General features: G+C 45.7%; 57 protein-coding genes, 2 tRNA genes and 2 rRNA genes. 4 read left to right on the top strand and 57 right to left on the bottom strand.

Annotation, left to right across the window (positions count from 1 at the left end):
- The 20 genes from ACNAZ4_RS22765 to spoIIE all read right to left on the bottom strand — a co-directional run.
- Nucleotides 1-69: ribosomal RNA gene (locus tag ACNAZ4_RS22765) — 16S ribosomal RNA — on the bottom strand; the annotation flags it as partial.
- Between the two features lie 432 nt (nucleotides 70-501).
- Nucleotides 502-1,989, bottom strand: a complete 1,488-nt coding sequence (gene lysS / locus ACNAZ4_RS22760; protein ID WP_415818390.1) for a lysine--tRNA ligase — start codon at nucleotides 1,987-1,989, stop codon at nucleotides 502-504.
- A 211-nt stretch (nucleotides 1,990-2,200) separates the two neighbouring features.
- Nucleotides 2,201-3,202 (bottom strand): tRNA dihydrouridine synthase DusB, encoded by a 1,002-nt coding sequence (gene dusB, locus ACNAZ4_RS22755; protein WP_415818388.1) that lies wholly within the window; start codon nucleotides 3,200-3,202, stop codon nucleotides 2,201-2,203.
- Nucleotides 3,203-3,288: 86 nt separating this feature from the next.
- Nucleotides 3,289-3,492 carry a helix-turn-helix domain-containing protein gene (locus ACNAZ4_RS22750; RefSeq protein WP_415818386.1) on the bottom strand — a complete coding sequence of 68 codons (204 nt, stop codon included), beginning with the start codon at nucleotides 3,490-3,492 and terminating at the stop codon, nucleotides 3,289-3,291.
- Nucleotides 3,444-3,971 carry a 2-amino-4-hydroxy-6-hydroxymethyldihydropteridine diphosphokinase gene (gene folK / locus ACNAZ4_RS22745; protein WP_415818384.1) on the bottom strand — a complete coding sequence of 176 codons (528 nt, stop codon included), beginning with the start codon at nucleotides 3,969-3,971 and terminating at the stop codon, nucleotides 3,444-3,446. Before folK ends, ACNAZ4_RS22750 begins: the two co-directional genes overlap by 49 nt.
- A 2-nt stretch (nucleotides 3,972-3,973) precedes the next feature.
- On the bottom strand, nucleotides 3,974-4,333 hold the full coding sequence (gene folB / locus ACNAZ4_RS22740) for a dihydroneopterin aldolase (RefSeq protein ID WP_415818382.1): 360 nt from the start codon (nucleotides 4,331-4,333) through the stop codon (nucleotides 3,974-3,976).
- Complete coding sequence (folP, locus tag ACNAZ4_RS22735) at nucleotides 4,326-5,159, bottom strand: dihydropteroate synthase (protein WP_415818380.1); 834 nt, start codon at nucleotides 5,157-5,159, stop codon at nucleotides 4,326-4,328. The genes folB and folP overlap by 8 nt, the downstream gene beginning before the upstream one ends.
- Nucleotides 5,156-6,031, bottom strand: coding sequence for an aminodeoxychorismate lyase (gene pabC, locus ACNAZ4_RS22730; RefSeq protein WP_415818378.1), 876 nt, complete (start codon nucleotides 6,029-6,031; stop codon nucleotides 5,156-5,158). Before pabC ends, folP begins: the two co-directional genes overlap by 4 nt.
- Nucleotides 6,031-6,621, bottom strand: a complete 591-nt coding sequence (gene pabA / locus ACNAZ4_RS22725; RefSeq protein ID WP_415818376.1) for an aminodeoxychorismate/anthranilate synthase component II — start codon at nucleotides 6,619-6,621, stop codon at nucleotides 6,031-6,033. The genes pabC and pabA overlap by 1 nt, the downstream gene beginning before the upstream one ends.
- Nucleotides 6,618-8,054 carry an anthranilate synthase component I family protein gene (locus ACNAZ4_RS22720; RefSeq protein WP_415818400.1) on the bottom strand — a complete coding sequence of 479 codons (1,437 nt, stop codon included), beginning with the start codon at nucleotides 8,052-8,054 and terminating at the stop codon, nucleotides 6,618-6,620. Before ACNAZ4_RS22720 ends, pabA begins: the two co-directional genes overlap by 4 nt.
- 129 nt (nucleotides 8,055-8,183) lie before the next feature.
- Complete coding sequence (gene cysK, locus ACNAZ4_RS22715; protein ID WP_415818374.1) at nucleotides 8,184-9,110, bottom strand: cysteine synthase A; 927 nt, start codon at nucleotides 9,108-9,110, stop codon at nucleotides 8,184-8,186.
- Between the two features lie 221 nt (nucleotides 9,111-9,331).
- On the bottom strand, nucleotides 9,332-10,216 hold the full coding sequence (locus ACNAZ4_RS22710) for a peptidyl-prolyl cis-trans isomerase (protein WP_415818372.1): 885 nt from the start codon (nucleotides 10,214-10,216) through the stop codon (nucleotides 9,332-9,334).
- A 21-nt stretch (nucleotides 10,217-10,237) separates the two neighbouring features.
- On the bottom strand, nucleotides 10,238-11,116 hold the full coding sequence (gene hslO, locus ACNAZ4_RS22705) for an Hsp33 family molecular chaperone HslO (protein ID WP_415818370.1): 879 nt from the start codon (nucleotides 11,114-11,116) through the stop codon (nucleotides 10,238-10,240).
- Between the two features lie 54 nt (nucleotides 11,117-11,170).
- Entirely contained in the window at nucleotides 11,171-11,947 is a 777-nt protein-coding gene (locus ACNAZ4_RS22700; protein ID WP_415818368.1) for a type III pantothenate kinase, read from the bottom strand.
- A 171-nt stretch (nucleotides 11,948-12,118) separates the two neighbouring features.
- A complete protein-coding gene (gene ftsH, locus ACNAZ4_RS22695) occupies nucleotides 12,119-14,089 on the bottom strand; it encodes an ATP-dependent zinc metalloprotease FtsH (RefSeq protein WP_415818366.1) in 1,971 nt (656 codons plus the stop codon).
- Between the two features lie 137 nt (nucleotides 14,090-14,226).
- Entirely contained in the window at nucleotides 14,227-14,766 is a 540-nt protein-coding gene (gene hpt, locus ACNAZ4_RS22690; protein WP_415818398.1) for a hypoxanthine phosphoribosyltransferase, read from the bottom strand.
- A 27-nt stretch (nucleotides 14,767-14,793) separates the two neighbouring features.
- Nucleotides 14,794-16,179, bottom strand: coding sequence for a tRNA lysidine(34) synthetase TilS (gene tilS, locus ACNAZ4_RS22685; protein ID WP_415818364.1), 1,386 nt, complete (start codon nucleotides 16,177-16,179; stop codon nucleotides 14,794-14,796).
- A gap of 175 nt (nucleotides 16,180-16,354) precedes the next feature.
- On the bottom strand, nucleotides 16,355-17,380 hold the full coding sequence (locus ACNAZ4_RS22680) for a protein kinase domain-containing protein (protein ID WP_415818396.1): 1,026 nt from the start codon (nucleotides 17,378-17,380) through the stop codon (nucleotides 16,355-16,357).
- Nucleotides 17,349-18,086, bottom strand: coding sequence for a vWA domain-containing protein (locus tag ACNAZ4_RS22675; RefSeq protein WP_415818362.1), 738 nt, complete (start codon nucleotides 18,084-18,086; stop codon nucleotides 17,349-17,351). The genes ACNAZ4_RS22680 and ACNAZ4_RS22675 overlap by 32 nt, the downstream gene beginning before the upstream one ends.
- A gap of 270 nt (nucleotides 18,087-18,356) precedes the next feature.
- On the bottom strand, nucleotides 18,357-20,831 hold the full coding sequence (gene spoIIE / locus ACNAZ4_RS22670) for a stage II sporulation protein E (protein ID WP_415818360.1): 2,475 nt from the start codon (nucleotides 20,829-20,831) through the stop codon (nucleotides 18,357-18,359).
- Nucleotides 20,832-21,290: 459 nt separating this feature from the next.
- Here spoIIE and ACNAZ4_RS22665 point away from each other — a divergent pair.
- A tRNA-Met gene (locus tag ACNAZ4_RS22665) sits at nucleotides 21,291-21,364 on the top strand.
- A 53-nt stretch (nucleotides 21,365-21,417) separates the two neighbouring features.
- Nucleotides 21,418-21,489, top strand: a tRNA-Glu gene (locus ACNAZ4_RS22660).
- A 349-nt stretch (nucleotides 21,490-21,838) separates the two neighbouring features.
- Here the strand turns inward: ACNAZ4_RS22660 and ACNAZ4_RS22655 are convergent.
- The 12 genes from ACNAZ4_RS22655 to ACNAZ4_RS22600 form a co-directional block, all read right to left on the bottom strand.
- Nucleotides 21,839-22,300: a S1 domain-containing RNA-binding protein gene (locus ACNAZ4_RS22655; protein WP_415818358.1), complete on the bottom strand. Its 462-nt coding sequence runs from the start codon at nucleotides 22,298-22,300 to the stop codon at nucleotides 21,839-21,841.
- Between the two features lie 75 nt (nucleotides 22,301-22,375).
- Nucleotides 22,376-22,774 carry an FtsB family cell division protein gene (locus ACNAZ4_RS22650; RefSeq protein WP_415818356.1) on the bottom strand — a complete coding sequence of 133 codons (399 nt, stop codon included), beginning with the start codon at nucleotides 22,772-22,774 and terminating at the stop codon, nucleotides 22,376-22,378.
- 45 nt (nucleotides 22,775-22,819) lie between these two features.
- Complete coding sequence (gene yabQ, locus ACNAZ4_RS22645; protein ID WP_415818354.1) at nucleotides 22,820-23,455, bottom strand: spore cortex biosynthesis protein YabQ; 636 nt, start codon at nucleotides 23,453-23,455, stop codon at nucleotides 22,820-22,822.
- Nucleotides 23,452-23,754 carry a sporulation protein YabP gene (gene yabP / locus ACNAZ4_RS22640; RefSeq protein ID WP_214710346.1) on the bottom strand — a complete coding sequence of 101 codons (303 nt, stop codon included), beginning with the start codon at nucleotides 23,752-23,754 and terminating at the stop codon, nucleotides 23,452-23,454. The genes yabQ and yabP overlap by 4 nt, the downstream gene beginning before the upstream one ends.
- Before the next feature lie 87 nt (nucleotides 23,755-23,841).
- A complete protein-coding gene (locus ACNAZ4_RS22635; RefSeq protein ID WP_214710345.1) occupies nucleotides 23,842-24,114 on the bottom strand; it encodes an RNA-binding S4 domain-containing protein in 273 nt (90 codons plus the stop codon).
- A gap of 39 nt (nucleotides 24,115-24,153) precedes the next feature.
- Nucleotides 24,154-25,617 (bottom strand): bifunctional methyltransferase/pyrophosphohydrolase YabN, encoded by a 1,464-nt coding sequence (yabN, locus tag ACNAZ4_RS22630; protein WP_415818351.1) that lies wholly within the window; start codon nucleotides 25,615-25,617, stop codon nucleotides 24,154-24,156.
- Between the two features lie 32 nt (nucleotides 25,618-25,649).
- Nucleotides 25,650-27,257, bottom strand: coding sequence for a putative polysaccharide biosynthesis protein (locus tag ACNAZ4_RS22625; RefSeq protein ID WP_415818349.1), 1,608 nt, complete (start codon nucleotides 27,255-27,257; stop codon nucleotides 25,650-25,652).
- 283 nt (nucleotides 27,258-27,540) lie between these two features.
- Nucleotides 27,541-28,077, bottom strand: coding sequence for a stage V sporulation protein T (gene spoVT, locus ACNAZ4_RS22620; RefSeq protein WP_415818347.1), 537 nt, complete (start codon nucleotides 28,075-28,077; stop codon nucleotides 27,541-27,543).
- Between the two features lie 265 nt (nucleotides 28,078-28,342).
- Entirely contained in the window at nucleotides 28,343-31,879 is a 3,537-nt protein-coding gene (gene mfd, locus ACNAZ4_RS22615) for a transcription-repair coupling factor (RefSeq protein WP_415818345.1), read from the bottom strand.
- Between the two features lie 166 nt (nucleotides 31,880-32,045).
- Nucleotides 32,046-32,276, bottom strand: a complete 231-nt coding sequence (locus ACNAZ4_RS22610; protein ID WP_415818343.1) for an anti-sigma-F factor Fin family protein — start codon at nucleotides 32,274-32,276, stop codon at nucleotides 32,046-32,048.
- A gap of 152 nt (nucleotides 32,277-32,428) precedes the next feature.
- The gene (gene pth / locus ACNAZ4_RS22605; protein WP_415818341.1) at nucleotides 32,429-32,989 is read right to left on the bottom strand and encodes an aminoacyl-tRNA hydrolase; all 561 of its coding nucleotides are present in this window, start codon (nucleotides 32,987-32,989) and stop codon (nucleotides 32,429-32,431) included.
- A gap of 135 nt (nucleotides 32,990-33,124) precedes the next feature.
- Nucleotides 33,125-33,757 (bottom strand): 50S ribosomal protein L25/general stress protein Ctc, encoded by a 633-nt coding sequence (locus tag ACNAZ4_RS22600; protein WP_415818339.1) that lies wholly within the window; start codon nucleotides 33,755-33,757, stop codon nucleotides 33,125-33,127.
- 131 nt (nucleotides 33,758-33,888) lie between these two features.
- Between ACNAZ4_RS22600 and ACNAZ4_RS22595 the strand changes: the two genes are divergently transcribed.
- Complete coding sequence (locus tag ACNAZ4_RS22595; protein ID WP_415818337.1) at nucleotides 33,889-34,098, top strand: hypothetical protein; 210 nt, start codon at nucleotides 33,889-33,891, stop codon at nucleotides 34,096-34,098.
- Between the two features lie 47 nt (nucleotides 34,099-34,145).
- Here ACNAZ4_RS22595 and ACNAZ4_RS22590 read toward each other — a convergent pair whose 3' ends face one another.
- The 14 genes from ACNAZ4_RS22590 to metG all read right to left on the bottom strand — a co-directional run bounded on the left by ACNAZ4_RS22590 (nucleotide 34,146) and on the right by metG (nucleotide 48,001).
- Nucleotides 34,146-35,102, bottom strand: coding sequence for a ribose-phosphate diphosphokinase (locus ACNAZ4_RS22590; protein WP_415818335.1), 957 nt, complete (start codon nucleotides 35,100-35,102; stop codon nucleotides 34,146-34,148).
- A gap of 18 nt (nucleotides 35,103-35,120) precedes the next feature.
- Nucleotides 35,121-36,494, bottom strand: coding sequence for a bifunctional UDP-N-acetylglucosamine diphosphorylase/glucosamine-1-phosphate N-acetyltransferase GlmU (glmU, locus tag ACNAZ4_RS22585; protein WP_415818333.1), 1,374 nt, complete (start codon nucleotides 36,492-36,494; stop codon nucleotides 35,121-35,123).
- Between the two features lie 228 nt (nucleotides 36,495-36,722).
- Complete coding sequence (spoVG, locus tag ACNAZ4_RS22580) at nucleotides 36,723-37,013, bottom strand: septation regulator SpoVG (RefSeq protein WP_023613316.1); 291 nt, start codon at nucleotides 37,011-37,013, stop codon at nucleotides 36,723-36,725.
- 423 nt (nucleotides 37,014-37,436) lie between these two features.
- Entirely contained in the window at nucleotides 37,437-37,811 is a 375-nt protein-coding gene (locus tag ACNAZ4_RS22575) for a RidA family protein (protein ID WP_079504186.1), read from the bottom strand.
- Between the two features lie 33 nt (nucleotides 37,812-37,844).
- On the bottom strand, nucleotides 37,845-38,669 hold the full coding sequence (gene purR / locus ACNAZ4_RS22570; protein WP_415818331.1) for a pur operon repressor: 825 nt from the start codon (nucleotides 38,667-38,669) through the stop codon (nucleotides 37,845-37,847).
- 56 nt (nucleotides 38,670-38,725) lie between these two features.
- Nucleotides 38,726-39,595 (bottom strand): 4-(cytidine 5'-diphospho)-2-C-methyl-D-erythritol kinase, encoded by an 870-nt coding sequence (gene ispE / locus ACNAZ4_RS22565; RefSeq protein ID WP_415818329.1) that lies wholly within the window; start codon nucleotides 39,593-39,595, stop codon nucleotides 38,726-38,728.
- A 357-nt stretch (nucleotides 39,596-39,952) separates the two neighbouring features.
- Complete coding sequence (locus ACNAZ4_RS22560; RefSeq protein ID WP_415818327.1) at nucleotides 39,953-40,132, bottom strand: small, acid-soluble spore protein, alpha/beta type; 180 nt, start codon at nucleotides 40,130-40,132, stop codon at nucleotides 39,953-39,955.
- A 156-nt stretch (nucleotides 40,133-40,288) separates the two neighbouring features.
- Nucleotides 40,289-40,552, bottom strand: coding sequence for a biofilm formation stimulator Veg (gene veg / locus ACNAZ4_RS22555; protein ID WP_023613322.1), 264 nt, complete (start codon nucleotides 40,550-40,552; stop codon nucleotides 40,289-40,291).
- Nucleotides 40,553-40,748: 196 nt separating this feature from the next.
- On the bottom strand, nucleotides 40,749-41,627 hold the full coding sequence (gene yabG / locus ACNAZ4_RS22550; RefSeq protein ID WP_415818394.1) for a sporulation peptidase YabG: 879 nt from the start codon (nucleotides 41,625-41,627) through the stop codon (nucleotides 40,749-40,751).
- Between the two features lie 269 nt (nucleotides 41,628-41,896).
- Nucleotides 41,897-42,775: a 16S rRNA (adenine(1518)-N(6)/adenine(1519)-N(6))-dimethyltransferase RsmA gene (rsmA, locus tag ACNAZ4_RS22545; protein WP_415818325.1), complete on the bottom strand. Its 879-nt coding sequence runs from the start codon at nucleotides 42,773-42,775 to the stop codon at nucleotides 41,897-41,899.
- Nucleotides 42,768-43,331: a ribonuclease M5 gene (gene rnmV / locus ACNAZ4_RS22540; RefSeq protein ID WP_415818323.1), complete on the bottom strand. Its 564-nt coding sequence runs from the start codon at nucleotides 43,329-43,331 to the stop codon at nucleotides 42,768-42,770. Before rnmV ends, rsmA begins: the two co-directional genes overlap by 8 nt.
- 226 nt (nucleotides 43,332-43,557) lie before the next feature.
- Complete coding sequence (locus tag ACNAZ4_RS22535) at nucleotides 43,558-44,742, bottom strand: ubiquitin-like domain-containing protein (protein ID WP_415818392.1); 1,185 nt, start codon at nucleotides 44,740-44,742, stop codon at nucleotides 43,558-43,560.
- A gap of 238 nt (nucleotides 44,743-44,980) precedes the next feature.
- Nucleotides 44,981-45,748, bottom strand: a complete 768-nt coding sequence (locus ACNAZ4_RS22530; protein WP_415818321.1) for a TatD family hydrolase — start codon at nucleotides 45,746-45,748, stop codon at nucleotides 44,981-44,983.
- Nucleotides 45,749-46,045: 297 nt separating this feature from the next.
- The gene (metG, locus tag ACNAZ4_RS22525; RefSeq protein ID WP_415818319.1) at nucleotides 46,046-48,001 is read right to left on the bottom strand and encodes a methionine--tRNA ligase; all 1,956 of its coding nucleotides are present in this window, start codon (nucleotides 47,999-48,001) and stop codon (nucleotides 46,046-46,048) included.
- Nucleotides 48,002-48,726: 725 nt separating this feature from the next.
- Here metG and ACNAZ4_RS22520 point away from each other — a divergent pair.
- Nucleotides 48,727-49,014, top strand: coding sequence for an AbrB/MazE/SpoVT family DNA-binding domain-containing protein (locus tag ACNAZ4_RS22520; RefSeq protein ID WP_415818317.1), 288 nt, complete (start codon nucleotides 48,727-48,729; stop codon nucleotides 49,012-49,014).
- A gap of 43 nt (nucleotides 49,015-49,057) precedes the next feature.
- Here ACNAZ4_RS22520 and rsmI read toward each other — a convergent pair whose 3' ends face one another.
- From rsmI to rrf, 11 genes are all read right to left on the bottom strand, one after another.
- Nucleotides 49,058-49,939, bottom strand: a complete 882-nt coding sequence (gene rsmI, locus ACNAZ4_RS22515; RefSeq protein ID WP_415818315.1) for a 16S rRNA (cytidine(1402)-2'-O)-methyltransferase — start codon at nucleotides 49,937-49,939, stop codon at nucleotides 49,058-49,060.
- A gap of 215 nt (nucleotides 49,940-50,154) precedes the next feature.
- Complete coding sequence (locus ACNAZ4_RS22510) at nucleotides 50,155-50,898, bottom strand: tRNA1(Val) (adenine(37)-N6)-methyltransferase (protein WP_415818313.1); 744 nt, start codon at nucleotides 50,896-50,898, stop codon at nucleotides 50,155-50,157.
- A 148-nt stretch (nucleotides 50,899-51,046) separates the two neighbouring features.
- Nucleotides 51,047-51,418 (bottom strand): DNA replication initiation control protein YabA, encoded by a 372-nt coding sequence (yabA, locus tag ACNAZ4_RS22505; protein WP_415818311.1) that lies wholly within the window; start codon nucleotides 51,416-51,418, stop codon nucleotides 51,047-51,049.
- 13 nt (nucleotides 51,419-51,431) lie between these two features.
- The gene (locus tag ACNAZ4_RS22500; protein ID WP_415818309.1) at nucleotides 51,432-52,262 is read right to left on the bottom strand and encodes a PSP1 domain-containing protein; all 831 of its coding nucleotides are present in this window, start codon (nucleotides 52,260-52,262) and stop codon (nucleotides 51,432-51,434) included.
- Nucleotides 52,255-53,262 (bottom strand): DNA polymerase III subunit delta', encoded by a 1,008-nt coding sequence (holB, locus tag ACNAZ4_RS22495; protein ID WP_415818307.1) that lies wholly within the window; start codon nucleotides 53,260-53,262, stop codon nucleotides 52,255-52,257. Before holB ends, ACNAZ4_RS22500 begins: the two co-directional genes overlap by 8 nt.
- 13 nt (nucleotides 53,263-53,275) lie before the next feature.
- Nucleotides 53,276-53,716, bottom strand: a complete 441-nt coding sequence (locus ACNAZ4_RS22490; protein WP_415818305.1) for a YaaR family protein — start codon at nucleotides 53,714-53,716, stop codon at nucleotides 53,276-53,278.
- A gap of 27 nt (nucleotides 53,717-53,743) precedes the next feature.
- Nucleotides 53,744-54,073 (bottom strand): cyclic-di-AMP receptor, encoded by a 330-nt coding sequence (locus ACNAZ4_RS22485; protein WP_415818303.1) that lies wholly within the window; start codon nucleotides 54,071-54,073, stop codon nucleotides 53,744-53,746.
- A 293-nt stretch (nucleotides 54,074-54,366) separates the two neighbouring features.
- Nucleotides 54,367-54,999, bottom strand: coding sequence for a dTMP kinase (gene tmk, locus ACNAZ4_RS22480; RefSeq protein WP_415818301.1), 633 nt, complete (start codon nucleotides 54,997-54,999; stop codon nucleotides 54,367-54,369).
- Complete coding sequence (locus ACNAZ4_RS22475) at nucleotides 55,000-56,421, bottom strand: aminotransferase class I/II-fold pyridoxal phosphate-dependent enzyme (protein ID WP_415818299.1); 1,422 nt, start codon at nucleotides 56,419-56,421, stop codon at nucleotides 55,000-55,002.
- An 83-nt stretch (nucleotides 56,422-56,504) separates the two neighbouring features.
- The gene (locus tag ACNAZ4_RS22470; protein ID WP_415818297.1) at nucleotides 56,505-56,717 is read right to left on the bottom strand and encodes a sigma factor G inhibitor Gin; all 213 of its coding nucleotides are present in this window, start codon (nucleotides 56,715-56,717) and stop codon (nucleotides 56,505-56,507) included.
- A 791-nt stretch (nucleotides 56,718-57,508) separates the two neighbouring features.
- Nucleotides 57,509-57,601 (bottom strand): 5S ribosomal RNA (gene rrf / locus ACNAZ4_RS22465); the annotation flags it as partial.

Below are 57,601 nucleotides of genomic sequence, written 5' to 3'. Positions count from 1 at the left end.
CCGCTCGACTTGCATGTATTAGGCACGCCGCCAGCGTTCGTCCTGAGCCAGGATCAAACTCTCCAAAAAAGAGTTATGAGTTAGCTCATAAAAGTTAAAACGTTGGCTCATGTCTTCTATATAAATAGAAGCATGATAATATTGTTTGTTGACGCTTGTTTGTTTAGTTTTCAAAGAACAATTTCATTTTGCTGCTCCGTCAGAAGCAACTCTTATATATTATCAGTTTAACAACCTGATGTCAATAAGTTTTTTCGTTTTCTTTGTTGCTAGCTAAGTAGCTCGCAGCAACAGATATAAATATAGCACCTTTGTTTTGCAATAGCAATATCTTTTTACTATTTTTATTCATGTAATTAAAAGAAAGATAATTCATATTTCTGTGTCCAAATGTTAATAGGAAACTTAGAAAATCGGCTGTTGTAATAGTAAAGATTAAATTACTCGCCAACAGAGCAAAAAAAGGCAAAACGACCTCAGCCGTTTTGCCTTTTCTTCTATCTATGATCGGTGACGCATCAACGGGAATAATAGAACGTCCCTGATGGATGGTGAATTAGTCAGGAGCATAACCAGTCGGTCGATCCCGATTCCAAGTCCGCCTGTTGGAGGCATTCCGTATTCGAGCGCCTCGATGAAGTCATCGTCCATTTCATGCGCTTCGTCGTTCCCTTGTTCTTTTTCTTTCAACTGTGCTTCAAAACGTTCTCTTTGATCGATTGGGTCATTGAGCTCAGTGAACGCGTTCGCATGTTCCCTTGCAACGATGAACAATTCAAAGCGGTCAGTGAAACGTGAATCATCGTCATTCTTTTTCGCCAAAGGAGAAATGTCAACCGGATGGCCATATACGAATGTAGGCTGGATCAGGAGTTCTTCTACTTTTTGCTCGAAGAATTCATTGACGATGTGGCCATACTGCATATGCTCAGTGATTTCCACTCCGTGTTCTTTCGCCAGTGCACGTGCATCTTCTGTACTCATTTGCGGCCAGAAGTCTACTCCTGTATGTTCCTTGATCGCATCTACCATGTGAACTCTCTTCCACTCTGGCTTCAGGTCGATTTCATACTCGCCATACTGGATTGTCGTTGTTCCAAGAACATCCTGGGCGATGTACGCAACCATGTTCTCAGTGAGGGACATGATGTCTCTCCAGTCAGCATATGCTTCATAAAGCTCAAGCATGGTGAATTCCGGATTGTGTCTTGTCGATACACCCTCATTACGGAATACACGGCCGATCTCATATACTTTTTCAAGGCCGCCGACAATCAGGCGCTTTAAGTGTAGCTCGATCGCGATTCGCATATATAGCTGCATATCAAGTGCGTTATGATGCGTGATGAACGGACGTGCTGAAGCTCCGCCGGCAATTGAGTGCATTAATGGCGTTTCCACTTCTAGATAGCCTTGTTCATCAAGATAGCGGCGCATGGATTGGATGATGCGGCTGCGGTTGATGAAAGTCGTCTTGCTGTCATTGCTTGTAATCAGGTCAAGGTAACGCTGACGATAGCGCTGCTCGACATCCTTCAGTCCGTGGAACTTTTCCGGAAGCGGGCGCAGTGCCTTGGTTAAGAAAACGAATTCTTGGGCTTTGATCGAAAGCTCGCCAACCTTTGTTTTGAATAGCGTTCCTTCTACACCGATAATGTCACCGAGGTCAGCAGAATCAAATATTCCGTATTGTTCTTCACCGATTGCATCCTGGCGTACATAAATCTGGATCTGGCCGGCAAGGTCCTGGATATGCGCGAAGCCTGCTTTTCCTTTACCGCGCTTTGTCATGATCCGTCCAGCTATCTTCACCGAAACATTCTTCGCTTCGATTTCTTCCTTCTCTAGTTCACCATATTCACTGATTAGTTCTTCTGTCAGATGAGTACGTTCAAAACGTTTTCCGAATGGATCCATGCCTTTTTCACGCAATGAATTCATCTTGTCCCTTCTGACTCTGAGCTGGTCATTCAATTCTTCATGACTCATGTCGCTTTCACTCCAATATATAAAATAAATTTCTTATGTAATCCTGAAGTATGTTTGATGGATACTTTTATTATTTTACACAAACTATCGTATTCAGACATTAAAAATCTCTTTTTATTCGCCAAATAGATAAAAAACTGCCAGTTTGACCACTGGCAGTTACATTTAAGGATAAAGGTATTATAGGAAAAGTGACGGTTAATGTCAATTTTTATCCAACCTGGTGTGCATTTTGTTCTTCCGCTTCCACTTCATCGGCGAAGTTTGTCACTAAGCTGACATATTGGTCTCTTTTGGTGCATTCATTGATTCCATTGCGGATTCTAGCGTTGCCGCGGATGCCTTTCATGTACCATGCGGCATGTTTGCGCATTTCTCGGACAGCTATGTGTTCATTTTTCAGGGCGATCAGGCGGTCGAGATGAAGGATGCTGACATCGATTTTCTCGCGCGCAGTCGGTTCGCCCATTAATTCGCCTGTTTCCAGGTAGTTAACCGTGCGGTAAATCATCCACGGGTTCCCGAGGGCAGCACGTCCAATCATCACTCCGTCCGCTCCTGTCTCATCAAGCATCCTTTTTGCGTCCTGAGGTGTCTGAACGTCTCCATTGCCGATCACAGGAATGGTGACTGCCTGCTTGACGTCACGGATGATGTCCCAGTTCGCTTGTCCTTCATACATTTGGACCCGTGTACGGCCGTGCAGGGCTATTGCTTTCCCGCCAGCTCGTTCCACAGCCTGGGCATTCTCGATGGCGAAGATATGTTCGTCATCCCAGCCCATGCGCATTTTTACTGTTACCGGCTTTTCAACGGCATCCACCACAGCGGATACCATTTCATAGATTTTATTTGGGTCAAGCAGCCATTTCGCACCTGCGTCACATTTCGTAATCTTCGGTACAGGGCAGCCCATATTGATATCAATGATATCGGCATTTGTATTTTTATCTACGTATTTGGCTGCCTGGACAAGTGTTTCTTTTTCGCCGCCGAAAATCTGCAGGCTGAGCGGCTTTTCACGTTCATCTATATATAACATATCGAGTGTCCTGTCGTTTTGAAGAACAATTCCTTTGTCGCTGACCATTTCCGCACATACTAGCCCTGCGCCGAATTCTTTTACCGTCAGACGGAACGCAGAGTTGCAGACGCCAGCCATTGGAGCAAGCACGACCTGGTTCTTCATCTCAATATCGCCAATCTTAAGCATGTTCTTCCTCCTTCTTTTCGTCCTGTCGATCCCCTTACGAAATGGGAACTGACAATCCCGATGGCAAAGGATTTCTTCAACCCAACTTACTGCGGGGTTAACTCATCCAATCCGACATCCAGAAAATCTGCGATTCTGGAAATCAATTTCTCATCAGGCATCCTGTTTCCCCGTTCGATTTCTCCAAGGACAGAAACAGAGATGCCAAGCTCTTTTGCGAAGCCTTCCTGGGTGAAACCCTTCAGCTTTCGATAAGCGCGAATACGTCTTCCCCATTTTTCTGCTTCCATATTCGTACTCCTTCTCTATCCGATATACTTAGTAAATCATTTGCCAGCGGCTCTCCAGTTGTCGGGAGCGTGATATCTGGATCCATTTCGAGCAATGGAAGCATTACAAATGCGCGTTCGCTCATCCGAGGATGCGGAATCGTAAGCTTCTCTGTTTCAATATTTTCGTGATTATACAGCAGGATGTCAAGGTCTAAAGTTCTGGGACCCCATTTTATTTCCCGTTTTCTTCCAAGTTTCAATTCGATGTCCAGGCAAGTATCAAGGAGTTCCACCGCCGACAGACTTGTCTCTACCTCGATTGCCATATTTAAAAATTGATCCTGGTCAGTATAGCCTACCGGGTCCGTTTCATAGATGGAAGAAGTATTTACCACTGAAATGTTCTCATCGCCCTCAAGGAAGATGATGGCCTGAGTCAAATAGCCAAACCGGTCACCCATATTGGACCCTAGCGCGATATATGCTTTGTTTTCCACTGTCATCTACTCCTTGTGATTTCGACTGCGACGGATTTGTAATGTCCCGGTATTGGCGGGTCCGGCTTGATGACTTTTACATGGCAAGCCTCGACAAGCGAAAAGCGCTCTAGAATTGTCGAGGCGATTTTCTCTGCAATGGTTTCCACAAGCTTATATGGTTTGCCCTCTACTATATCCTTGCAGACTTGATACAAATCCGCATAATTGATGGAATGCTCAAGTTCATCGGTTTTTCCTGCTTTCGAAAGATCCAATTCTACTGTAAGATCCACAGCAAAACGCTGGCCAAGCCTGGTTTCTTCCGGAAAAACTCCGTGGTAGCCGTAGAATTCCATCTTATTTACATGTATTTTATCCATTGAACTCACCCTTTCCCAGCATCGCGTCCATCATCTTAGCCATTCTCGACATTTCTTTCACATCATGGATCCGGACGATCTGGCAGCCCTTCTGGATTCCATAGCATACTGACGCTCCTGTTCCTTCCGTCCGTTCAGAAACAGGAAGGTTGAGCACGCCGCCAATCATTGATTTCTTGGAGGTGCCCAGCAGAACTGGATAACCCAGTGATACAAGAGTATCAAGGTGACGCATCATCTCGAGATTTTCTGCCAGGTCTTTTGCGAAGCCAATACCCGGGTCCAGGATGATTTGCTCGTCACTTACCCCTGCTTTCTTGGCAATCGTGATGCTCTCATATAGATCATTCAGAACGTCACGAATGAAATGAGTATAGTTTCGATCATTTCGATTATGCATCAGGATGATTGGCACGCCAGTTTCAGCTGCGACATCGGCAATTTCGGGGTCTTCCTTCGCTCCCCAGATATCATTGATGATCACAGCACCGGAATCGACCGCACTTTTGGCGACCTTTGATTTATAGGTATCGATGGAGATCGGGACCTGAAGTTCCTTCGTGATCGCCTCGATTGCAGGCACCACCCTGCTGATCTCCTCTTCAGCCGAAATCCGTTCGTAACCAGGCCTGGTCGATTCACCGCCGATATCGAGAATATGCGCTCCGTCTTCCATCATTTGCTTTGCGCGCACCACAGAATTTTCAAGCTGGTTGTACTTGCCGCCATCCGAAAACGAATCTGGCGTTACATTCAAGATCGCCATTATCAATGTTTGGGTGCTGTAATCCAATATATATGGACCAGCTTTTATCACAGTTTTCATTTTGCGAGTCCTCCATCCAATTGTATTCTGCTCCATAGCGATTCCCGCTGTGCTTCATATCGCCCGAATAGACTTCTGACCATCTCGCCAGATTTCCCAGGAAAACTTTTACCCGAAAAAGAAGTGACCGGGACGATTTCCTGGATCGAGTTCGTCAGGAACATTTCGCCGGCTGCTTCCGCTTCCTCCTTTTTGTAAAAGCCTTCACGTACCTCAATGCCTGCTGTACGGGCCATCTCGATGACGAACCTGCGCGTCACTCCATCCAAAATACCGGTCTCGACCGCCGGAGTGAACAAGATCCCTTCCCTGTACCAAAACAGATTCGAAACAATCCCTTCAGCCAGGAATCCTTCGTCATTCAAAAAAATGCCTTCTGTATCCATTGCAGGGCCCGCCTCACGCTTGGCCAATACATTATTGAGATAGTGATGCGATTTCAACCGGACACTGCCTTCTGGAGTGTTGCGCCTCAACTCAAGCAGCACGGTCTGTTTCTCATTCATACCGCTTGCCTGGGGCAAAGGTTTGGCAAAAACAATCACATTCGGCTCTTTATAGCTTTCCGTCTGCAAGCCGATTTCGCCATTGCCTGCCGAGACATTGAAGCGGATATAAGCGTCCCTGAGAGAGTTTTCAGCTAAAAGTCCATTTAGGATCTTGAGGACTTCCTTTCGTTGGAATTCAACTCCGATATCCAGAATCCGCAGACTGGCATTCAGCCGCTCCAGGTGGTCATCCAGCAAAAATGGGTGGTCATTGTAGATCCGGAAGGTTTCGAAGACACCAAGACCATACAAAAATCCATGATCAAAAGGGGAAATTGCTGCCTCATCCTTGTCCACGAACCGGCCATTCATATAGATTTTCATTAAAGACTTACTTCCTTCGTTAAATTGTAATGCGCAATGAAATTCCGCAGCAGCTGCTTACCCGGAGTTGTCAAAATCGATTCCGGATGGAACTGGACGCCTTCGACAGGCAGGGTCTTATGGCGAATGGCCATGATTTCGCCTTCCTCCGTCCAGGCTGATACCTCAAGGCAGTCTGGAAGGGGCTCTTTTTTGACGATAAGAGAATGGTAGCGTGCTGCAGGGAATGGGTTTTCCACGCCTTCAAAAATCGTCTTGCCGTCGTGGTAGACCATCGAGGTTTTACCGTGCATGAGCCGCTCCGCGCGGACAACGTCACCGCCAAATACCTGGGCAATGGACTGATGGCCGAGGCAGACACCAAAGATTGGCGTTTTGCCGGCGAAATTCTTGATAGCCTCCAAACTGATGCCGGCCTCATTCGGACTGCACGGCCCCGGGGAAATCATTAAAAACTTCGGGTCCAGCTCTGCGATTCCCTGGATAGATGTCTGGTCATTCCGGATAACCTTCAGTTCCTCGCCCATCTCGCCAAGATATTGGACGAGATTATATGTGAAAGAATCATAATTATCGATCATCAAAATCATGCGTTTCCCTCCGCAAGCTCTTTTGCCTTCCAAAGCGCGATGGCTTTCTTCAAGGATTCCTTGTATTCATTTGCAGGAATGGAGTCGATGACAACACCTGCACCTGCCTGGACATGAGCCATCCCATCCTTGACAAGCATTGTGCGGATGATGATGTTCAGTTCCATATTGCCGTTAAACCCGATCCAGCCTAGCGAACCGGTATAAGATCCCCTTCTCACCGGCTCAAGCTCTTCAATGATTTCCATCGTCCTGACCTTCGGAGCACCGGTAATCGTTCCGCCCGGGAAGGTCGCATTGACCACATTCAACCAGGTTTCACCTTCAGCAAGCTCACCCCTGACATTCGAAACGATATGCATCACATGAGAGTATTTTTCGATGACCATGAATTCATTGACCTCGACTGTTCCGTATTTGCACACTCTTCCAAGGTCATTCCGTTCAAGATCGACAAGCATGACATGTTCTGCCCGTTCTTTTTCGTTATTGATCAATTCACTGGCAAGCTGCAGATCTTCCTGATCTGTCCTGCCCCGCGAACGAGTTCCGGCAATCGGCCTGGTGCTGACTTCCGAACCCTTTACTTTTGCCAAAAGTTCGGGTGAGCCGCTGACGAGCTGGAAATCAGGCGTATGCAAATAGCCCATATACGGAGATGGATTCAGCTTGCGCAGCTGGCGGTACACTTCGATTGCTTCTGTTTGAATTGGCTTTGATTGCCTGACCGACAGATTGACCTGGAACACATCGCCCTGCGAAATGTATTGCTGGACACGTTCCACTGCGTCGATGAAGGCAATCTCATCCATCGAGACATACAGCTCTTCTGAGCCAGGCTTGCTCACCTTTTCAGCATGCGCCACAGGTACCTCAGTCTCCCAGCGTTTTTGCCAATCTGTCAGCTTTTCTTTTGATTGCTCATCCTGGCCTGGTTCGCTCAGGACCATGATCCATAAGGTTTCTGTATGATGGTCAAACACGAACCACTCCAGGAACACCTGGAAATAAACCTCTGGTATGCCGGAATCATCGTTTGCCATATGCGGAAGCCTTTCGATATAGCGGGCATAATCATAGCTGATATAGCCAATGGCCCCGCCCTGGAAATCCGGCAGGCCGTCCACTTCCGGGATCTGGAATGCTTCCATTTCCCGCTTCATTAACTCAAGTGGATTCCCCTCGAGTGTTGTTGTCGTTCCGTTCTGACTGATCGTCAATTTATGGTCTTTTCCTGAAAAAATGATTTCCGGACGGAAGGCAGCGATGCTGTAACGTCCGCCTCTTCCGCTTTCGAGGATGACATGCTCTTTATATTGTTGGGCAATATGGTCGTATTGATGAAAAAAACGTGAAGCTGTATAAGGAATACTTTGTGTTTGAATGCTGTAATGCGGCAAACTCTTCACCCCTAATTTTTTCTCTTTATCCATCATACATGATGAAACGCACGCTTTCATTTTTAAAATGATGGATTTTGCAGAAAAAGGAGCAGTTTTTTTGCAATATTCTCAAACACAGCAAAAAGAGGCAAGCTTTGTCAGCCTGCCTCCTGTTACATGTTAGTTTTCAAATTGATAAAGCGGTGTGCTCAGGTAGCGTTCACCGTTGCTCGGGATGATGGCAAGGACTTTCTTGCCTTGGCCCAGTTTCTTTGCAATTTCAAGTGCTGCATAGATTGCTGCACCAGAAGAGATTCCGCCAAGGATCCCTTCTTCTTTGGCCGCACGGCGGGCATAATCGAATGCCTGTTCATTCTCCACCTTGATGACTTCATCATACACATCGGTGTCAAGCACGCCCGGCACGAATCCGGCGCCAATCCCCTGGATTTTGTGCGGTCCAGGCTTTCCACCTGATAAAACTGGAGAGTCAGTCGGTTCGACGGCAACAATTTTGATATCCTTGTACTTTTCACGAAGGACCTTACCTGCACCGGTGATGGTCCCGCCCGTACCGATGCCCGCTATGAACGCATCAAGCTGGTCACCCATCTGCTCGACGATTTCAGGGCCAGTTGTTCTTTCATGGATTGTAGGGTTGGCTTCATTTTCGAACTGCTGAGGCATGAAATAGCCATTCTCCCTGGCCAGCTCCTCTGCCTTGCGGATCGCTCCGCCCATCCCTTCTGGACCAGGAGTCAGCACGAGGTCTGCTCCATACGCGCGAAGCAGATTGCGTCGCTCCATGCTCATCGTTTCTGGCATGACAAGGATCGCCTTATAGCCCTTGGCAGCCGCCACCATCGCAAGACCGATCCCGGTATTGCCGCTTGTCGGTTCGATGATTGTATCCCCCTGTTTGAGGACACCCTTCGCTGCAGCATCTTCTATCATCGCCAGGGCGATCCGGTCCTTTACACTGCTTCCCGGGTTCATGTATTCAAGCTTCAGATATACATCCGCACTTTGGTCATCGACCAGTCTGTTCAGTTTCACAATTGGTGTTTGGCCAATCAGCTCAGTAATTGAGTTCGCGATACGTACCATATAATCCACCTCTTAATCCGAGTATTTTAATTGGTTTTATTAAAATTTACCAGTAGTTCATTTCAAAGTCAATCAGAACACTTCGACATTTTCCGTAAATCAGACTTCTGCCCATCCCTTTTAAACTATCCTATTTTCACTTCTGGTAAACAAGAAAAACGCTCTCTAAAAAATGGACGATTGAAAAAAGCACCGGCTGCTGATACCGGTGCTTCCCATCATTATTTCTTGCTGGCCTCGCCATAGAACCAGCTGACTTTGGCATCATTCCAGAATGCACGGGCAGATACAGGGATATCCATCTGTTCGAGGGCAATCTGTCTGCGGATTTGGTTCTTGACCTCTTTGAAGCTATATTTCTTGCCTGCAAGCTTTTCGTGAAGATAGACAATTGCGTAGCCATTTTCTACTTTTACAGGCCCTGTCCATTCTTCAGGTTTCAGCGATTTTGCCGCTGAAATCACTTCCGGGGAAATGAGTTCGTCTTCTTCGGTTACAAAGCCGATGTCCCCGCCTTCATTTGCAGAAAACTCATCGATTGAACGCTCCATTGCCAGGGCGGCAAAACTGGAACCATCCTTCAGTTCCTTCGCCGCTGATTCTGCTTCTTGTTTCGTTTCGACAATGATTTGTGAAAGATGGTAGGAAGCCGGGACATCAAAGAGATTTTTGTTCTGTTCATAGAAGGCTTTCATATCCTCATCTGAAACTTGGACATCCTTCGTCAGTAATTCTTCGAGCAGCAAACTGTATTTGATTTGTTGCTTCCATTTTTCTTCGCTTTTAGGTTCATTTCCTGGTGATGAATACATCGCTTTATAAATAGTCAGTTCCCGTTCGACGGCCTTGTCGGATAATTTGATTCCATATTCCTCAGCCATCTGCCTGACTACTTCCTGGTCGATCAGGTCCCTGAGCGTCTCTTGTCCGTATCGTTCTTCCAGCTCAGTGAGCCATTGCTGGCGGGTGATCGACTCCTTGCCAATTTCCGCTACGGTTTCCTTTTTCCCTTCAAGGATAGCAGGCTTGGCCAGCAGCATCACAAGTGTTATCGCATTCAATATGGCTAACCCGGCAATAATGTACCAAAGCTGCTTTTTATCCACTTCTCTTCCCCCAGCACTCGCTTATTTTGCTTCTTTCTCCATCTCTTCAAGTTCTTCTTTTGTGAACAAGTATTTTTCATTGCAGAAATGGCAATGCGCTTCAGCCTGTCCCTCTGTCTCGATCATATCACGGATTTCTTCCGCTCCAAGACTGATCAACGCAGTGCTGAATCTGTCTTTTGAGCAATTGCATACAAATGAAACCGGCATCGTCTCAAGGAATTTGACATTGTCCTTTCCAAGAAGCTCTTCAAGCAACTCTTCAGGAGACAGCCCTTTTTCAATCATTTTAGACACAGGCGGAATCGACTGCAGTCTTTGTTCGATCGCCGATATGGTCTCTTCCGTCGTTCCCGGCATCAATTGGATGATGAATCCTCCAGCCGCTTTGATCGAATTGTCCGGATTGACGAGCACACCGACACCCACGGAAGAATTGACCTGCTCGGATGTCGCGAAATAATAAGTGAAATCTTCACCAAGTTCACCTGAGACAATTGGCACCTGTCCTGTAAAATAGTCACGCAAGCCAAGGTCTTTTACAACAGTAAGCGTTCCGTCTGTACCGACACCTTGTCTTACATCCAGCTTGCCGTGCTCATTCAGGTCGAAGTGAACATGAGGATTCGACACATAGCCCCTGACCTCTCCTTTGGCATTGCTGTCAACAAGGATCAGTCCAAGCGGACCGCCGCCTTCGACTTTAACCGTCAATTTATCTTCGCCTTTCATCATCGCACCCATCATCACACCAGCAGTCATCGTGCGGCCAAGGGCAGCAGATGCCACAGGCCATGTGTAATGGCGGCGCTGGGCCTCTCCAACAGTTTCAGTCGTTTTTGCTGCGTATGCCCTGACCTGTCCATCAAAAGCAAGTGCCTTCACTAAATAATCGCTCATTTTTTCTACTCCCTTCATGCTGTAAGTTTCATGCGTCCTTCAAATCAAGGAAGCTTAATTGTTTTTATCCATATTGCGCTTATAGATAAGCTGCAGTCCTTTCAAGGTCAAAAACGGCTCGACGACGTCGATGACATTGGATTCCTGTGCGATTAAATTCGCCAGTCCACCTGTGGCAATCACCTTTGTCGGGGCTGCACTCTTATCTTTCATCCGTTTAACTATTCCCTCTACCTGTCCAACATATCCATACAGGATTCCTGCCTGCATCGCCGACACGGTGTTCTTGCCAATCACGTCATCCGGGCGGCTGATTTCAATCCGCGGAAGCTTAGCAGCACGCGAATAAAGGGCTTCGGTAGAGATGCCAATCCCCGGGGCGATCGCTCCGCCCATATACTGATTATGTTCATTGATGTAGCAATAAGTTGTCGCCGTGCCGAAATCGACGATGATCAGCGGGCTGCCATATTCATGGATGGCCGCAACCGCATTGACGATCCGGTCTGCACCGACTTCCCTTGGATTTTCGTATTTTATGTCAAGGCCTGTCTTGATGCCTGGCCCTACGACTAAAGGTTTAAGGCGGAAGTACTTCTGGCACATTCTCTCGAGTGAGAACATGATTGGCGGTACGACGGACGATATGATGATCCCATCTATATCAGAAAAAGAGAGATTGACATGGTCAAAAAGATTTTTGACGATCATCCCGAATTCATCTTCTGTTCTATGGCGGTTCGTTTCAATTCTCCAGTGGTGTTTCAACTCTTCCTGCTCATAAACACCCAACACGATATTTGTATTCCCGACGTCAAAAACAAAAATCAAGCTATTCACCAACTTATTAGTAGTTTTCTGAATCAATTCTGCAAATATCATACCATAATCGTCAGGAATTCACTAAGGAAAGTCGCCCGAATCTGATCATGCCCGTCCTGTACGGTACTGCCCCCAGAAAAATAAGCAGGTGCCCTGTGACAGGACACCTGCTTCATGACTTTATTCTTTTGGATTTTCGTCGATGGCCTTTGGATCCTCGATGACTGAGTCGATTTTCTTGTCAGTCTCTTCGATCGCAGGCAGCTCATCCTTTTTCGTGTTGATGTTCACTTTCATGTCGTCATTATCAAGACTCACACTTCGCTCCGGGAGACGTCCATGATCGATCAGATGCTTGATCTGTTCTGCATCGAGCGTTTCAACTTCAAGAAGCGTATTCGCGATAATATCAAGCTTATCACGATGCTTTGTAAGAAGGTCCTTCGCCCTTGCATAACATTCCTTGATGATGGTTTGGATCTCTACGTCAATTTCATATGCAATCTTATCTGAATAGTTCTGCTCATTGTTCAGGTCACGTCCAAGGAATACCTGGCCCTGTGCCTGGCCGAACTGCATTGGTCCGAGCTTATCACTCATCCCGAATTCAGTGACCATTCTTCTCGCAATGCCTGTCGCACGCTGGAAGTCATTGTGGGCACCTGTGCTCACTTCGCCAAAGACGACTTCTTCCGCTACACGGCCGCCAAGGAGACCGGTGATTTTATCAAGAAGCTCAGGCTTCGTCATGAAGTAACGGTCTTCCTTAGGAAGCATGACAGCGTATCCGCCGGCCTGTCCGCGAGGGACAATCGTTACCTTGTGGACCATTTCGGCTTCATCAAGTACAACCCCGATGACGGTATGGCCAGCTTCATGGAAGGCAACAATATTTCTTTCCTTCTTGGAGATGACACGTGTCTTTTTAGCAGGACCGGCAATGACGCGGTCTGTTGCTTCATCCAAATCCAACATGTCGATCTTCTTCTTATTCCTTCTGGCAGCAACAAGCGCTGCTTCATTCAGCAGGTTTTCAAGGTCGGCACCAGAGAAACCTGGAGTACGAGCCGCGATACTCTTTAAGTTAACAGACTCATCAAGCGGTTTATTTCTCGCATGCACCTTCAGTACAGCTTCACGGCCCGTTACATCCGGACGGTCAACTGTAATCTGGCGGTCGAAACGTCCTGGACGCAGCAATGCCGGGTCAAGGATATCAGGGCGGTTCGTCGCCGCTACGATGATGATTCCCTCATTGGCACCAAATCCATCCATTTCAACGAGCAACTGGTTGAGCGTCTGTTCACGCTCATCGTGCCCTCCGCCGAGTCCAGCACCACGCTGGCGGCCGACAGCATCGATTTCATCGATGAAGATAATGCATGGAGCATTCTTTTTAGCTGTTTCAAATAAATCACGCACACGTGACGCACCGACACCAACAAACATTTCAACGAAGTCGGAACCGCTGATAGAGAAGAACGGTACTCCCGCTTCCCCGGCTACAGCACGTGCCAGCAACGTTTTACCGGTACCTGGAGGTCCTACCAGCAGGATTCCCTTTGGTATACGCGCTCCAAGCTCGGCGAATTTACGAGGGTCCTTGAGGAACTCAACGACCTCGACAAGCTCTTGCTTTTCTTCATCTGCACCCGCAACATCCTTGAAGCGGACCTTCTTCTTCTCTTCGTTATACAGCTTCGCTTTGCTCTTACCGAAGTTCATGACACGGCTGCCGCCGCCCTGAGCCTGGTTAAGCAAGAAGAAGAACAGAATGAAAATGATGATGAACGGAATGATCGATGTAAAGAATGTCACCCATCCGCTTGTTTCCTTTGCAGGCTTTATATCGACATCTGCACTAGCAGCCGTCTGTTCGATACGGTTCAATGTATCAGGGTTGCTCCAAACATAAGTGATGAAGCCCTTGCCTTCTTCCTGGCCCTTCAACTGGCCCCTTACTTCATACACACCGCGTTCAGGCTGCAGCGTCAGAGTTCCTGAAACATTGCCTGCCTCAAGTTCCTGCATGAATTTATCGTAAGAGATTTGTTCAGTTGGCTGGTTATTGCCATTAAAGAAACTCACTACTCCGATAATGACTAAAAATATCAATAAATAAAAGATGGTATTACGGAAGATCCGATTCATCCCTTACCTCCTCCCACGGTAGACAAACTATACTAAATAGTATCATAGCAAATATTGCTAATACAAGAAATTAACATTCAGAATATTTGGTTGTTAAAAGAAATGTTAAATTCCATTCACTAAATCGTAACCGTTTTTTATTTTGTGTATACTTCCGGCTTCAGAACGCCGATATATGGCAGGTTACGGTATTTTTCCGCGTAATCAAGTCCATATCCCACAACGAACTCGTCAGGAACGATGAATCCGACATAATCTGCTTTGATGTCAGCCTTCCTTCCTGTTGGTTTATCAAGCAGTGTGACAATTTTGATGGACTTAGCTTTGCGGTATCTGAACAACTCAACCAGATAGCTGAGAGTCAAGCCGCTGTCGATGATATCCTCGATGATCAGAATGTCCCTTCCTTCTACGGAAGTATCAAGGTCTTTAAGGATTTTGACTTCACCGGATGATACCATTGCATTTCCATAACTTGAAACATCCATGAAGTCCATTTCAAGGTATGTGTCCACCCGCTTAAGCAGGTCACCCATGAATGGCATCGCGCCCTTCAGGACTCCGATTGCCAGCGGAAAACGGTCCTGGTATTCTTCAGTTAATTGAGCTGCCAGCTGCTTTGTTTTTTCCTGAATCTCTTCTTCTGTAAACAATACGTTTTCAATATCATTTTTCATCATGATCATTGTGCCCCCTGGAAGATATCAATGCTTTATATAAGTTAATAGTAATAACCTGTTTCCTTGTTCATTTGCTGCATGGTTCGATTTTTTCAGGCCCGGAAGCCAAAGAATCCTGTTCTCCCGGTCTGTGACGACCGGCCATTCATCCCTTTTTGCCAAAGGGACTTTCATATCGATGAAGATGTCTTTCAGCTTCTTTGACCCATTCATTCCCTTCAAAGACATCCGGTCACCATTCTTCCTGGTGCGGATATACAAGGGAGTGCCTGATTCCTCAAGGTCGACGACGAAACGATGATTGGAAATATCACTGACTTGAACATCATTGAGCAATTGGGCATCAATGAGGTCACCATTTGGCAAGATCAGCTGCTGTGGTCCTGTGATTTCGAAACAATAGCTTTGCCTTTCTGGCGGATTCAATGTGAAATGGCAATTTCCATACGATCGTATGATTCTTAAACCGCTGGGGAAATCAAGAGTTCCTGACGGATGGGGGTTGCGAATTATTGAAAAAATCTTTTCAATATGTATAGCGGAAAGAGAAGCAGGTCGATCATTGTAAAGATAATTTAATATTAGTTTAATCCCTCTTCTTTGTAAAGGCATTGGCATTTCCCGAAAGGAACTAATATCGATCGTGACCCCTCTGTCCTCTTTCTCCATTACTTTATTCAATTCTTTCCTTGTTAATTCAAGAAGATACTCTTCATCCTGCTGCAAATCTTCGCTGAAACGCTGGAAATGTTCATGTACTGCCGGGTTCTCTTCTTTTAAAAAAGGCAGGACGGTCTTCCTGAATCGATTCCTGCTATAGTATGCCTTCTCATTGCTGGGGTCGATCCTGGGTTCCAGATAATTCTCGGCACAATACTCTTCCAGTTCCCTTTTGGTCAGGCATAAAAACGGCCTGAAAACCTTGAACGGACCCATTTTCCGCGCAAAAGGGATCCCTGCCCTTGCTGCTCCGGAACTGCCCCTGGAAAGCCTCATCAATACCGTTTCGACCTGATCGTCCCCGTGATGTCCCAGGGCGAGGTATTCAAGTTGATGCTTTTCCATCACTTCCTCGAAAAAGGTGTACCGGCATTCACGGGCAGCTTGCTGGGAGCTCAACCCCGTCTCCTTTATGTAGGCTGGCACATCGATCCTTTTCATCGCAAAGGAAATGTCATGTTTTTCGCAAAAATCTTTTACAAACAGTGCATCCTGATAGGATTCTTCTCCACGGAACATATGGTCAACGTGGACAGCAATGATTTTCAGGGATTTTCCTTCCCGCTGCTCAGATAAATAGTGAAGCAGGGCAAGCGAATCGGGCCCTCCTGAGACACCGACTGCAATGGACTTGTTATTCAGCTGAAAACCGTGCCTTTCAAGAAAGGCATTCACCTTCGTATCGATCATCATGCTCTTCCTTACCGCATTGCCGGTTTAACTCTATACCCAAGCCGGCAACCCATTAATCTTCTAAATAGGTTCATTATTATTTTTCAGCTTAACACTTTCCATATTACTTTATCAAAAATCAGGACTGTAATCCCTTATCTACGGATTAGCCTGTAAAAGGTTTCAAAAATACTCAGGTAATCTGGCTATAAATATATAAAAAATATAACAATGAAATAATCAGGATGATGGTGGCGGTTTCAAGAGCCGATGATTTCTTCCTGTTCTTGTTGTATCGCTTTCGCGTTTGTCCGGGTGCTGGGGATGAAGCCCTTTTCACAGTGCTTCGTGCCGGACTCGGCTGCGGCTGCTTCTGTGCGGCTGGCTTTTGCTGATGCCTGTTTCTCGATGGCGAATCGGGCTGATGGACCTGGAGTAAATCTGTCCGCATTTCTTTTGCAGACCGGTACTTCCCAGACAGCGCATTGTAAATGACCTTTTCGTATCTCCTCAACTCAGGGCTTTGCTTCACCTTTTCCATGATTTCGCTGATTCCGCCTGACTTCTTCGTAAACCTTTTCGGAAATGCTGTGTTGACCATGATCATGCCTACAGCAAACAGATCATAGCCTGGATCGGCCTTTCTGCTTCCAAGTCCCCAGTAACCGCGGTCAAAGAATTCCGTGAACTCCTTGATGGACCTGCCCTGCATCGTCGTTCCGCCGACATCGATGCAGCGAATCCTCGCCGGTGGTCCTGTCACAATCAAATTTTCCGGCTTTAAGTCGCCAAATACCCAGCCATTATCATGAAGCAGCTGCAAATCGGCAAGCAGCTGTAGGATCATCACTCCTGTCCAGTCCGGTCCCTTCTGCTCAAGAAAAGCAAGAAAGTCCGGGCCTTTTATGAATTCCATGACATAGTAGCTGACTTTCTTTCCAGGGCGTTCCCAATCATCCACATCCAGCAAAGAAGGCCCGAGGGCAGATCCCTGGACCTTGGCAAAAGCTTTCAATACATTGACCTCTGAAGTGACCGACATACCATTGTCGCTCATTTTCAATGCGACCTGTTTATTGTCATGCCTGGCTAAATAAACAATTCCATTTGCTCCGAAACCAAGCTCTTTAATGATTGTATAGCGATTGTGATGCCATTTCCCTTCAATGATAGTTCCGGGAATGACCTTACACAGATTCTTCAAAGAAGGATTCATCATCACGGGACAGAAGGCTCCTTAAAGATCGTTTTTTATTGAAGTAGGAAAGTGCTTCACGAATCGCCGGTCCTGTCGGTGTAATTCCGCCAGTCGTCAGCTTGGCAAATATGCTTGTAAGCGATTCGAGTTTAGGTGTCCAATCCAGCAATTTTTCGACATCATTTCGTTTCCCGGGAAATACAAACACTGAAAAGCGATTATCCCCAGAGCGTGCATTCAGGCTCAAACTTAAGTCCAGCAAAGCTTCTTTAACAGTCGGCAGCTTATGCTTCATGCTTGCGCTCGTATCGACAAGAATCAACACATCGAGTTCGACCGTCTCCCCAAGCTCGTCCACGACTTCCATGACCTCGCCCCGCTGTTCCGGAGGAAGATCATCTACCGTCCTGCCGCCGCCAAGGATTTGCTGAAGTTCCTTATTAACCACTCCCTGAAGTGTCTGGGTCATTGCCTTCCTTGTAACCATCTGGACAGTCTGCGAAAGCTGCTGTGCATACACAATCTGGCTGACGCCGCCGCCGGACATCGCAATTCCCTCGATTTCTTTCATACCCTGTTCATCTATTACGTCCTGTTCCATCACACCAATGACATTCACCGTAATCCCCTGCTCCTTGGCTAGTGCAGCCATTGCAATCGGATCTTCACCCTGATTTGAGCAGCCGTCTGTAATGAGCAATATTTGCCTGATCGTACCTGTTTTCATCAAATCCCCTCACTTCCAGGCCCTACTTTTACAATCTAGTAAAAGAAAGAAGCCTATAATAAATTTGTTACCATTTTCGACGAAGTAGAGGGGAAATATACATAAGAAAAGCGAAAGCGCCTTGGTCAGCCCCGACAAGCGCTGGAGCTAGACAAAGAAAAGCGGAAGCGCCTTGGTCAGCCCAGACAAGCGCTAGAGCTATAGATTTCTCGAAGTGAAAACTATACTTCCTTGTACATAAAGGAATCGTATATTGCTCAAATTAAGCAGTTAAGCTCTTTTTTGATAATTAGCTGCCGGGATCGACGCCCATTTCGGGATATTATGATCGATTTTTGCGACAACGACGGTCATGTCATCCTCAATGGATCCTCCGCGGGAACGGATGACTTCCTCCATGATCAAATCGGCGATCGCCTGAGGTTCATCGGTCTGAAGCTCGTTGATTTTCCGCTTCATCCATAAATCGTAATTCTCGACATGCTTCGGCCCTTCAAAAACACCGTCGCTCATCATGATCAGCAGGTCACCGGCCTTCAGCTGCTCGCCGACGACATCCACTTCGAATTCCTGCAGGATCCCCATTGGCAGATTGCTCGCCTGGACCTTCATTACCTTGGAGCCGCGCTTGATGAAGCTTGGCGTCGAACCGATCTTCAGGAATCTTGTCGATGCATTCTGCAGATCAATCATAGCCAGGTCCAGGGTTGAGAAAATCTCATCTGTTGTCCGTAACGATAAAATGGAGTTCACCGATTTGATTGCCACTTTTTCCTCGATACCTGATTGCAGGATCTGCTGAAGTAATAACAGTGTATCCCTGCTCTCTGAATGGGCTCTTTCGCCGTTGCCCATTCCATCACTGATGGCAATCGCATACTTCCCTCCGCTCAGTTCAATGGTCGAATAGCTGTCCCCGGAAACAAGGTCGCCATCCTTGGCGGCATGGGCTACTCCAGTCGATACAACAAACGCTTTGGCGGAACGGAATGTCACATGGCAAAAACCGTTCGGGAATGTCGAGCATTCCTCCGAATTGACGACGATGTTTTCCTTGAGGATATCTGACAGCATCGGCGCGATCAGCTTTTCGCATTCTCCATGTCCCTGGCAATATGGAATGGTCATATCGATATCCACATTGCCCTGTTCAAGGCTGTAGATTTCCACATGCTCGATATGGATGCCAAAATCCTGAAGAGACTCAAGGATCAGTTCTTCCTGCTTGGAGTGGTTCTCGCGTTCACGCTGAATTTCCTTGGCGAAATCCCCCATCACTTCCGATACACCCAGCAATTGGTCGGCAACAAGCCGCCTGCTTTCCTGGACCTGCTTTTTCAGCTTACGGTTGGCCTGGTAATAGGTCAGCTGCTGCTGCATGATTTCAAGTACTTTCTTCGACCTCGTGCAATGCTTGTCCCAATCCCGGGACAGTTTCTGCGGCACTGCACCGGAATTTTGATCCATCTCCTGCATAATTTCGCTCATATAGTCATAGGTTGTATTAAAGTTCCTTGTCCAGCAATGGTCTTTCTTAAAACAGGTCTGGCATGTCTTCTCTGTGACATTGCTCAAGAAATAATCCATATCGCGATCACTTTCGATCGTGTCATCCTGTACCTGCAAAGTCGAAAAGCTTTTCGACAATGCTTCAAATACATTCGAGAACTGGACGACACGCTGTGCTGTCACATCTCTCATTTTCCTCATATATTGCTGCTGCTCTGCAGAGTATTCCGCAGTGCCTGGAATATGTTTGGCGATCCGTGACGTAAGCGATTGAGGCGTCAGGAAAAAGAGCAGGACCGCAGCAGCCGATTCGGTCAACGTCTGGCTAAGGGCACCTCCGCCCTCTCCATACATGCCAATCAAAAGCGTGGAGATGAACAGTCCAAGTGCCACTCCCGGCTTCTTTCCCTCTTTCAGCAAGCCGCCGAGCAGACCTGAAAAGGCCAGCAGGCTCATATGATAAAAACTCGACACATTCGCAAGACTGAAAATCAAACCTGTTACGACGCCGACTGTAGAACCCACCGTCGCCCCGGCAACAAAAGAAAAAATGAGGATCAAGTAACGGGACATGACGTGTTCGACTGACAAGTCATAAATTGTCCAGCCGATTGTCCCTGTCATCACGGAAGCAAGCATGATGATCAAACAGACAATTTCCTCTGTTTTTAAAGATTGCTTGCGCAGGTTCGAGGTCATCAACGGTATGCTTTGCAGGAAAATGAAGGTCAACACCAGGCCAAGCCCTGCTTCGACTCCCGTCATCATCCCTTCATACATCGTGATATTTCCTGACAAAATGAGAGCTTTCAACATTTTGGCTATTAATATAGTGAAAAATATATAGAATGGCAGCACTTTCAGCTCATTCCTGATCCACTTTTTCGTCAGCCTGTATATCAGCAAGAACAAGAATACCGAACTGAAGGTGAAAAACGCGTCTGTAAATGACAGGGTCGCAGCTCCAGCAACCAGACCAAACAGCGCGATCGGGGCACGGTCTTTACGGATGAGGTAAACGGCCGCAAAAAATGGAAGGCTAAAAGGGGTCAATTGTGCCAGTATCAAAGCACGGCCAAGCAAGAATCCAATGATCAAGAATATATAGCCCTTTTTCAGGAAAAGGGTTTCGATCTTGGATTGCAGCTTCGACATGCCTTTTGCCAATCTGAATCGAGATTCCTCGAGATGAACTTCACCGATCGGTTCCATCATGTTCCTTTCTACCTTTTGCATTAAATACACTCCCCACTTTTTTATCGTTGCTGATTATTATAAAAGGGAGCAATCCAGAAGTTTGTCAAAAACAAGGACAAGCATCAAAGTTTCGTTCGACGCATTTCCCCGTAATAAAGCAATTACTCGAAAAACCACGGATTATTTTTGCCGCATGTTGAAATTTTGTCACTCCGCTAAAAATTACCTCCTCTTTTTTTTAGGCTCTTTTCTCAAACTTTTTTGCTATTGGCTACAAAATTGGATTTGACATATATTTCTTCACAAGGTTATAGCTAATTAAGAGAAAAGTGCATACACACTTAATTCCGAACTACAAAAAGCCTTCTTATCACGTTAAAATCGGTTTTAGCAAATCTTTACGAAAACAACCTTTTTTATCTTTCTTTTAAAAAATCCATTGACACTATTTTAATATCTATGTATTATATTTCTTGTGCCTCAAAACAATACCAATATGGCGGTGTAGCTCAGCTGGCTAGAGCGTACGGTTCATACCCGTAAGGTCGGGGGTTCGATCCCCTCCGCCGCTACTTAGAAAAGCGTAAGCGCCTTACCATAAAAACTAGTTATAGTTTTTATATACGGCCCCTTGGTCAAGCGGTTAAGACACCGCCCTTTCACGGCGGTAACACGGGTTCGAATCCCGTAGGGGTCATACAACACTGCAAAGAACCTCGTTCCTTTTAAAGGAGCGAGGTTCTTTTATTGTAAGATGAGCACTTTTGTAAAGGCTCTTTTCTCAAACTTTGTTGCTATTGTCTACAAAATAGAATTGAAACACCTGAGATTATTCACACAATTAGCGCTTATGCTGAGAAAAGAGCTTGCAAACTTAGTACCGACATACAAACTGGCTATTATCATGTTAAAGTCAGTTTTAAGATTTTAACAACAAACTTTACGAAAACAGCCTTTATAAAGAAAAAACAAAAAGACAAGCCAGCAATCGACTTGTCTTGGTATAGCATGATACCTGCTATTATATATATTCACTTAGCAGCAAGTTACCCTCTTCTGGCTCCTCTGCCACCGCGCTTGGATTCGGTAGCGCGTTTCAGAGTTGACAAACGGTCTTCACTGTCCTTCAGGAATTTCGCCATTTTTGACTCGAAATTTTCCGGACGCGCATTTCGGTTGTCGTTTCCTCTGCCACCGCCGCCGCCTCGAGGACGCTGGGAGTATGGTCGGTCAGATCTTTCTGGTCTTGCAGGTCGTTCTGGTCGTTCTGGTCGGTCAACAGCTTTCTTGATTGATAAACCAATTTTACCGTCTTTCTCAACATTGATTACCTTCACTTCAACCTGGTCGCCTACTTTGAGGTGGTCATTGATATCCTTGACATAATTGTCAGCAACCTCACTGATGTGAACGAGCCCAGTTGAACCTCCCGGCAGTTCCACGAACGCCCCAAAATTTGTAATGCCTGTTACCTTTCCCTGTAGCTTGCTGCCTACTTCGATTGACATAAAAAAGTTTTGCCTCCTTAAAGATATAAAAAAATCATACTTACTCTATATTATACAGAATATAAAAAAAGAGTGTCAATAAGGCGAATCTTGGGAGTCCTTTTTCTCTTTAGGAAGGTTGAAGATGATTTCATTCTTTTCGGATAGGAAGTATTCCTTGCGGGCAAGCTTCGCTATGTATTCATCATCGTTCAATTTGACGATTTCCTCATCTAAAATTTCCTGCTTTTTCTGGAGTTTTGCTAATTTTTGCTCCAGCTGAACCTTGTCCGCCTGCTTCCTTTCCAGGGCTGCAGTCTGGGAAATGAAGGTGGAGATCATCAAATACGAAATGATCGATGCGAATAAAGCAAAGACTGCGAGGCGCCTGAAAAGCAGTTTTCGCTTCCTGGTTTCCGCTATACCTGCTTTTTCATGCTGCTGTACATATTGGTTTTCAATCCTGGCTATGTTCTTTTTCCTGATGGCACTCATTCCCCGCAGTCCTCCTTACATTTATTTTCGATTGTGTAATATAGTCTATTTTTTAAATTTCTTTATCCATTTTATCGGCTTAGTAGAATAATTCTTTACTATATTTAGAAATCCTGCCAATTTATTATATAACTTCTCGACGCTTTTTTTAACTGTTTTCGGCAAAAGTTTCCAAAAAAGTAGGAGAATCATCTTAACCGGCTTCCAAACGATGTTTTTCAGCAGCCATAGTAAAACGGTAAGAAGCCATTTCAAAAGGGCATAGAGGCCTCTCCCCGTCAGGAGCAGTAGTGATAGAGCTGTGGCGGCCAGCACTTGCAGCGGCCTGACCACGAGCAGTCTGACAGCTTTCACGAAGAATAGATAGACACTGATGGTAATGGAGATCGCACGCTCGAGCAGCTTCAGGTACATTTTCTTGAACATGCTTTGATAGGCTGCGAAGCCGCATAATAAGGCCAGGAAGATATAGAAACGCAATTCTCCCATATTCACTGAAAATAACACATAAAAAATCGACAAGCCCTGGAACACCCAGAACAGGATGTCGTTGATGAAGACAATCCATGATTTCCGCTTCGCCCTTTTCAGGAACCGGTTATGCGTATCAAGTGAAGCTCCGAATAGGCTGCCCATCCCAATCATGGCGAGCATCGTCAAAAATTGGGTCGACAATGTCATCGGAATAACTTGCTAAAGAATCCTTTAGCTTTCTCCCCATGCTGGTCATCGAGATAGACCAGATCGAAGATTTTCCCCTTGATCGAAACGATACCCTTGTCGACATCCAGGTTCTTCATTTGCAGATTCTGGCCTTTGATTGCCAAGAACCCCATGACCGTCTCCAGCAGGAACTCTTCGTTATCAAAGCTTTCAACCTGCTTTACACCGGTGATTTCCAATGTCCGTCTGCCTCTCATCACTAAGTCATGATCCGGCAAGTTGCTCTTTGTCTGATTCGTTTCATAATATTGGCTCATTTTAACCCCTCACAATCATAATGCACTTTTGTACATGTTTATGATTGGATAAGCCAGAATAGAACAAGCCTTCCGACGAAGCCAGGTTTACTCTTCGTCGTCTCCCGGGATTCGCTCTTCCCCAAGGATCGTATACATTTCCGCCGCTTCTTCCTTACGGGAGTTCTCCTGGATCCGCTCAATTTTAACGGACACGACCTTCTGTCCGAAACGGATCGCCAGTTCATCTCCCGCTTTTACATTTGTGCTCGCTTTTGCCGGCACACCATTGACTGAAATCCTTCCCTGATCGGAAACTTCCTTTGCCAATGTCCGTCTTTTGATCAATCTTGACACTTTTAAAAATTTATCCAGCCTCATCGCAATTAAACCCCTTTTTATAATTTGGTTTGATTTACCTTACAAACCTTGTGTCTTCGCTTCGTCCCAGTAAGCGTCCAACTCCTCGAGAGAATGATCCTCAAGCTTTCGCCCTTTTTCAGCAGCCTTCTGTTCGATGTACGCAAAGCGCCGCATGAATTTCTGGTTCGTTTTGTATAATGCCTCTTCCGGATTAATATCGTAATGCCTCGCGAAGTTCACGAGTGCAAACAACAAATCTCCGTACTCCAGCTGAATGTCATCCAACTGGCCGCTCCCATCAATTTCAGCTGACAGCTCATCGATTTCTTCCTTCACCTTATCGAGGATGGGGGCAACTGTCTTCCAGTCAAAGCCGACTTTTGCTGCTTCTTTTTGCAGTTCATAAGCCTTCAGCAGGTTCGGCAGCCCTTTGCCAGCTCCCTCGAGAAGTGATTTTACGGCTCCGCCTTTTTCCTGCTCCTTGATTTCCTGCCAGTTGCGCAGGACGTCCTCTTCATTTTCTGCTGTCTTGTCGCCAAAAACATGCGGGTGCCTGCGGACCATTTTTGATGATAGCCCTTCGATGACATCATCAATCGAGAAATATCCTTCATCCTCTCCAATCTGGGCATGAAGCATGACCTGCAGCAGAACATCCCCCAATTCCTCAATCATATGGTCAATATCGTCATTGTCGATCGCTTCGAGCAGCTCGTATGATTCTTCAATCAAGTATTTCTTTAAAGACTGGTGGGTTTGCTTTTTATCCCAAGGGCAGCCGTTTGGACCTCGCAGTTCTGATATAATTCCACGTAGCTTCCGAAAATCCTTGTATAAAATCTGTTCATCTTCAACCGGAGGAACATAAACCGATGTCAGATTGCTCAGTTCCATCTCACGGTCGAGTTCATATAATGGAACTTTTTTAATCACTTCCTCACTGCTTCCTGCTGCTGTGACGATGTAGACCTCGTATTCATCCGGCAGTTTTTCCATCAGCGTCAGCTTGACGTCAGAAGCAACAAACGCATCATACACCTGACCGATGATTGTATGGCTCTTCAGCAGCAGGTCTTCTTTTACAAGAGCGGTGCCGTCAAGCAGCTGGAACCCATCGATCGGATCAATCGCAAGTGACTGGAACATCGCATCAAGGAAGCTTTGGCCGCCGCCGATTTCGATTTCCGTTTCACGTTCCGGACCTCGTTCAAGCAAGAGCTGCACGGTCCGCTCCGCAATCAAAGGATGTCCGGGAACAGCATACGTTACAGGTGCCTTGGCAGCTTCCGCCAGCAAGAATTCAGTGATTTCCTCATATACCTCTGCAAACTGGTCATGCTTCTCATAGACCCTGTCGAACGATTGAAACTGCATGCCTTCCTTCTCAAGCACAGCAACGACCGGATGCTCCCTTGTCCGTAAAAACAGGTTCTTCTCCTGCTGCAATTTTTTATATACACCAAACGGCAGCTGGTCAAGGTCGCCCGCTCCCAGTCCGATGATGACAATTTTTTTCGTCATTTCCTGCTTCCTCCTTCTAAAAAGTTAAGGCATTACCTCGAGAACAGCTGCACAATCCGGCTCCCGAATGGCAGCGTCGCCAACTCATCTTCAGTCAAAGCCCTCGTTTTGATCAGTACGAAAAAATAAACAAATGCTCCGATCGCCACTGAGCTTAATGCCTGGAAAATAGCTCCGAGTCTGTCAGGTTCAATATATCCATATCCGAAATCTGTTATAAACAGAAATAATCGCAAAAATACAGCCATCACTGCCGAGGAGAGCAGTATTTTTCCGATAAATACAAGCGATAAAACAGGCCCCCCCAGTTCGCGCCGCAATTTTGCGATCAAGACCATCATGACACCTAGCATGGCAATCAATGTGGCAGAGGCGGCGCCCATCGTACCGTATGGTGGGATGAGGATAAGATTCAATATATATTTAACGCCAAATCCGGCGAGAACGACTGCTGCCGGGAAGAGCGGATGATCCAGCCCCTGGAGAATGCTCATGATCGTCAGGATGACTGAGGCAAATAAAATCATCAGGCTTAAAACCGCCAGCACACTCGATCCATTTGCATTCTCAAACAGCATGATATTCACCGGGACCATGATGCCCGATAAGCCTACCGCAGCAGCCGCGCCAAATACCAGGCTTGTCTGAAGTGCGAGCCTGACTTTCGCGAGGATTCGCTCTTGTCGATCACTACTTGATTTGTCCCCTGAAATCGCCGGTACGAGGCTCAATGACATCGAGGTAGCGACAACAGTCCCAAGCTGGATGAGCGGCTGTCCACGATCAAAGATACCTTTGGCAGTCTTTGCTTCCTCCGCCGTCAGGCCTGTGTCCAACAAGGAAATATACATGTTCAACGAGTCCGCAAGCTGGAACAAGATCAACAGCATGCCGCTGATGCTGATGGCAAAGCCCTGTATGACGAGGGCTTTTACGGCCCAGCCTGCGTCACGGAACAGGTCCTTCGTCTGAAAATGCCTGAATGGGTCTCCACCTTTATTTTTCAAGAAATAAAAGCCAAGCAGCAGCACAGACACCAGCCCTCCGGTGATTGAACCAGAGACAGCTCCGGCTCCTGCCGCATAAAGCGAGAAGCCTTGCTGCACAAGGAATGATGACAAAACCAGGATGGTCGCAACACGGATGAATTGTTCTGAAACCTGGGAAATCGCTGTCGGAACCATATTCCCCTTCCCCTGGAAGTACCCTCGGAACACGGAAATGAATGGGAAGAGCAAAAATGGGAACGATACGACTTTGAATAATGGCTTTAATTCAGGGTCTCCAATTTTTCCGGAAATCCATGATGCGCAAAAAAAGAAGAAAGTGAAAAGCAATACCCCGACCATACCGAGGAACACAAGCGAGATGGCCAGTAAGCGGTCGGCCCTGCCAGGATTCCCGGCGGCCTGCTCCTCTGTGTATAATTTAGAAATGATCACTGGAAATCCATATGTAGATAAAACCATGACAATGCCGAAAAAGGGATATACCTGCTGATAAATATAAAAACCAATGTCACCGACAATATTCTGGAACGGGACACGGTAAACAGCGCTCAAAATTTTTGTAACCAGGGCTGCCAGAGTGAGAATCATGGCTCCCTTCATCAATTCCTTTGAATCTGCAACGGGCTTCATCGCCCATCTCCTTCCAATTTCAGTTTCAAAACGTATTATATCATAGCATGAACATGACAGCTCCAAGCTGTGAAGCCATTTTATCAAATGTAAAATTGCCGTAATATTCGAGGACAAAACAAAAAGCGCAAGCGACTCGAGGGGCTAGGCGCTGGAGCTGGATAAAGAATACCACGGGTAGTTATTCAAAACTAAACAACTTTATAATTTCCTTGAAAACGAAAAGAGGCAGCTTTATCAGCTGCCCATTCAGATATGATAATAATACGGTTAAAACTTTCGATTATTGCTCCATTTGTCTTGCAAGGAAGCCTGCAGCTGTTTCCACTGCTTTCTGTTCGACATCTCCCAGGGATCCTTCTTTAGAGAAGATGATGACAGCCCCGATTGGGTCTCCGTTAGCGATGATCGGCCCGATTGTGTAAGAAGAAATAGCCTCTTCATTTCCATCTACAAGCGCGAAGTTAGATTGCTGGTTCACAAGCGAGGAAGTACGGTCTTCCATTGTCTTTTCGACATGTTCACCGATGTTTTTATTCAAGTAGTCCTTCTTGGAACCGCCTGCCACAGCGATATAAGTATCTCGATCGCAGATCAGTACCGGGTTGCCAAGGCTGTCATACAGCGCTTCAGCATACTCCTTCGCAAAATCGCTCAGTTCGCTGATTGGTGAATACTTCTTGAGGATAACTTCACCATCACGATCCACAAAAATCTCAAGTGGATCTCCTTCACGAATACGAAGGGTTCTTCTAATTTCTTTAGGAATAACGACACGACCTAAATCATCGATTCGACGAACAATACCAGTTGCTTTCATCCAACGTTGCCTCACTTTCATCTGATGATTATTTTTTCGGTAACAATAATGGGTTTATTCATCATCCTTACCAAGATTTGAACTTAGTATCTTTCATATGGAAAGTTCTATACACTTCTCATCATTATTTTCTTTGAAGTGATAAAGGTGCCAAAAACGGATAAACCTTCCAGTCAATTATTGCGTACACACAAAAATTACCCTTGTCTATCTTTTTTGAAACACCTTCTTGTTTTACAGTTGTATTACAAAATATTTCCACATGTTAGGATACTGTATTTTCCTGTTCTTTTTGGGAGTCGTGAAGTCCCTTAACCATCTCGAAAGTGATGTCGAACCAACGATTGTCCTTCAATGCCTTTGTATGGACAACCATCTTCAGCTTGTTGCCTTCCATGCCAAGCCCGACTGCGTTCCGGTACTGGCTGCTCAGCTTGAACACCTTCTGTCCGTCAATCCTGGTGCTTCCATCTTCTGATAAAAGAATCGTCACATCTTGCTTAGCCTGTTTGATGGTTTCCACTCCTGCGGTAATGGCATATACCTTGAGCTCCGCCACCTTGAATAAGGTTTCGACTTCCTGAGGATAATCCCCAAACCGGTCGGTGATTTCTTCTTTCAGCTCATCGATGTCCTTCAATGTCTCGATCCCCCGGAAACGCTTATACATCTCGATTTTTTGATGTCCATCAGAAATATAGCTGTCCGGGATATAGGCATCGAGCTCCAGGTCGATTTCAATCGAAGGCTTGCGCACCTGTTCTTTTTCAGGCTTGCGTTCTTCAATCGCTTCCTTGAGCATTTGCGAATACAGATCAAAACCGACAGAATCAATGAAGCCGTGCTGCTGGGCACCGAGCAGATTTCCGGCACCCCGGATCGATAGGTCGCGCATCGCGATTTTAAATCCAGAGCCGAGTTCAGTGAATTCCTTGATGGCCTGCAGGCGTTTTTCCGCGACCTCAGTAAGAATCTTGTCTTTCCGGTAGGTGAAATAGGCATAGGCGACCCTGTTCGAGCGTCCAACCCTTCCCCGCAGCTGGTAAAGCTGAGAAAGACCCATTTTATCAGCATCATACACGATCAAGGTGTTTACATTCGGGATGTCGACACCGGTTTCGATGATCGTCGTGCTGACAAGGACATCGTATTCTCCTTCAAGGAAACCGAGCATCACCGATTCAAGTTCATTCTCAGTCATCCGGCCGTGGGCAAACGTCACGCGTGCATCCGGCACGAGCATGGAAATCTCTTCAGCCTTCCGTTCGATGTCCTCTACGCGATTATAGAGGAAGTATACTTGTCCGTCCCTCGCCAGTTCGCGCTCGATCGCTTCACGGACGAGTCCCCCGTTATATTCCATGACATAGGTCTGGACAGGAAAACGATTTTCAGGCGGTGTTTCAATGACAGATAGATCCCTGACACCAAGCATCGACATATGCAGCGTCCTCGGGATTGGCGTCGCCGTCAAAGTCAGGACGTCGACATTCGTCTTCAGCTGCTTGATCTTCTCTTTATGGGTAACCCCGAACCGCTGCTCTTCGTCGATGATCAGCAATCCCAGGTCATGATAAATGATTTCTTTTGATAAAAGCCTGTGGGTCCCAACGACAATATCGACGCTGCCAGCTTTCAAGCCCTTGATTGTTTCCGTTTGCTGCTTGCGTGTGCGGAACCTGCTCATGAGGCCAATATTGATCGGGAAATCCTGGAACCGCTCACGGAGCGTTTCATAATGCTGCTGTGCCAGGATCGTCGTCGGCACGAGGAACGCTACCTGCTTTCCGTCCGCGATGGCTTTGAACGCTGCCCTGATGGCAACCTCTGTTTTCCCGTAGCCAACATCTCCGCACAGCAGGCGGTCCATCGGACGTTCACGTTCCATATCCAGCTTGATTTCATGGATGGAACGGATTTGGTCCTCTGTTTCCTGATAAGGGAACGACGATTCGAAATCACGCTGCATCTCTCCATCAGGTGAATAAGCATGGCCGACACTCGCTTCACGCTCTGCATACAGCTTGATCAAATCATCAGCAATATCCTGGACCGAAGATTGCACCTTGCTCTTGACACGCTTCCAGTCACTGCCGCCAAGCTTATAGACCTTTGGCTCTTTCCCTTCTGAGCCGACATATTTCTGAACAAGGTCAATCTGCTCGACAGGGACATACAGCTTATCCGTCCCTTGATAGCGGATATGGAGATAATCCTTATGGATGCCATTGATGACAAGCGTTTCAATGCCAAGATATTTCCCGATACCATGATTGACGTGGACGACATAATCGCCAATCTTCAGTTCCGAATAGCTTTTGATCCGCTCTGCATTCGAAAGCTTCTGCCGTCTTGCCGGCTTCTTTGTTTTCTTGTTGAAAAGCTCTTCTTCCGTGATCACGGCAATCTTCTGGATTGGGAATTCAAAGCCGGTATTCAGGCTTCCCTGGATGATCTGCACCTTCCCGGGCAGCAATTCCTGCTTGCTGCCCACCTTTACAGCATCAATCTCATAATCTTCGAGGACACGCTCGAGCTTCTTGACCCTTTCGGCATCCGGACCGACAAAAATAACGGCATAGTTACCTTTGCGCCAGCGGTCGACTTCACCTTTCAGCACATTCATCTGACCGTGGAAGTTCTGCATCGGCTTGCATGAGATATTGATGATATTCTGCGGGCTTGTGTTTGGCACATGCCGCAAAAATAACGATAAATAGACAATCGGCTTTTGGGTTTTACTCATCAAGTCAGGCAGATGGTGCGAAATTTTTAAATCATGGATGATCTGCCCTTCGCCCAGGAGACTCGTATACCACTCCGCCTCCTCTTTGCTGAGTGACTCATTCATCTCCTGCACCCTGCTGATTTCATCTACAAACAGGAAACCGTTCGACGGCAAGTAATCTATTAAACTTTGAGGCTTTTCGTACGCAATCGATAAGTATTTGAACACTTGATCCGGCTTCTGCCCATTGCGAAGCTGCTCCAGCTCATAGCCGATATTTTGTGACATCAATGTCTTCGCTTTGTCATCCTTGAGTTTCTTCAGGCTTTTCGCCAGGCCTTCTTTTATGCCTGAAACCATCCGTTCCAGCTGTTCCTGCTCAATCGGATTCTCCGTCGCCGGCCCGATTGCCACGGCTTTCATTTTTTCTTTCGAGCGCTGATCCTCAAGCGAGAACGTCCGGATCGAATCTACCTCCGTGTCAAACAGTTCGATCCTGATTGGGTCAGCAGAAGTAAGCGGATAGATATCAATGATTCCGCCGCGGACACTGAACTCGCCTGGCGCTGATACCATGTCCGCCCTTACATAGCCCATGCTGACAAACCGGTTCAATACGGATTCCAGTTCTATTTCTTCGCCAAGCTTGAATGACAGCTGGAATGTGGACCAAAGCTCCTTCGGCGGCAGCAGCTTTCTCAGTCCCGCCATCGGAACAATCACAATCCCCGTTTTCTTTTTGCTCCAGTAGTTCAATGCTTCGATCCGCTGCGCTTTAAGCTCCGGACTGGAAATGCTGATCTCAGCAGCAATCAGTTCATTGGCCGGATATAGATAGACATCATTTTCCCCTACTAAATTCACCAGGTCATCATATAGCTTTTGAGCTTGCAATAAATTATGTGTCACAATCAGGACGGGGCGCTTCGTCTGTTCGTAAATCGCCGCTAAAAAGACCGTCCTTGCCGATCCGGACAGGCCTGCGACGAGCTGTTCCCTGAGACCCGCATCCATTCCGGAAATGACAGATTGGACATCATCCTGATGACTAAAAAGAGCTTTCAGCCCCTGCATCCAAACCTCTCCCTCTCTTTTTAAAAATGGCTTTATTCAAAAGGCTGTTGATTTTCATACCAGGTGCTTCGCTTTCCGCGAGCCTGGTTGGTCATAGCCCATTAAGCTTTTCCTGACACGAATATCGAAAACAGAAAAATGCTTTGGATGTGGAATCCAAAGCTTGTCAGTGAATCAGGTAGTCATGCTGGTGGAAATCCGGATTGCGTTCCAGGGCTTCCTGACAATCTTCACAGATCGATTGTATATGGATGTCGCCATTGCCTGCGTATGAAACCATCTGCTGGCGTTCTTCCTCTGTCAGCTTGTGCAACCCTAAGCTTTCACTGTGGACAGACAACCTGTCCAATGAGCCGATATTGGTGCCGCAATGACGGCAATGATAATGTATAGCCATGCCCGTCCCTCCCAAATTAAGTCATTATTCATTATTATTGACCCGTTGTGAGGAACTTATGCACTTAGCCTATTGTATGATTCTATTTTAACATTATATTACCTAATCAGAAGATTGACATGGTTTATTGTGCCAGCTTCCCTGATTGAATTTTACTGGTTAAACGTATTCATTACTTCCAGGAACGGCTTCTTGACCCACGCTTCACAAGCATCAGCGGATTTCTGCACAGCTTCATTCATCTGTTCCTTTTCTTCCGCGGTAAATCGGCCAAGGACCCAATCCGTAATCGCCATTCCGTTCGTCGGACGGCTGATGCCCACCCTGATCCTTTTGAATTCCTGTGTTCCTGTATGGGCGATGGTGGACTTAATTCCATTATGGCCCCCTGCACTTCCCTTTTGACGCAAGCGGATTCTGCCAGTAGGCATATCCAGGTCATCGTAGATTACGACTAAATCTTCCACATCCATATCATAAAAATCCATGACAGCCCTAATTGATTCTCCCGACAGATTCATATAGGTTAACGGCTTAAGAAGGATGACCTTTTCTCCGCCCACAAATCCCTTTCCATATAACCCTTTATGTTTTGCCTGGTCCAATGGGATATTCCAACGTTTTGATAATTCATCAATGACTTCAAAGCCGATATTATGCCTTGTCTGGTCATATTGTCTTCCTGGATTCCCAAGCCCCACGAATAATTTCAACTTTCCACACCCCTAACCAAAAGCTTAAGGTTTTCGGCTTTCCCTCGCTCAGAGATTACCAGAAAAACCATCCTTATCTAATGTACATGAAAACCGCAAAAGACGTAACCCTTTCAGGCTACGTCCAGTGCATCTTTATTCTTCGCTTGCTTCCGTTTCTCTTCCTTCTTCATTTTCAGGTGCTCCTGGTTCTTGTTCTTCACCGGAGTTGATTTCTTCTTCCACCTTAGGAGGAAGGATCGAAACGACTACTGTGCTTTCATCATCGTTTAATTCGTATTTTCCTGTCTTCACATCAGCCAGCGTCAGGTTTTCGCCGACCTGCAGGTTCGTGATATCCACATCGATCGACTGCGGAATATTCCCTGGTGTCGCCGTAATATTAACCTCATGGAGCGGCTGCTGAAGGACGCCTCCATCCTTCACACCGGCTGCGTCGCCAACCAGGTTCACCCGGACGCTTGTATGGACCTTGGAACTCTTGTCCACTGCGAGGAAATCAGCATGCAAAATTTCATTTTTAACATGGTCCTGATGGTAATCAGTAAGCATGACATCCTGCTTGTTGCCATTGACATCAAGCGATATAATACCATTTCTGCCATTTTCGCGTATCGTTTTGATGAATTCGATACCGTCTACAGAAATCGACTGATTCTCTGTATTCCTTCCGTATACGACAGCAGGGATTTTCCCCTCTTGTCTTAATTTCCTCAAGGCAGAACGTTGAGCATTTGTGCGTTCATTTGCTTTCAATAATGCACCCATGATTTTGTCCCCTTCCTATTTCGTAAGTACTTGTCTATATAAAAAATGCCCCAAAACAGGAAGGTCTAAACGTTATAATTAGAAAAGCGGAGGCGACTGCTCAACTCCGACAAGCGCTGGAGGGCCTGACAGTGAAGTCGGTCTTTGACTTCATTGGCAGGACCGAAACCGAAAAGTATAGCCGAATGTCCAGAAACACAGAAACTGGAGACTCCGACAAAGAAGCGCTTTTTGCTTCTGCCGGCGGAGTTGAAGTTTCTGTGTTTCTAGGAGGCGAAACTAGCCGCAGCTGGACACAAACGGAAGCATCTTTATCAGCATTTGCTGTAAAACACGAATAAACAAGAGTAGGCTTGCCGATTGGCAAGCCTGTCATCCCTTTATAAAATCAATCAAACAATGTGCTGACGGATTGCTCTTCATGGACGCGGATAATCGCTTCCCCGATCAGTGGAGCAACAGACAGCTGGTGGATTTTTTCAACGCGCTTTTCTTCAGCAAGTGCGATTGAGTTTGTCACAACCAGTTCTTTAATCTTGGAGTTTTCGATACGCTCAATTGCAGGACCTGACAATACAGGGTGCGTACAGCAAGCGTAAACTTCTTGTGCACCATTTTCAACCAGCGCATTGGCAGCCAACGTAATCGTTCCTGCAGTATCAATAATATCGTCAATCAAGATGGCAACCTTGCCTTCAATATTACCAACGATATTCATGACTTCAGCCACGTTTGGCTTTGGACGGCGCTTATCGATGATCGCGATTGGCGCTTTCAGTCTTTCAGCCATCTTTCTTGCACGAGTAACACCGCCATGGTCAGGAGATACAATGACAACGTCACCGTTCAATTCCTTGCTCTTGAAATGGTCCGCAAGAATCGGCACACCCATCAGGTGATCGATTGGAATATCGAAGAAGCCCTGAATTTGCGGAGCGTGAAGGTCAAGTGTGATCACGCGGGTAGCACCGGCAGTCTCAAGCAGGTTCGCTACAAGCTTGGCTGTGATTGGTTCACGAGCGCGGGCTTTGCGGTCCTGGCGTGCATATCCATAGTAAGGCATAACAATATTGATTGTTTTAGCTGAAGCACGCTTTAAAGCATCAATCATGATCAGCAATTCCATGATGTTCTCATTTACCGGAGAGCTTGTTGACTGGATGACATATACATCACAGCCGCGGATGCTCTCTTCGATATTGATCTGTATTTCTCCGTCGCTAAACTGGGATACAGAACATTTTCCGAGCTCGACTCCGATGACGTTCGCGATTTCCTGGGCAAGTTCTACGTTTGAGTTAAGTGAAAAAACCTTCAAATTTGGATCAAGATACTGGTTTGACATTGGGGACCTCCAAGACTCTTATTTCTTTACGTTCATTTTCCCTACATAATCTTCTTTGTTGACTTGGCGGGCACGCGCAAGCGCAAGTGCTTCACCTGGGACATCTTCAGTGATTGTCGAACCGGCCGCAACATATGCGCCTTTGCCGATTGTCACTGGTGCAACAAGATTTGAATTACAGCCAATGAATACGCCATCCTCAATTTTGGTCAGGAACTTATTTTTGCCATCATAATTCACTGTGATCGAGCCGCAGCCGATGTTCACGTCAGCGCCGACTTCTGCATCACCGATATAGCTTAAGTGGGAAGCCTTGCTTCCTTTTCCAAATACAGCTTTTTTAATTTCGACAAAGTTGCCGATCTTGACTTCATCATGGATATCTGAATCTGGCCTGATATGCGCAAAAGGTCCAATATTGACTTCGGAGCCAATCTTGCTGTCGAAGGCCGCTGATTGACGGATAACTGTATTGTTTCCAATCTCGCAGCTGCTAATTTCAGTATTTGGTCCAATCTGGCATTCAGAACCGATGACGGTGCTGCCGGAAAGTGTCGTTCCCGGGAAAATGACGGTGTCCTGGCCGATTGCCACATCCGGGCCAATATAGGTGTTATCAGGATCGATAATCGAAACACCATTGCGCATATGGAACTCATTGATCCGCTTTTTCATCGTGCGTTCTGCCTCGGCAAGAGCAACACGATCATTTACGCCAAGCGTTTCAGCGAAGTTCTCTGTGACAAATGCCGACACGATTTCACCCTGGTTTTTCAGGATCTCGATGACATCTGGAAGATAGTATTCCCCCTGAACGTTATCATTCGATACATTCTGGATCGCTTCGAAAAGCATCTTGTTATCGAAGCAGTATGTACCAGTGTTGATTTCATTGATGGCTCTTTCCTGCTCGTTCGCATCTTTATGCTCGACGATCTTTTCGACAAAACCTTCTGCATTACGGACGATACGGCCGTAGCCAGTCGGGTTTTCCGCTCTTGCAGTCAGGATGGTCGCTTTGGCGCTTGTCTCTTCATGGTGCTTGAAAAGAGCTTCCATTGTTTCTCCCTTGATCAGCGGAGTATCACCGCATACGACGATGGTGACTCCTTCCTTATCAGCAAGCATTTCACTCGCCTGCTGTACAGCGTGGGCTGTTCCCAGCTGTTCAGCCTGCAGGGCATACTGGCTATCCTCGCCAAGCTGCTCTTTCACCTTTTCGGCGCCATGACCGACAATGGTCACGATTTCGTTTATATCAAGACTTTTCACCTGGTCAATTACATGCTGTACCATTGGCTTGCCGCATACAGGGTGAAGCACCTTATACAATTTGGACTTCATTCTTGTTCCCTGACCGGCTGCCAATATGATTGCATAACGATTAGACATTAGCAGGCCTCCAATTTACCTTTTTATCCATTACGAATATATCTTAAATAGCCGGGCATTTCAAGAATAGAAGAACAAGTACAATTATTTGTCAGTTTAGGGGGCAAGGTATTTTATGAAGAAAACGGAGAATATTTCGCGTTAAAAAGTTTAGCGGAGGGACAATCAGGGTAAGTAAAAAGAGCCTTACTTATGCAGCAGGCTCTTGATGTTATACACTTTTATATTCTAGGAAGCGCCCGCTTCTTCGAATTCAACTTCTAATTCACCTAAACGGTGGTATTCTGCCAAAACAGCATCCTGGATTTTTCCGCGTGTACCCGAGTTGATCGGATGCGCGATATCACGGAACTCGCCATCAGGAGTGCGTTTACTTGGCATTGCAACAAATAGGCCGTTGTTTCCATCAATCACCCTGATATCATGGACAACAAACTCGTTGTCAAGCGTGATGGAAGCGATCGCTCTCATCCGTCCATCTGTATTAACGCGGCGTAATCTTACGTCAGTTACTTCCATTCTGTTCACCACCTTTACAAATAGATAAAATTCTAGTTAAATAATTCCACGTAGAAATCTAATCTCCTTCTTTTACAAGAAAATTTTTTCGGAAAAGTAGGGCAAATTTGTGAACTTTTTTAAGAGGAAAGCCTTTACAATTCTGCAAACCCTTATAAAATAGGCTTTTTTGGCTATTGACGCCGGTGAAAAAACTCTTAAAAAACTTCTATATAATCACGTATTTATTTTCAATCCAGAAAAAAGTTTTGTCTTAATAATGTTCATGAGTTTAAAATTTGATGGACTATTCGTCTTAGAACCGGTCTAGTGCCCGTCAAACCGCTTTTTCTCACTTCACGGGCACATACATTTCCCCTCCTTGTGATTCATTCCAACCTTTTTTCAAATTGTTCATTTTTTAAAAGACAAAAAAAACGCCCGTTATTTAACGAGCGCTACTACTTCGATTTCAACCAGGGCGTCTTTTGGCAATCTTGCCACTTCGACTGTGGAGCGTGCTGGTTTATGTTCATTGAAATACTCAGCATATACTTCATTCAATTGAGCGAATTCATCCATATTCTTGATGAACACAGTTGCTTTCACGACTGTTTCAAGCGATGCCCCTGCAGCTTCCAGCACAGCTTTCAGGTTTTTGAAGACCTGATGAGTCTGGGCCTGGATATCGCCTTCGACCATTACACCCTCAGGAGTCAATGGAATCTGGCCTGAGCTGTAAAAAAGATTGTTCACTACTACTCCTTGAGAGTAGGGTCCGATTGCTGCCGGCGCGTTGGAAGTTTGTACAATATTCATATTGTCACCTCATTATTTTATTCGTCAGAACAACTATTCTTTACGGACAAAGTAATTTCCTTCACTAACAGTGATTTTTCTTTCTTTTACATCAACGTCGGAAAGCCTGACAAGTGAAAGATATTCATCGACAAGTCTTTCTTCGATGTTTTCCGATTCGACCAAAACTGCGATTCCCGCCAATTTCGCATTAAACTCCTCCAGCAGGTTGATCATTCCGTTGACCGTACCGCCAGCCTTCATGAAGTCATCCACAATCAGAACCTTGGAGCCTTCCGCAAGACTGCGCTTCGATAAGACCATCGTCTGGATCCTTTTGGATGAGCCGGAGACATAATTGATGCTGACTGTGGAACCTTCTGTCACTTTGCTGTCCCTTCTGACAATCACAACCGGTACATTAAGATTGCTTGCGACTGCGTAGGCAATCGGGATTCCTTTTGTCGCCACTGTCATGACCACTTCAATGTCTTTTTCGGCAAAGGCAGATGCCAGCAGACGTCCGACCTCCTGGACTATCGCCGGATTGCCAAGGATATCATTCATGAATAGATACCCCCCCGGAAGCAGTCTGTCAGGTGTGGCCATGATCGTGCACAGTTCATCGATGACTGTCCTCGCCTTTTCGTCGCTGACATGGACGTGGAACTTCACTCCTCCAGCTGCCCCTGGCACGGTCTGGAGGACACCGATTCCCCGTTGTTCAAATGTTTCTTTGATGATTCCGAGATCTTCGCTGATCGAGGACTTTGCTGAACCATACTTCTCGGCAAAATAGGTTAACGGCACCAATTGACGGGGATGTTCCAGTAAATAAGTTGTCATATCGATCAAACGCTCGCTGCGTCGAAATTTCATTCAAGAACCTCCAAAAATCCGAATATTTAAGGTTAATATACCATTATTATACGGATTTAATCAAGGGTATGGCGTTCCCCCAGCATCCTTACCGCAAATACCTGGTCACAAAAGCCGCGCAATCCGTTATAAATGCGATGCATACGAGAATCGTGGGCCACAAGGCTGAAAACCGTCGGGCCGCTTCCGCTCATCAACACGGCATCTGCACCGAAACGCTTCATCTGATCTTTAATTTGTGCGACCTCGGGATATAGGGAAAGCGTCACATCTTCCAGGACATTACCGACACTGTTGCAGACGCCTTTAAAATCACCCTCTTCAATCGCTGAGATCATTTTTTTTGTAGACGGATGCTGGACTTTTTCTACATTAAGGCGGCGATAAACTTCAGCGGTCGATACACCAATAAAAGGCTTCGCCAAAACGACCCAGCACGTTGGCGGCGCAGGCAGCGCTTCAATGATTTCCCCTCGCCCTGTGGCCAGCGCTGTTCCTCCGTAGACACAGAAGGACACATCCGAACCAATTTCTGCGCCAAGCACCGCCAGCTCGTCCAATGACAGACCGAGGTTCCACAGCTTGTTCAATCCCCTTAAAGTCGCTGCTGCATCACTGCTCCCGCCAGCTAGACCTGCTGCTACCGGGATTGTCTTTTCAATCCCGATCATCACGCCTTTCTTCACCTGGAACCTCTCTTTTAACAGATGGGCTGCCTGGTAAGCAAGGTTCCGCTGGTCATCCGGAACAAATCGATTATGGGAATGGATCTTGATCCTGTCTTCTTCTAATAAACTAAGCTCAATGCGGTCAGCCAGATCAATCGTCGTCATCACCATTTCCACCTCATGGTAACCGTCCGGACGTTTATGCAAAACATCAAGGGACAAATTGATTTTTGCTGGCGCCTTCACTAAAATCTTCACAACTTCCACCTACTTTTACACGAATTCCACATTTTGTCCTATTTTACCACAAAAAGAAAAGAAAAGCGCAAGCACCTTTTTCAGCCCCGACAAGCGCTGGAGCTGGACATTTATCTAATTTAAAACAATACATACTGAAATTAAAATAAGTAATACTCCTCTACAGAAACATTCCTCTATTTTATCATTTGCTCATTGGCGAATACAGTCATTTCACAAAGAATTAGGATTACAGGGATTACAGGGATCAAACGCAAAAAAGCCGGAGCAAAGGCCCCGGCACCGTGATGGATCTGAATTATATTGGCCACTGTCAGGAACAGTTTTACGGCAGTTTACAAAGAATGTCTATCTCAATCAGCGGTTCTGGTTCGCAAGCTGCTGTTCAGCCAGTTCAATCGCCCGTTTTACCATGTTGCCTGCGTCCCTGGCCCTGATTCCGCCCCATCCTTCATTCTGGACGACATCATAAAAGCCGAGCTCCTTCGCAAGCTCTTCCTTCATCCTGTCAGACATAATCCCTCTTCTTCTGCCCAATACTACCATCTCCTTTTCACCATCACGGCATTCTTAGTATTTTTGGGAAAGGAGATTTTCATGTACACCTTATTTATCCTGTTACCTTTTAAAAATGGGCAAAATAAAAAGCAGCTAACCCGAGAGTCCACTGCCTGTACTGCATTTGAGCATGAATTAGCTCAAAGCTATTGATCCTGTTGTATCTTCAAAGAAGGTAATTTCAACCGTTTCAGTTAATACATCTGCGTAGCTGTACGAAACACGTTCAAAAGCATTTTCATCCTGGTCAAGCTCAATGACGAAAACTGAGGGATAAGTCTCTGCTAATACGCCTGAACGTTCGATAGTTTTTCTGCGTCCGCCGTTGGCCTTAAGCATCAGTCTTTTTCCTAAGTTTGAATCAAGTGCTTTTTTGATATCCGATAATGTTTTTGGCATTCGGTCCACCTCACTATGTCAAGTATAACATGCTGACACCCTTTAGTCAAACAAAAACATAAATTATAACAGTACTTAAATTTAAAAGTCAACATATTTTCTTCTTCTTTTTCTTCTAAAATTCAACAATTTTAGAGTATCCTTTAATACGGTAAAATATGTATCAGAACACAAAAAACGCCGGACCGTATATGAATCAGTCCGACGAATTCTTTTTATAAGGCATTCCTGTCCTTAATACGCCCTTTGTTTCAATGCCTCCAAGTCCTTTGTCCCCAGTGAGGGTATTCCGCAGTACATCCCATACATTGATTCTTTCCATAAAAGGGGTGAAGCTGATTTTTGCGACGATATAAACTGGATCAAGTGCATGGATATTGACTCTTGAGGGAGAACTGGCAAAATTGGCTCCCGCATGGATCAGAGACTCGAAATGGGACTGGCAGGCACCCGCAAAGATGACGAGCTGGTCAAGATGAGGAATCTTCTTTCGCGCCTCCCTCACCGTCTGGACAAAATGCTTGGAGTGGCGGTAAGCATTGATATCATCCATAGAACCTTTCGACTTTGAATAGGCATCATGTCCGGTGATGACCAGTATATCCGGCCGATAATAATCAATCAGCATCCCGACCTTCTCCGGCATTTCTTTCTCATTGCAATGAAACCCGTAAACCGGTACTCCTACCTTCTCATATAAGGTGAGGCATTTTTTTAAATAAATCGGATCTCCATCAATATGGAGAACCTTTCCCGGCATTTGAAAATAGTTATATGATTTGCTGTAGCCCTCTGTCGTCTCATATTCCTGTTTTTGCTGCAGTAAATCAACGTCCTGCCGGAATAGCTTATATGATTGTTCTTCAAGTGAACGGAATTCCTCTGTCAGCCTCATGCGCATCCCCGGATCGATCTTGATCAGATCTTCATAGGGCGCATCCGCAATCAATCGGAATTCCTCACCATATAATATCGCGATTTTTTTGCCATGTTTCTCTCTGATATCGATAACCCGGAACATAATATCGCATTGATGCGAAACCCTGCCGACGATATCCATGAGGTTAATATTCATCATCCTCACTCCAATTACCCCGCACATAGGCTGCGCTAAATGGTTTTACTTACATAAAATATGCAAACACCCATAGACATGTGCTTTTTGAGCTCCGGGGTATTCATCCAGGAAACGTATTCCTGAGTTTGCTGATCTATTCCTTGAATTCTCGATATATCCCTTAAGTTCTTAACTTTTTCCCGAAACAGCAAAAAAGCCTGGAGTCTCCAGACCTTATTGACGTCTCGATTTCTGCTCTTCGAACTCAAGTACTAACGAAACGAGTATTAATGAAAATATGGATACAGTGCATTACTCAACTGTGCGAATTCTTCAATCGAAAGAGTTTCTCCTCTGCGTTGCTCTTCGACTCCAGCCTGCTGAAGCGCTGCTTGTATACTTTCTTTCTTCTGCTTTCCATCGGGCAGCTGGCTGGTCAGGTTATTGAGGATGGTCTTTCGGCGCTGAGCAAAACTCGATCTGGTGACGTGGAAGAAGAAAGCTTCATCCGTCACTTTTACAGGCGGCTCATCATGCAGTGTCAGCCGGATGACCGCTGAGTCGACATTCGGCTGCGGCATGAACACTGTTTTCGGAACGATCATGACCGTCTCAGCCTTCGTGTAATACTGGACAGCAATCGAAAGTGAACCGTATTCCTTCGTTCCTGGCTTGGCTGAAATCCTGTCGCCCACTTCCTTTTGCATCATGCAGACGATTCCCCTGATCGGCAGCCTTTCCTCGAGGAGCTTCATAAGGATCGGCGTCGTCACATAATAAGGCAGATTGGCAACGACCATGACATCTTCAAACTGGGCGAATTCCTGTTCCATGACTGCATGGACATCGGCTTTCAGGACATCACTATGGATGATTTTCACATTGGGATATGGCGACAGGGTGTCCTCCAATATCGGAAGGAGGCGCTGATCAATTTCAAAAGCGACAACCTTTTCCGCTCTTTTGGCAAGCTGCTCGGTCAATGCACCAATACCAGGGCCAATTTCAATTGCGCCGCTTCCATCCGTCAATTCTGCGTGATCAACGATCCGGTTCAGGATATTGGTGTCGATCAGAAAGTTCTGTCCGAGGCTCTTTTTAAAAGAAAAGCCGTATTTATCCAATATTTCTTTCGTTCTCACAGGGGTAGCAATATCTTTATGCATTTAGTTGTTCCTCCTTGAGGATCTCAGCCAGAGCAGCTGCGAAATCCTGTCTTTTCACCTGAAACATCATCAGGCGCTTGTGCAGCTGCTTGCCGTTCGTGTATCCGATCTTCAGCAGCTTCCCAAGCTTTTCCCGTCTTTCTTTGGCACCAGGGCCGCCAATCAGTCCGGCAACAAGCAAATCCTCCTGGGTGATTTCCTCGACCGCCTCCGCGTCCATGATTTGGGCATCCTTTAGCGCTTCGCGGATCACTTCAGGAGTGGCATGCTCCACACCAAGGCCTTTTCCGGACTTAGGCTTGGCCAATTCCTTAGGAATGAAGGCATGCTTGCAGCCAGGAACCTGCTCTGAAATGGTTTTGCGGATTTTTTCACCAGGAAAATCCGGGTCGGTAAAAACAATGACTCCTCTTTTTTCATGGGCATTCCGGATCTTTTCAATTGTATCTGCGTTGATCGCAGAACCATTCGTTTCGATTGTGTCCGCGTCGATGGCACGCCTGATCGCCGTTGTATCATCCTTGCCCTCGACTACGATGATTTCTTTTAATCGCATGTTTCCTCCGTTACTATATTGAATACTCCGCTTATTCAGCGAGCATTGGATTTTTTAATAAGTATTTAAAAAAGAAAAAAATTCTTTGAAATAAATGAAACANTTTTGAAATATAATCGTCTATATAAGTGTAAAGTTTTTTAAGGTGATATGCTTTTCTTATTATACCTTAAAGACTGTTTGAAAAAACAAAAATGCAGAGGAAGGTTCCCCCTGCATCCGTGAATTAATTTAGGATTTTGATTTTGACTTTCTTACGTCCCCAGCGGTAGGCATCTGATTTTGATGCGAAAAAGACATCGATCTTGTTGCCTTTGATCGCTGAGCCCCTGTCGGCAGCGATGGCATAGCCATAGCCTTCAACATATACTTTGGTCCCTAATGGGATGACGCTTGGATCTACTGCAATGACCTTGGCGTTCGGGTTCGCCCTCAGGTTGATCCCCGTAGAAGTGTAGCCAGAGCAGCCGTTGCAGTTAGCAGTATAAGCTGTGGAGGAAACATAGAATTCGTTCCCTGCCGGTTCACTTGAGCCACGAGAAACTTGAGCAACGATGACCTTCGTTCCCATTGCCACGACTTTATCCTTTTTCTCTTTCATTGTTTTTTCACTGACCAGTTTTCTCGATACTTCCTTGCCGTTTTCAAGGACGACTTCATATTCCTTGGAAAGCAAGCCTTCCTGGCCTTCTGTCACAACTTTTTGTTTCCCTTTTTCCAGTTTGCTGTCCTTCTGCGTGATGACAGCATAGCTAATTGGTTCTTCCACTACATCGGTGACTTTTTCAACTCGAGTGACATTAATCACGGCATCTTTTGTGACTGTCTGCTTTAACGCAGGCTCAACACGGTCCATTTCGTTCAGTGTGATTCCTTGCTGTGATAAAAAGTCAGCGACCGTAGTCGAAGTCGACCATACTTCTTGCTCTTTTCCGCCTACTGTGAGTTTAAGCGGGAAAGCTCTTTGAATGGCAATCTTCACATCTTGCTTTAGCTTAGCGTCTGGGTTTGGGCTTAACTTGTCGTGTTCATTAATAACGATCTTCTGTTCTTTCAGGAAATCTCCGACCGTATCGGCTGCGGTCCAATATTTCTTGTTCTCCTGATCCTGTATTACTTCTACCTGTTTGGCTGGTTTCCACACGATTGATAGGTTATCCTTCACCTTGGTGTGTGCCGCCAGCGATAAATAATCCTCTGAGCGCAATGAGATATCGAGATCATTAAATATATCCTGGATTGTAGTTGCGTGTGTTTTAATGACTCTTTCTTCGCCATCCAATGTCAATGCGACTGTCTTTTTGGACCCTTCATACATGAAGAACCCAAGAGCAGCAGCAAAAACTAGGAAACTAGCAGAAAAAAGCACCAGTTTCTTTTTACTCAAAGTCTTGGAAAACAGGTTTTTCATGCTATTAATCACGATGAAAAACGCCTCCTCTTCTCGGAGTGATTATAAAGATTTTGTTGCCGACTTGTCAACCCAGACACCCTTGCCCAAACGTAGTCCCTATTATGCAAGATGCTCCATAAAAAGAAAAGCAAGAGTTATCGACACGGTTATCCTATGTCGCAAGTGAGACATGTAGAACTTTTAAGAAACAGAAAAGTTTTGGACAACCTTACTGATAAATCGACAACATTCCCTATCACTTTATGCCGAATAATTTTTTTGCATTTTTGGCTGTTTCGCCTGCAACTTCTTCGACAGTCAGCCCTTTCAATTCTGCAATTTCCTGTGCTACCAATTTTACATAGGCTGGTTCATTCCGTTTTCCGCGATATGGATGCGGAGTCAAGTAAGGGCAATCTGTTTCGACCAACAGACGGTCCATCGGGATCGCCTCTGCCACTTCCTTCGGTTTTTTCGCATTTTTGAACGTTACCGGTCCGCCAAGCGAAATATAGAAGTTCATTTCAACGCATTCAAGTGCTGTTTCCACGCTGCCGCTAAAACAGTGCATGATCCCGCCAACTTCCCCGGCGTTTTCTTCCTTTAAAATTTCCACTATGTCTGCTGTTGCATCACGATTATGTATGATGATAGGAAGATTCACTTCTTTTGCCAGCCTGATTTGTTTGCGGAAGACCTCTTTCTGGATCTCCTTCGGTGACTTGTCCCAATGGTAATCAAGGCCCATTTCCCCGAGAGCGACCACTTTAGGGTGGCTCGCCAGTTCTTTTAGCCAAGCCAGGTGCTCCTCCGTCATATCGATCGCATCAACCGGATGCCATCCTACGCTTGCATAAAGAAAATCATAGCTTTCCGCGAGCTCAATCGCTTTTTTGATTGTCACTTCATCGAACCCGACAACCACCATGTTGGTAACTCCTTCAGCAAGTGCCCGGTCAATGACCTCGTGGAGATCATCGTTGTATTGTTCCGCGTTTAAGTGTACATGTGTATCAAAAAGCATATTTAACTCCTTTACTGGCATTGCCTGCAGCTTTATACTAATCCATCCCCACTGTTAGAGAGAATAGACCCGCTGCCTTGTTCTTATTATTGTGATAAAGTTGTGTCGATATCATAACTTTTTTTCAATGTCCAGGTCAAATTTCTGGATCCGGTTTCATAAAAACCCGACAAGTGTCGGAAGTGCTTGCTAACCTACTGTCTTCTCTATCATAAATCACGCTATTAAAAAAATTGCTTTTTTAACACAAAAAACCTGAAAATGTTACACATGAAACATTTCCAGGTTCTTATGATTTTATTTTACTTTTGCACCTACTGACAATGAATCGTCAACGCTCGCCAATGACATGATACCGTCTTTTTCCCCTGCGAGGATCATTCCCTCAGAAAGTTCTCCGCGGAGTTTGACAGGCTTAAGGTTTGTTACGCAAATCACCTTTTTGCCGACAAGGTCTTCCGGTTTGTAGTACTTTGCGATGCCGGAAACGACCTGGCGCTTTTCATAACCAAGGTCCAATTGAAGCTTCAGCAGCTTATCAGCCTTTTTGACAGGCTCGGCATGGATGACTTGTGCTACACGAAGCTCAACCTTCATGAAGTCATCAATCGTGATTTCATCCTGCTGTTCCGGCTTCTCTTCTTCCACTGGTGCTGTGACAGGAGCGGGTCCCTGCATTTTTTCCTTGATGAATTCCACTTCTTCCTTCAAATCAAGACGAGGGAAAATCGGCTCACCTTGGACGACCTTCGTACCCGCTTGAATCTGGCCGAACTCTTCAAGGCTTTCCCATGTCTGAAGAGCTTCGGACGTAACATTCAGCTGGGCGAAGATTTTATCCGGAGTCCTTGTCAGGAATGGCTTCAGAAGGACAGCCACTCTTCTTAATGATTCAGCCAGATGGACCATGACGTCTGCAAGGGCTGCTTTCTTTTCTTCATCCTTCGCCAGTACCCACGGCTGTGTCTCATCGATGAATTTATTGCAGCGGCTGATCAGCTGCCAGACGGTCGTAAGCGCAACGGAAAACTCCATCTTCTCCATTGCCTCTTCGTACTTAAGGACCGTTTCTTTGTTCACTTCAAGCAGCTGCTTCTCAAATTCACCTTCTGAACCATTGTAAGCCGGAATCTCACCGTCGAAATACTTATTGATCATCGCAACTGTTCTGTTCAACAGGTTGCCAAGATCATTCGCAAGATCAAAGTTGATTCTTTCGACAAATCCTTCAGGAGTAAATACACCATCGGAACCAAATGGAACTTCACGAAGCAGATAGTAACGAAGGGCATCCAGTCCGTAGCGGTCGATCAGCGTAACAGGGTCAACTACATTCCCCTTGGATTTCGACATTTTTCCATCCTTCATCAAAAGCCAGCCGTGGGCAAATACCTTTTTAGGAAGCGGAAGGTCAAGCGCCATCAGCATGATCGGCCAGTAGATGGTATGGAAGCGGACGATTTCTTTTCCGACAAGATGGACATCCGCCGGCCAGTAGTTCAAGTACTTGGAATCATCATCTGTTCCATAGCCAAGGGCCGTGATATAGTTCGATAACGCATCTATCCACACATAGATGACATGCTTCGGATCACCAGGGACCTTGACGCCCCAGTCAAAAGTCGTACGGGAAACAGCCAAGTCTTCCAATCCAGGTTTGATGAAATTATTGATCATTTCGTTCTTGCGGGATTCAGGCTGGATGAATTCCGGATTTTCTTCATAATATTGAAGCAGCCTGTCAGCATACTTGCTCATCTTGAAGAAATACGATTCTTCCTTCACCTTTTCAACAGGTCGGCCGCAGTCCGGGCAATTGCCGTCTTCGAGCTGTCTGTCCGTATAGAAGGATTCGCATGGTGTACAATACCAGCCTTCATATTGATCAAGATAAATATCCCCCTGCTCCAATAGCTGGGCGAAAATCTTTTCGACAATTTGCTTATGGCGATCCTGGGTCGTACGGATAAAATCATTATAGGAAATATCCAGTTTGCCCCAAAGCTCCTGGATCCCTGCTACGATTTCATCTACATATTGCTGAGGAGTAACCCCCTTTGCCTCGGCATTGCGCTGGATCTTCTGTCCGTGCTCATCCGTTCCTGTCAAATACATGACATCATAACCGCGCAGTCTCTTATAGCGTGCCATCGCATCGCCGGCTACCGTTGTATAAGCGTGGCCGATATGAAGATTGCCGCTCGGATAATAAATCGGGGTTGTAAGATAAAAGGTTTTCAGTTTCTCTTCCATGAAGATCCTCCTTAACTAAAACTAACTAGTTCATTCTAATAGTAGTTATTATACCAGTTATTGCAACGGGATTCCTAACACTTTAATGAGGCGCTTAAGGTAAATTTCCTGCATGCAAACGTAAGAATTTGAGATTGCTAATTCCTGGTTCACCCATGAACGCAGCAGTATAGATGGAAATAAACTCGAAATTTGTAAAAAAAATTTACTGCTACGGACATTCTCCTCATAAAGTTTACGTATTTTGTAAGCAGGCGGAAATCCATTTACACCCTCATCACAAAAATGAAAAAACCTGCCTCAGTCATTGCTGGCAGGAACTGATCATTAGTGATTTCACATAATAAAATCATAACCAATATCATGATGAGAATATACCTGATGACAAAATAATGTTTTCTCTCTTTCAAATATGACAAACTTGTGACATTTTGTCGAAAAAAATGTAGAATTTTGTCGAATTATGTAGCGAATATTATGCGTTGAATAGTATTTCCACTCCCTCCCCGATAATTAAAAACCGCGCCATTCTTCACTTCCTTCATTATTACCTTCTTCTAAACCTTGCTATGATAGGGTTCATCGCATGTGTAAAATTTTTCAAACAAAAGAAAAATAATTTAATTGACGGTTATTGGAATCGCTGGTATTATAAAACCAATAAGAGAAAAATGTCGAAAAATGACGAACTTTATATAAGGGAAAATGAGAGGAGATTACTAAAAATGAAATCTACTGGTATCGTACGTAAAGTTGATGAGCTTGGCCGCGTGGTTATTCCAATCGAATTAAGAAGGACTCTTGGCATCGCAGAAAAGGATGCTTTGGAAATCTACGTTGACGATGACCGCATCATCTTAAAAAAATACAAGCCAAACATGACTTGCCACATCACTGGCGAAGTATCAGACAACAACATCACATTGGCTAACGGCAAGCTGATCCTTAGCCGTGAAGGTGCTGAACAGCTTCTTAAAGAAATCCAGGGAAGCTTCGAACCTGTAAAAGCTTAATATAAATTGATCAAGGCCGCGGATAGCATCCACGGCCTTTTTTTTATTCTTGAATATGATAAGCCTGGTAAACTTCCCGTTTTTGCAGGCCGCGATCCTTTGCTGTTTGCTTGATCGCATCTTTGGAATTCATCTTCTCATTAGAGATATAATGCTCCACATGCTCAGACAAGCCTAGTTTTTCCCACCAATGATTCTCTTCTTGTTCAAGGGATTCTGCAGACGCCCCTTCAAGAATCAGGACGAATTCACCGCGCACTTCCTCCGACTCAGCCCAGGCAAGTGCCTCGGAAACAGTCCCTCTCAGGAACTCTTCATATTTCTTCGTTAATTCACGGCACAAAACAATCCTGCGATCACCAAGACCGTCCAGAATCAATGCCAGCGTTTCCTTCAATCTGTGGGGAGATTCGTACAGGATGGTGGTGGCTGCCTGTTTTGCCAGCTGTTCGAGCTCCTTCTTTTTATCCCTTTTGCCTCTCTGGAGGAAACCATAATAATAGAAAGGCTGCGGCTGGATTCCCGAGGCGATTAATGCGGTAAGTGCTGCGTTTGCTCCCGGCAGCGGGACGACCGTAAGCCCCTCGGCAATCACTTCTGCCACAAGTTCCGTCCCCGGATCCGAAATCGTCGGCATTCCCGCGTCGCTGACCAGCGCAATTTTGGCTCCGTCCTTCAGTTTTTCAATTAATTTATACCCGCTGCTTTCTTTATTATGTTCATGATAGCTCGTAACGGGCGTTTCAATCTCAAAGTAATTGCACAGCTTTTTTGTATTCCTTGTATCCTCGGCGGCAATTAAATCCGCTTCCTTCATGATCCTGATCGCCCTGAAGGTCATATCCTCCAGGTTTCCAATTGGCGTAGGCACCAGATACAGGATTCCCTTTTCATTCTCACGGTCAAAACTTTTCTGCTGCTGCATGTAAACCACCCGTTCCTCTTTTACTTAGGCTGTTTTCGTAATGATTGTTGTTAAAATCCTAAAGCCGATTTTAACGTATTATAAGGCGTTTTGCTGGTGTATAAATAGTTTGCAAGCTCTTTTCTCAGCATAAGCGTTAATTGTGTGAATAATCTTTGGTAATTCAATCCTATTTTGTAGGCAATAGCAACAAAGTTTGAGAAAAGAGCCTTTACTTATTTGCTTCCATATAACATCTCTTTTATGACCGGGGTATATTCATTATTTTCATCATAAACCGTCAACGGCTCAAGAATCTTAAGGTCAGGGCTGCCATCCTTTATGGCTTCAACCAGCAGTGTATTCGCTTCTTTCCCTGCCTTTGGATAGACGAATTGAATCCGTTTGGGCTCAAGCCGGTATTTCCGCATGAGCTCGATGATGTCAATCAGCCTTCCCGGACGGTGGACAAACGCAACCTTCCCGCCCTGTTTGACCAGCTGGCTTGCCGACCTGATCGCATCCTCGAGCGTGCATAGAATTTCATGGCGTGCAATCGCCAGGTGTTCGTTCATATTGATCTCTTCCTTGGACGGAGTCGGAAAATACGGCGGATTGCAGGTCACGACGTCGTACTTTTCAAAGCCGAGCTGTTTTGGCGCATCCTTCAGGTCCCCATGAACCATATGGAGTCTGTCACTTAGTTGATTGTATTCAATACTCCGGACGGCCATATCGTACAGCCTTTCCTGGATCTCGACCCCGGTGATTGTCCCTTTCGTCCTCGCACTTAAAAACAAGGGAATCACCCCATTGCCGCTGCAAAGGTCGACGATTTTCCCCTTTTGGATCGGCACCCATACAAATCTCGCAAGCAGGACAGCATCCAGCGAAAAAGAAAATACATTCGGGCTTTGGATGATCCGCAAATCCTCCGCAAGCAAGTAATCCAGTCGTTCATCTTCTCTTATTTTTACCATTTATGCGTTCCTCCAAAAACAGAACTGATATGAAAAGCGCAAGCGCCTTGACCAGCCACGACAAACCCGGAGCTGGACATATCTCGAAGTGGTATTTCCATTTTCTCATCTCGTAAAAATAGCCTTCCCTATAAAGGAAGGCTGCAAATTACTTTTTATTAAGAAAGGACAGGCAGAACAAGCAATCCTCTTTCCGCGGGCTGCCAAAATGCAGGTTGCAGATGTGGAAGCCTTCCTGGTACAGGCGGGCAAGATTATCATAGCCTTCACCGATGTCGACTATGTTTTTATCAGCCTGTTCCTGATTGCTGTTTCCCTTACCGTTTTTCTTAATGGTTGGATCTTTTTTACCAATGGTTTGATCCAGACGGCGTCTTATATGCTCGTTTTCCAGCTTAAGTGCATTATTCTCTTCCAGAATCTCTGCCAAATGCTGTTTTAACTCACCAAGCTGACGGTATAAATCACCGATCTGCGCTTCCATATTACTTACTGAGTCAAAGATATCTTTTTTATCCACCTGTTCCACCTCATTAATCTGTGGATGATTGCAACGATACAGCTCCTGCTTCCTGTATTTCCTCAAGAGTATATTCCAGCACACGTTCCTGTCCAGGAATATCGACCTGCATGACTCGTCCCAGGATGTTCAATCCGACGACTTTGCCGCGTCCATCCGGTGTCACGATTGTTTCACCAATGTCTGGCAGCTGTTCTTTCGCTGTTTCATATTCGTCGTTCTCATATTTCAAACAGCACATCAGCCTGCCGCAAAGACCGGAAATCTTTGTTGGATTGAGCGAGAGGTTTTGATCCTTGGCCATCTTGATTGAAACAGGTTCAAAGTCTCCCAGGTACGTAGAGCAGCAAAGCATCCTGCCGCATGGCCCTATACCGCCAAGCATTTTCGCTTCATCCCTGACACCAATCTGGCGAAGCTCGATCCTTGTCCGGAAGATGGACGCCAAATCCTTGACCAACTCCCGGAAATCAACGCGGCCGTCAGCCGTGAAGTAAAAAATGACTTTGTTGCGGTCAAATGTATATTCAACATCAACGAGCTTCATATCAAGCTGATGTTCGTTCACTTTTTCACTGCAAACATCGTATGCTTCCTTTGCAGCTGTTTTGTTTTCCTCGACAATGAGACGATCCTTCTGATCTGCAATTCTGACGACCTTTTTCAGAGGCAGGACCACATCGTTTTCGCCGACTTGCTTTCGGGGAATGACCACTCTGCCGTACTCAACGCCCCTTACAGTTTCGACAATGACGAATTCGTCCTTTTGAATTGAGAGATCGCCGGGATCAAAATAATAAATCTTCCCCGCTTTCTTGAAGCGGACACCTACTACATCATACAAGTGTAGATCCCTCCTGCAATTTTAACACCAGCTCTTCCATGAGCAGCTGGGGATTCATATTGGCATGCAGCTTCCTCTTCGCCTCCAGAATGGCTGCCATTTGTTCGGTAAGACGCCGTCCGGATGTCTGTAGTGCAAACTGTTCTAAACGTGAGCTTTCGTTTAGATACACAGCCTGGTCTTTCTTGCCAAGCTGAATGTATAGTAAATCCTTAAAAATAAGAAGTAATAAATCCAAACCACGATCGATTTGTTCTTTCTCTTTAAAGTGTGTGAACCAGTTCTCCTGAAGCGCGACCATAGCTTCAAGTGAATTCTTTTTCAGCACTTCATATAATTTTAACACTATTTTTTGTGCTTGTGCAAACCAATCATCACTACTTATCTCTAAAGCTTCTTCCAAATTATTCGTCAGCTGTGCCAGCAGCGGTGCCGCATGCGGGTGAACCCTGTTTGCCACCAATTGTTCAGCCATATTTTTGGGAGATAATGGCGTGAAATTGATCAGCTGGCATCTGGATAAGATGGTCGGGAGCATTTGCTGGGCCTGCTCGGTAATCAGCACAGCGACAGTCCCTGCATGGGGTTCCTCAAGGAACTTCAGCAAACTGTTCGCCGCATTGGTCGTCATCCGGTCTGCATGGACAATCGTGTAAAGCTTATTCTTCGACTCTACCCCTGTCTTTGCAAATTCCTCCTGCAGCAACTGAATCTGCCCTTTCTTGATCGAAAGGCCATCAGGCTCGACAAGATGGATATCCGGATGGTTGCCATGATTGATCCTTTTGCAGTTCAAACAGTTTTCGCAGGGTTTGTAGCCATCCACCGGAGCCAGGCAATTGATGCTCTTGGCAAGGAGTATACTAATCTCCTTTTTTCCGGTGCCCCTCATTCCCTCAAATAAATAGGCATGGGCTACCCGATTTTTCAGGATGCTATTTTTTATCATCTTCAAAACGTTCGGCTGAAGTCTCTCCAGCTCGTCCCATGTCTTAGCCAAGGCAATCACTCACTTACGTATATAAATTGATCAACAGCCCTTTGACTTCCCCAATCTTCCCGAGGATATCAATCTGTTCATCCTTTTTCTTCATCAGTTCATCCGTCAACTCGACCAGCTTATCGTCAATTGTTTCCACAAGCTTCAAAGACCGGCCTTCACCATACTGGTTCCAGCTATGCGAATGTTTGAGCTCCATTCCAAAATTGACTGCCTCTTTAACGAATTGCTTTACCAGCGTCTTGAACTTCGCAAGATCCTTGAAAGTCCTGGAGCGCGCAAGTCTTTCGCCGGCAGACTCCACTTCCTTCATTAATTGCTGGAGCTGTCCGATTTGCAATTTATGTTCCTGTTTCTCGACAAGTTCATTGAACTTGATGCCGCCGCCAGGCTGCTGTTTCTGGTCCTGGCGAACTTTATCTAGGTTAAGGCGCATATCCTGGTTAATTTTCATCTCTTGCTAAACCTCCGGCATTCCCCGTTAAAATTGATGAAACTGCTCGACAGGCAATACGAATACGGTCGCTCCGCCAACCTCGACTTCGACAGGGTAAGGAACATAAGAATCCGCATTCCCTCCCATCGGTGAGACAGGTGCCACAAGCTGGTCACGTGACTTACAGTTGTCCCTGATGACATCCAGAGCCTTATCCACTCTGATGTCTTCTGTTCCTATGATAAAAGTGGTATTCCCTGACTTCAGGAATCCACCTGTACTGGCCATCTTTGTTGCACGGAAATTATGGTCGACCAACGCATTTGAAAGGCGGTTGCTATCCTGGTCCTGGACCACAGCTAAAATTAATTTCATTCGTTTACCCCCAAGGATTTTATTGGCATAAAGTTTGATTCCGTTACATTTGTATCCTTATTATAACAGGATTCCTGGGACAACACATGATATAAACGCAAAATTCCATTCGCTTCCAGATGAAATGAATAATTGCGGGTAATCGCTATATGGGGCTTCGCTAAAATATCTGTTTATTCGATATACACCCATGTGAGCATTCGCTATAAAAACCAATTTTTCGCCATCAACGCCATGGACTTTTTTGATTTAAAAAACAAGCCTGATTGAGTCAAGGCTTGTTTTTCGTAAATTCACCTATTCAATAACTCTTTTATTTTCATTTCGGCTTGTTCATAGACGGTCTCTAATTCTTTTGAAGCGTCAATTTTAACTATCCTGTCCTGGAAACGTTCGGCAAGCATCAGATAGCCTTCCCTTACTTTTTGGTGGAATTCCAGCTTCTCCAGGTCCAGACGATTCACTTCACGGCCCTTATTTTCATTGATCCTTTCAAGCCCAACCTCTGGTGCGACGTCAAAATACAGGGTCATTTTAGGCATCATGCTTTCAATCGCAAACTGGTTGATGGAATAGACCTCATCAATACCCAAACCGCGGGCATGGCCCTGGTAAGCCAGTGAACTGTCGACAAAGCGGTCACATAAAACGATTTGCCCTTTCTCCAGCGCCGGCCGGACCTTTTCCGCAAGATGCTGCCTTCTGGCTGCTGCGTATAAAAGGGCTTCCGTGCGGGAATCCATCGCCGTATTTTTCGGATCGAGGATGACTTGCCTGATTTGTTCCGCGATTTCGATTCCGCCAGGCTCACGTGTTGCTACAATCTCGTATCCTTCTTTTTTAAGCTTCTCAGCGAGCATCTGAATGATGGTCGTCTTCCCCGAACCATCCGGCCCCTCGACTGTAATGAATATACCCTTGTCCATCTATATCCTCCAACTCTTGAATACATTTATTTTACCAGCATGCAGTAACTCTCCGCCCTGGACTTTCGCTTCTTTTCCTATTAAGTATAAGATCATTTGAATGTCTTCTTCGGTTATGAATTCTCCTGGCAGGCAAAGGGGTATCCCCGGCGGGTACGGAATGATTTGCTCCGCACAAACCTTGCCAGCCGCCTCTTCCAGTGGTATATACTCGCATAGCTGATGCTCCATCTCTTTATAGCTGACTGCCAGAGTGGAGATCATTTTATCTGTAAGTTTCGATTCCGGTGGTTTTTGTCTATTTGGAATGGTCCTGACAACTTCTTTTATCTTATCAGCCGCTTCCTCCAGGCGATGTGCCATGTCCTTTTTGAGTAAAGGCAGAACGAGCAGGACATTATGAGGGTCAGCCAATTCTGTAAAAATCCCTTTTGCTTCAAGGCTTGTTTGCAGTTCGAAGCCTGACCACGATTGAAGCGTTAACTTTAGCGGGTCATCCCCTGGCAAAATCCGAATCGATTCCAGCTGCTCAAGAATTAGCCGGAATTTTTCCAGTTCTGCTCTCAAATAAGACAGGTCTTCCTGATTATAGCTGCCCAGATAGCTTCGTGCCAAATCCAGCGATGCCATCAACGGGTAGGAAGGGCTGCTTGACTGCAGCGCCTGCAAGTAGAACTTCAGCTTGCTGATTGGCACCCGTTCTGTCTGATAATGAAGGAATGCCCCCATGGTCATGGCCGGCAGCGTCTTATGCGCCGATTGCACAACAATGTCAGCGCCAAGCTCAACTGCTGACTCCGGAAAATAATCCCCCGCGATAAAATGTACGCCATGGGCTTCATCCACCAATACGGGAATACCATGATCATGGGCCAAATCGATGATGCTTTTAAGATCGTACGTTAACCCATAATAGTTTGGATACGTTAAAATAAGCGCCTTGGCCTCAGGATACTGCCGGATTGCCGATTCTACGGTCCCGAAACTTAGTCCTGCAGCCACACCGAATTCCGAGTTATACTCCGGACTGATGAACACCGGTCTCGCTTTAGCAACCCTCAGGGCATTCATCACCGATTTATGTGAATTGCGCTGCACCAGCACAACATCATCTTCCTGGATCGCAGCAAGGATCATCGCCAGGTTCCCGACAGTCGATCCATTTATTAAAAAAAAGCTTTTTTCCGTTTTATATAAATCTGTCAGCAAATCTTCAGCCTCTAAAATAACTCCCTCAGGAGAGTGAAAGTCATCCAGTCCGGTTATTTCAGTAGCATCCAACTTTAGAATATCTTCAAAGAATTTTTGTCCATTTTCAGGAAATACAGCCCCATTTTTATGGCCTGGCACATGAAAGGACATCGGTTTCCCTTCAGCATGCCTAACCAATTTGGAATACAAGGGGGTCTTGGATTGATCCATAATCTCACCTTTATTGTCATTTTCACACCTATCTATTCTAACACTGTTTGATGGCAAAAAAAATAAAAGCCCGAAACGGACTTTTAACTGTAGATACCTGATTTTGTAACTTTCCTTAATTTCTCCACGTAATATTTATATTGAGGATCACTCGTATCTGTCTTGATCATGATGCTCTCACAGTCTGTGCAAATGAAAGAAGTATACAGGTGTATGCCAGCCGTTTTCGTCTGTTCGCAAATCACACACGTCTTCTCGATTTGATTCTTAGCTAAAAGCGAACCCAAATTCTCCACCTCCGTACACCTATTGTTGCCAGGAGCCTGATTTTGTATACAATTTTCCGAATAATATTTTAGAAAGTTTAATTGTTTTATATTTTATGATTGACATTCGATTTCCTTGTATGTCTTATAACAATTTAGGTTTGTTTATTATATAAAATACTTTTGATGAGAAGCGAATATTGATCATAATGCTTGTTGAAAAGGATTTAGGGAAGCTGCAGGAGTTTTTTGGATGCTTGGATGTAGGAGGGTTGGTTCGGACAGCTTTTCCNGGTTTTCCTNCAAACCTGTCTGAAGTTGACTCTTNTTCGGACAGCTTTTNCTGNTTTTNNATCAAACNTGTCNGAAGTTGCACCTNNTTCNGACAACTTTTGCTGTTTTTNCATCAAACCTGTCTGAAGTTGACTCTAGTTCAGACAACTTTTCGTTGGTTTCCTCCAAACTTGTCCGAAGTTACCTCTTCTTCAGACAGCTTTTCCTGTTTCTCCACCAAACCTGTCTGAAGTTGCATCTACTTCGGACAGCTTTTCGTTGGTTTCCTCCAAACCTGTCTGAAGTTGCACCTAGTTCGGACAGCTTTATCTGGTTTTCCACCAAACCTGTCTGAAGTTGCACCTACTTCCGACAGCTTTTCGTTGGTTTCCTCCAAACCTGTCTGAAGTTGCAGCTAATTCGGACAGCTTTTCCTGCTTTTCCTCTAAACCTGTCCGAAGTCTNNTCGATTNTTCACAGTTGCTGCACTATTTTCGGCATCGTTCCGCACAAAAAAAAGAACAGCCATTACAGCTGTTCTTTCNTGTGCCCGGCGGCGTCCTACTCTCACAGGGGGAAACCCCCAACTACCATCGGCGCTGAGAAGCTTAACTTCCGTGTTCGGTATGGGAACGGGTGTG

The sequence above is a fragment of the Mesobacillus thioparans genome (assembly GCF_965138835.1).
GTDB lineage: Bacteria > Bacillota > Bacilli > Bacillales > Cytobacillaceae > Mesobacillus > Mesobacillus thioparans.
This window is presented reverse-complemented; position numbering and strand designations above follow the sequence as displayed.

What these genes read in the sequence shown, in the direction of transcription:
- ACNAZ4_RS22655 (WP_415818358.1), bottom strand. Translation starts at nt 22,300, where the DNA reads ATGTCAATCGAAGTAGGCAGCAAGCTACAGGGAAAGGTAACAGGCATT.
- yabQ (WP_415818354.1), bottom strand. Translation starts at nt 23,455, where the DNA reads ATGACATTGTCGACCCAATTTTTGACGATGCTCGCCATGATTGGGATG.
- ACNAZ4_RS22675 (WP_415818362.1), bottom strand. Translation starts at nt 18,086, where the DNA reads ATGAAAACAGGTACGATCAGGCAAATATTGCTCATTACAGACGGCTGC.
- tilS (WP_415818364.1), bottom strand. Translation starts at nt 16,179, where the DNA reads ATGATCGATACGAAGGTGAATGCCTTTCTTGAAAGGCACGGTTTTCAG.
- rsmA (WP_415818325.1), bottom strand. Translation starts at nt 42,775, where the DNA reads ATGCATAAAGATATTGCTACCCCTGTGAGAACGAAAGAAATATTGGAT.
- ACNAZ4_RS22680 (WP_415818396.1), bottom strand. Translation starts at nt 17,380, where the DNA reads ATGATGAATCCTTCTTTGAAGAATCTGTGTAAGGTCATTCCCGGAACT.
- ACNAZ4_RS22530 (WP_415818321.1), bottom strand. Translation starts at nt 45,748, where the DNA reads ATGCTTTTTGATACACATGTACACTTAAACGCGGAACAATACAACGAT.
- ACNAZ4_RS22575 (WP_079504186.1), bottom strand. Translation starts at nt 37,811, where the DNA reads ATGAATATTGTACAAACTTCCAACGCGCCGGCAGCAATCGGACCCTAC.
- ACNAZ4_RS22535 (WP_415818392.1), bottom strand. Translation starts at nt 44,742, where the DNA reads ATGAAAAACCTGTTTTCCAAGACTTTGAGTAAAAAGAAACTGGTGCTT.
- metG (WP_415818319.1), bottom strand. Translation starts at nt 48,001, where the DNA reads ATGGAAGAGAAACTGAAAACCTTTTATCTTACAACCCCGATTTATTAT.
- hpt (WP_415818398.1), bottom strand. Translation starts at nt 14,766, where the DNA reads ATGAAAAATGATATTGAAAACGTATTGTTTACAGAAGAAGAGATTCAG.
- ACNAZ4_RS22625 (WP_415818349.1), bottom strand. Translation starts at nt 27,257, where the DNA reads ATGAAGCCCGTTGCAGATTCAAAGGAATTGATGAAGGGAGCCATGATT.
- ACNAZ4_RS22750 (WP_415818386.1), bottom strand. Translation starts at nt 3,492, where the DNA reads ATGGAAGCAGAAAAATGGGGAAGACGTATTCGCGCTTATCGAAAGCTG.
- ACNAZ4_RS22485 (WP_415818303.1), bottom strand. Translation starts at nt 54,073, where the DNA reads ATGAAATTAATTTTAGCTGTGGTCCAGGACCAGGATAGCAACCGCCTT.
- yabG (WP_415818394.1), bottom strand. Translation starts at nt 41,627, where the DNA reads ATGAATATTAACCTCATGGATATCGTCGGCAGGGTTTCGCATCAATGC.
- cysK (WP_415818374.1), bottom strand. Translation starts at nt 9,110, where the DNA reads ATGGTACGTATCGCGAACTCAATTACTGAGCTGATTGGCCAAACACCA.
- spoIIE (WP_415818360.1), bottom strand. Translation starts at nt 20,831, where the DNA reads ATGCAAAAGGTAGAAAGGAACATGATGGAACCGATCGGTGAAGTTCAT.
- hslO (WP_415818370.1), bottom strand. Translation starts at nt 11,116, where the DNA reads ATGAGCGATTATTTAGTGAAGGCACTTGCTTTTGATGGACAGGTCAGG.
- ftsH (WP_415818366.1), bottom strand. Translation starts at nt 14,089, where the DNA reads ATGAATCGGATCTTCCGTAATACCATCTTTTATTTATTGATATTTTTA.
- folP (WP_415818380.1), bottom strand. Translation starts at nt 5,159, where the DNA reads ATGAAAACTGTGATAAAAGCTGGTCCATATATATTGGATTACAGCACC.
- pabA (WP_415818376.1), bottom strand. Translation starts at nt 6,621, where the DNA reads ATGATTTTGATGATCGATAATTATGATTCTTTCACATATAATCTCGTC.
- purR (WP_415818331.1), bottom strand. Translation starts at nt 38,669, where the DNA reads ATGAAATTTCGACGCAGCGAGCGTTTGATCGATATGACAACTTATTTA.
- veg (WP_023613322.1), bottom strand. Translation starts at nt 40,552, where the DNA reads ATGCCAAAAACATTATCGGATATCAAAAAAGCACTTGATTCAAACTTA.
- mfd (WP_415818345.1), bottom strand. Translation starts at nt 31,879, where the DNA reads ATGCAGGGGCTGAAAGCTCTTTTTAGTCATCAGGATGATGTCCAATCT.
- ACNAZ4_RS22510 (WP_415818313.1), bottom strand. Translation starts at nt 50,898, where the DNA reads ATGGTAAAAATAAGAGAAGATGAACGACTGGATTACTTGCTTGCGGAG.
- ACNAZ4_RS22635 (WP_214710345.1), bottom strand. Translation starts at nt 24,114, where the DNA reads ATGAGGCTGGATAAATTTTTAAAAGTGTCAAGATTGATCAAAAGACGG.
- ACNAZ4_RS22610 (WP_415818343.1), bottom strand. Translation starts at nt 32,276, where the DNA reads ATGGCTATACATTATCATTGCCGTCATTGCGGCACCAATATCGGCTCA.
- rsmI (WP_415818315.1), bottom strand. Translation starts at nt 49,939, where the DNA reads ATGCAGCAGCAGAAAAGTTTTGACCGTGAGAATGAAAAGGGAATCCTG.
- yabN (WP_415818351.1), bottom strand. Translation starts at nt 25,617, where the DNA reads ATGACGAAAAAAATTGTCATCATCGGACTGGGAGCGGGCGACCTTGAC.
- tmk (WP_415818301.1), bottom strand. Translation starts at nt 54,999, where the DNA reads ATGGACAAGGGTATATTCATTACAGTCGAGGGGCCGGATGGTTCGGGG.
- rnmV (WP_415818323.1), bottom strand. Translation starts at nt 43,331, where the DNA reads ATGCGATTAAAAGAAATCATCGTAGTCGAGGGCAAGGATGATACAACG.
- yabP (WP_214710346.1), bottom strand. Translation starts at nt 23,754, where the DNA reads ATGAGCCAATATTATGAAACGAATCAGACAAAGAGCAACTTGCCGGAT.
- ACNAZ4_RS22720 (WP_415818400.1), bottom strand. Translation starts at nt 8,054, where the DNA reads ATGGATAAAGAGAAAAAATTAGGGGTGAAGAGTTTGCCGCATTACAGC.
- lysS (WP_415818390.1), bottom strand. Translation starts at nt 1,989, where the DNA reads ATGAGTCATGAAGAATTGAATGACCAGCTCAGAGTCAGAAGGGACAAG.
- spoVT (WP_415818347.1), bottom strand. Translation starts at nt 28,077, where the DNA reads ATGAAAGCAACTGGTATTGTTCGTCGAATCGATGATTTAGGTCGTGTC.
- dusB (WP_415818388.1), bottom strand. Translation starts at nt 3,202, where the DNA reads ATGCTTAAGATTGGCGATATTGAGATGAAGAACCAGGTCGTGCTTGCT.
- folB (WP_415818382.1), bottom strand. Translation starts at nt 4,333, where the DNA reads ATGGATAAAATACATGTAAATAAGATGGAATTCTACGGCTACCACGGA.
- ACNAZ4_RS22490 (WP_415818305.1), bottom strand. Translation starts at nt 53,716, where the DNA reads ATGAAAATTAACCAGGATATGCGCCTTAACCTAGATAAAGTTCGCCAG.
- ACNAZ4_RS22650 (WP_415818356.1), bottom strand. Translation starts at nt 22,774, where the DNA reads ATGAGTGCCATCAGGAAAAAGAACATAGCCAGGATTGAAAACCAATAT.
- pabC (WP_415818378.1), bottom strand. Translation starts at nt 6,031, where the DNA reads ATGAAAATCTATATGAATGGCCGGTTCGTGGACAAGGATGAGGCAGCA.
- ACNAZ4_RS22590 (WP_415818335.1), bottom strand. Translation starts at nt 35,102, where the DNA reads ATGTCAAACCAGTATCTTGATCCAAATTTGAAGGTTTTTTCACTTAAC.
- spoVG (WP_023613316.1), bottom strand. Translation starts at nt 37,013, where the DNA reads ATGGAAGTAACTGACGTAAGATTACGCCGCGTTAATACAGATGGACGG.
- ACNAZ4_RS22520 (WP_415818317.1), top strand. Translation starts at nt 48,727, where the DNA reads ATGAAATCTACTGGTATCGTACGTAAAGTTGATGAGCTTGGCCGCGTG.
- glmU (WP_415818333.1), bottom strand. Translation starts at nt 36,494, where the DNA reads ATGTCTAATCGTTATGCAATCATATTGGCAGCCGGTCAGGGAACAAGA.
- ACNAZ4_RS22600 (WP_415818339.1), bottom strand. Translation starts at nt 33,757, where the DNA reads ATGGGTGCATTATTGAAAGCAAATGAACGCACAAATGCTCAACGTTCT.
- ACNAZ4_RS22475 (WP_415818299.1), bottom strand. Translation starts at nt 56,421, where the DNA reads ATGGATCAATCCAAGACCCCCTTGTATTCCAAATTGGTTAGGCATGCT.